The 57671-nt window shown below is 35.1% G+C and carries 60 protein-coding genes (2 of these 60 running past the window's edge); 20 read left to right on the forward strand and 40 right to left on the reverse strand.

The features are described from left to right. Positions 1 to 60: the 3' end of a cystathionine beta-synthase gene (locus ACMAYX_RS07770; protein ID WP_412471806.1), read on the forward strand. Its footprint begins 1674 nt before the window's first position; only the last 60 of its 1734 coding nucleotides appear in the window; its start codon lies beyond the left edge, outside the window; its stop codon occupies positions 58 to 60. On the opposite strand, the gene ACMAYX_RS07775 is transcribed toward ACMAYX_RS07770, so the two are convergent. After that, positions 32 to 433: a MerR family DNA-binding protein gene (locus tag ACMAYX_RS07775; RefSeq protein WP_412471805.1), complete on the reverse strand. Its 402-nt coding sequence runs from the start codon at positions 431 to 433 to the stop codon at positions 32 to 34. The genes ACMAYX_RS07770 and ACMAYX_RS07775 overlap by 29 nt on opposite strands. Positions 434 to 507: 74 nt before the next feature. Here ACMAYX_RS07775 and ACMAYX_RS07780 point away from each other — a divergent pair, with 74 nt between their 5' ends. Then, on the forward strand, positions 508 to 975 hold the full coding sequence (locus ACMAYX_RS07780) for a DUF2938 domain-containing protein (protein WP_412471804.1): 468 nt from the start codon (positions 508 to 510) through the stop codon (positions 973 to 975). Positions 976 to 982: 7 nt separating this feature from the next. Here ACMAYX_RS07780 and ACMAYX_RS07785 read toward each other — a convergent pair whose 3' ends face one another. From ACMAYX_RS07785 to ACMAYX_RS07805, 5 genes are all read right to left on the reverse strand, one after another. Beyond that, complete coding sequence (locus ACMAYX_RS07785; RefSeq protein ID WP_412471803.1) at positions 983 to 1474, reverse strand: hypothetical protein; 492 nt, start codon at positions 1472 to 1474, stop codon at positions 983 to 985. Continuing rightward, entirely contained in the window at positions 1474 to 2574 is a 1101-nt protein-coding gene (locus ACMAYX_RS07790) for a hypothetical protein (protein WP_412471802.1), read from the reverse strand. The genes ACMAYX_RS07785 and ACMAYX_RS07790 overlap by 1 nt, the downstream gene beginning before the upstream one ends. An 89-nt stretch (positions 2575 to 2663) precedes the next feature. Then, entirely contained in the window at positions 2664 to 3164 is a 501-nt protein-coding gene (locus ACMAYX_RS07795; RefSeq protein ID WP_412471801.1) for a hypothetical protein, read from the reverse strand. 176 nt (positions 3165 to 3340) lie between these two features. Then, positions 3341 to 3763 (reverse strand): cytochrome b/b6 domain-containing protein, encoded by a 423-nt coding sequence (locus tag ACMAYX_RS07800; RefSeq protein WP_103218317.1) that lies wholly within the window; start codon positions 3761 to 3763, stop codon positions 3341 to 3343. Continuing rightward, on the reverse strand, positions 3763 to 4032 hold the full coding sequence (locus ACMAYX_RS07805; protein WP_103218318.1) for a PepSY domain-containing protein: 270 nt from the start codon (positions 4030 to 4032) through the stop codon (positions 3763 to 3765). The genes ACMAYX_RS07800 and ACMAYX_RS07805 overlap by 1 nt, the downstream gene beginning before the upstream one ends. Before the next feature lie 407 nt (positions 4033 to 4439). Here ACMAYX_RS07805 and ACMAYX_RS07810 point away from each other — a divergent pair, with 407 nt between their 5' ends. Beyond that, on the forward strand, positions 4440 to 4574 hold the full coding sequence (locus ACMAYX_RS07810) for a hypothetical protein (RefSeq protein ID WP_412471800.1): 135 nt from the start codon (positions 4440 to 4442) through the stop codon (positions 4572 to 4574). 80 nt (positions 4575 to 4654) lie between these two features. On the opposite strand, the gene ACMAYX_RS07815 is transcribed toward ACMAYX_RS07810, so the two are convergent. Next, complete coding sequence (locus ACMAYX_RS07815; protein ID WP_412470232.1) at positions 4655 to 5332, reverse strand: hypothetical protein; 678 nt, start codon at positions 5330 to 5332, stop codon at positions 4655 to 4657. A 194-nt stretch (positions 5333 to 5526) separates the two neighbouring features. On the opposite strand from ACMAYX_RS07815, the gene ACMAYX_RS07820 reads away from it, so the two are divergent. Then, positions 5527 to 6540 (forward strand): S8 family serine peptidase, encoded by a 1014-nt coding sequence (locus tag ACMAYX_RS07820; RefSeq protein ID WP_412471799.1) that lies wholly within the window; start codon positions 5527 to 5529, stop codon positions 6538 to 6540. Positions 6541 to 6544: 4 nt separating this feature from the next. Here the strand turns inward: ACMAYX_RS07820 and mnhG are convergent, their stop codons facing one another. From mnhG to ACMAYX_RS07870, 10 genes are all read right to left on the reverse strand, one after another. After that, positions 6545 to 6829, reverse strand: coding sequence for a monovalent cation/H(+) antiporter subunit G (mnhG, locus tag ACMAYX_RS07825; RefSeq protein ID WP_103218324.1), 285 nt, complete (start codon positions 6827 to 6829; stop codon positions 6545 to 6547). Then, complete coding sequence (locus ACMAYX_RS07830) at positions 6829 to 7095, reverse strand: monovalent cation/H+ antiporter complex subunit F (RefSeq protein ID WP_412471798.1); 267 nt, start codon at positions 7093 to 7095, stop codon at positions 6829 to 6831. Before ACMAYX_RS07830 ends, mnhG begins: the two co-directional genes overlap by 1 nt. Then, on the reverse strand, positions 7092 to 7439 hold the full coding sequence (locus ACMAYX_RS07835) for a Na+/H+ antiporter subunit E (protein WP_412470234.1): 348 nt from the start codon (positions 7437 to 7439) through the stop codon (positions 7092 to 7094). Before ACMAYX_RS07835 ends, ACMAYX_RS07830 begins: the two co-directional genes overlap by 4 nt. A 12-nt stretch (positions 7440 to 7451) precedes the next feature. Next, positions 7452 to 8687, reverse strand: coding sequence for a complex I subunit 5 family protein (locus ACMAYX_RS07840; protein WP_412471933.1), 1236 nt, complete (start codon positions 8685 to 8687; stop codon positions 7452 to 7454). Between the two features lie 239 nt (positions 8688 to 8926). Beyond that, a complete protein-coding gene (locus tag ACMAYX_RS07845) occupies positions 8927 to 9238 on the reverse strand; it encodes an NADH-quinone oxidoreductase subunit K (RefSeq protein ID WP_412470236.1) in 312 nt (103 codons plus the stop codon). Next, positions 9239 to 9664: an MnhB domain-containing protein gene (locus ACMAYX_RS07850; RefSeq protein ID WP_412463294.1), complete on the reverse strand. Its 426-nt coding sequence runs from the start codon at positions 9662 to 9664 to the stop codon at positions 9239 to 9241. Beyond that, positions 9657 to 11774, reverse strand: coding sequence for a hydrogen gas-evolving membrane-bound hydrogenase subunit E (gene mbhE / locus ACMAYX_RS07855; RefSeq protein WP_412471797.1), 2118 nt, complete (start codon positions 11772 to 11774; stop codon positions 9657 to 9659). Before mbhE ends, ACMAYX_RS07850 begins: the two co-directional genes overlap by 8 nt. 118 nt (positions 11775 to 11892) lie before the next feature. After that, a complete protein-coding gene (locus ACMAYX_RS07860; RefSeq protein ID WP_392992936.1) occupies positions 11893 to 12111 on the reverse strand; it encodes a hypothetical protein in 219 nt (72 codons plus the stop codon). A 148-nt stretch (positions 12112 to 12259) separates the two neighbouring features. Beyond that, entirely contained in the window at positions 12260 to 12838 is a 579-nt protein-coding gene (locus tag ACMAYX_RS07865) for a hypothetical protein (RefSeq protein WP_412471796.1), read from the reverse strand. A 2-nt stretch (positions 12839 to 12840) separates the two neighbouring features. Further along, the gene (locus tag ACMAYX_RS07870; RefSeq protein ID WP_412471795.1) at positions 12841 to 15648 is read right to left on the reverse strand and encodes a G8 domain-containing protein; all 2808 of its coding nucleotides are present in this window, start codon (positions 15646 to 15648) and stop codon (positions 12841 to 12843) included. 286 nt (positions 15649 to 15934) lie between these two features. Here ACMAYX_RS07870 and thpR point away from each other — a divergent pair, with 286 nt between their 5' ends. Together thpR and ACMAYX_RS07880 are read left to right on the forward strand one after the other, a co-directional pair. Next, positions 15935 to 16447: an RNA 2',3'-cyclic phosphodiesterase gene (thpR, locus tag ACMAYX_RS07875; RefSeq protein WP_392992944.1), complete on the forward strand. Its 513-nt coding sequence runs from the start codon at positions 15935 to 15937 to the stop codon at positions 16445 to 16447. Between the two features lie 15 nt (positions 16448 to 16462). Then, positions 16463 to 16966 carry a YgjP-like metallopeptidase domain-containing protein gene (locus ACMAYX_RS07880; protein WP_392992947.1) on the forward strand — a complete coding sequence of 168 codons (504 nt, stop codon included), beginning with the start codon at positions 16463 to 16465 and terminating at the stop codon, positions 16964 to 16966. On the opposite strand, the gene ACMAYX_RS07885 is transcribed toward ACMAYX_RS07880, so the two are convergent. The 3 genes from ACMAYX_RS07885 to ACMAYX_RS07895 all read right to left on the reverse strand — a co-directional run bounded on the left by ACMAYX_RS07885 (position 16937) and on the right by ACMAYX_RS07895 (position 22770). Then, complete coding sequence (locus ACMAYX_RS07885; protein WP_412471794.1) at positions 16937 to 19441, reverse strand: cation-translocating P-type ATPase; 2505 nt, start codon at positions 19439 to 19441, stop codon at positions 16937 to 16939. The two genes, ACMAYX_RS07880 and ACMAYX_RS07885, sit on opposite strands and share 30 nt — an antisense overlap. Positions 19442 to 19528: 87 nt before the next feature. After that, the gene (locus tag ACMAYX_RS07890) at positions 19529 to 21121 is read right to left on the reverse strand and encodes a hypothetical protein (RefSeq protein ID WP_412477729.1); all 1593 of its coding nucleotides are present in this window, start codon (positions 21119 to 21121) and stop codon (positions 19529 to 19531) included. 290 nt (positions 21122 to 21411) lie between these two features. Continuing rightward, the gene (locus ACMAYX_RS07895; RefSeq protein ID WP_392992954.1) at positions 21412 to 22770 is read right to left on the reverse strand and encodes a hypothetical protein; all 1359 of its coding nucleotides are present in this window, start codon (positions 22768 to 22770) and stop codon (positions 21412 to 21414) included. Positions 22771 to 22826: 56 nt separating this feature from the next. Here ACMAYX_RS07895 and ACMAYX_RS07900 point away from each other — a divergent pair, with 56 nt between their 5' ends. Continuing rightward, a complete protein-coding gene (locus ACMAYX_RS07900) occupies positions 22827 to 24203 on the forward strand; it encodes an HD domain-containing protein (RefSeq protein WP_412470244.1) in 1377 nt (458 codons plus the stop codon). A 47-nt stretch (positions 24204 to 24250) separates the two neighbouring features. Here ACMAYX_RS07900 and ACMAYX_RS07905 read toward each other — a convergent pair whose 3' ends face one another. From ACMAYX_RS07905 to ACMAYX_RS07930, 6 genes are all read right to left on the reverse strand, one after another. Then, the gene (locus ACMAYX_RS07905; RefSeq protein WP_392992959.1) at positions 24251 to 27313 is read right to left on the reverse strand and encodes an efflux RND transporter permease subunit; all 3063 of its coding nucleotides are present in this window, start codon (positions 27311 to 27313) and stop codon (positions 24251 to 24253) included. A gap of 11 nt (positions 27314 to 27324) precedes the next feature. Continuing rightward, positions 27325 to 28554 carry a TolC family protein gene (locus ACMAYX_RS07910; RefSeq protein WP_412471792.1) on the reverse strand — a complete coding sequence of 410 codons (1230 nt, stop codon included), beginning with the start codon at positions 28552 to 28554 and terminating at the stop codon, positions 27325 to 27327. Further along, complete coding sequence (locus ACMAYX_RS07915; protein ID WP_412470246.1) at positions 28551 to 28943, reverse strand: MarR family winged helix-turn-helix transcriptional regulator; 393 nt, start codon at positions 28941 to 28943, stop codon at positions 28551 to 28553. The genes ACMAYX_RS07910 and ACMAYX_RS07915 overlap by 4 nt, the downstream gene beginning before the upstream one ends. Before the next feature lie 138 nt (positions 28944 to 29081). After that, complete coding sequence (locus tag ACMAYX_RS07920) at positions 29082 to 29963, reverse strand: M14 family metallocarboxypeptidase (RefSeq protein WP_412470247.1); 882 nt, start codon at positions 29961 to 29963, stop codon at positions 29082 to 29084. A 178-nt stretch (positions 29964 to 30141) separates the two neighbouring features. Continuing rightward, positions 30142 to 30987 carry an NIF family HAD-type phosphatase gene (locus tag ACMAYX_RS07925; protein ID WP_412471791.1) on the reverse strand — a complete coding sequence of 282 codons (846 nt, stop codon included), beginning with the start codon at positions 30985 to 30987 and terminating at the stop codon, positions 30142 to 30144. Between the two features lie 31 nt (positions 30988 to 31018). Next, positions 31019 to 31510 carry a hypothetical protein gene (locus ACMAYX_RS07930; RefSeq protein WP_412463303.1) on the reverse strand — a complete coding sequence of 164 codons (492 nt, stop codon included), beginning with the start codon at positions 31508 to 31510 and terminating at the stop codon, positions 31019 to 31021. Between the two features lie 76 nt (positions 31511 to 31586). Between ACMAYX_RS07930 and ACMAYX_RS07935 the strand changes: the two genes are divergently transcribed. Together ACMAYX_RS07935 and ACMAYX_RS07940 are read left to right on the forward strand one after the other, a co-directional pair. Continuing rightward, positions 31587 to 33422: a hypothetical protein gene (locus ACMAYX_RS07935; protein ID WP_412463304.1), complete on the forward strand. Its 1836-nt coding sequence runs from the start codon at positions 31587 to 31589 to the stop codon at positions 33420 to 33422. A 132-nt stretch (positions 33423 to 33554) separates the two neighbouring features. Beyond that, positions 33555 to 33989 (forward strand): hypothetical protein, encoded by a 435-nt coding sequence (locus tag ACMAYX_RS07940; protein WP_412463305.1) that lies wholly within the window; start codon positions 33555 to 33557, stop codon positions 33987 to 33989. A 20-nt stretch (positions 33990 to 34009) separates the two neighbouring features. Here the strand turns inward: ACMAYX_RS07940 and ACMAYX_RS07945 are convergent, their stop codons facing one another. Next, complete coding sequence (locus ACMAYX_RS07945) at positions 34010 to 34405, reverse strand: DUF3347 domain-containing protein (protein ID WP_158246897.1); 396 nt, start codon at positions 34403 to 34405, stop codon at positions 34010 to 34012. Positions 34406 to 34498: 93 nt separating this feature from the next. Continuing rightward, entirely contained in the window at positions 34499 to 35806 is a 1308-nt protein-coding gene (locus tag ACMAYX_RS07950; RefSeq protein ID WP_412471790.1) for a hypothetical protein, read from the reverse strand. Positions 35807 to 35969: 163 nt separating this feature from the next. Here ACMAYX_RS07950 and ACMAYX_RS07955 point away from each other — a divergent pair, with 163 nt between their 5' ends. Then, the gene (locus ACMAYX_RS07955) at positions 35970 to 36773 is read left to right on the forward strand and encodes a TIGR02147 family protein (RefSeq protein ID WP_412471789.1); all 804 of its coding nucleotides are present in this window, start codon (positions 35970 to 35972) and stop codon (positions 36771 to 36773) included. Here ACMAYX_RS07955 and ACMAYX_RS07960 read toward each other — a convergent pair whose 3' ends face one another. From ACMAYX_RS07960 to ACMAYX_RS07975, 4 genes are all read right to left on the reverse strand, one after another. Next, positions 36774 to 37100, reverse strand: coding sequence for a hypothetical protein (locus tag ACMAYX_RS07960; RefSeq protein WP_392859129.1), 327 nt, complete (start codon positions 37098 to 37100; stop codon positions 36774 to 36776). Positions 37101 to 37258: 158 nt separating this feature from the next. Beyond that, complete coding sequence (locus tag ACMAYX_RS07965) at positions 37259 to 38878, reverse strand: C1 family peptidase (protein WP_412472263.1); 1620 nt, start codon at positions 38876 to 38878, stop codon at positions 37259 to 37261. 164 nt (positions 38879 to 39042) lie between these two features. Then, positions 39043 to 39579, reverse strand: coding sequence for a metalloregulator ArsR/SmtB family transcription factor (locus ACMAYX_RS07970; RefSeq protein WP_103218350.1), 537 nt, complete (start codon positions 39577 to 39579; stop codon positions 39043 to 39045). 3 nt (positions 39580 to 39582) lie between these two features. Next, positions 39583 to 39903 carry a hypothetical protein gene (locus tag ACMAYX_RS07975; RefSeq protein WP_103218351.1) on the reverse strand — a complete coding sequence of 107 codons (321 nt, stop codon included), beginning with the start codon at positions 39901 to 39903 and terminating at the stop codon, positions 39583 to 39585. A 129-nt stretch (positions 39904 to 40032) separates the two neighbouring features. On the opposite strand from ACMAYX_RS07975, the gene ACMAYX_RS07980 reads away from it, so the two are divergent. Beyond that, positions 40033 to 40665, forward strand: a complete 633-nt coding sequence (locus ACMAYX_RS07980; RefSeq protein ID WP_412471787.1) for a metallophosphoesterase — start codon at positions 40033 to 40035, stop codon at positions 40663 to 40665. Positions 40666 to 40674: 9 nt separating this feature from the next. On the opposite strand, the gene ACMAYX_RS07985 is transcribed toward ACMAYX_RS07980, so the two are convergent. Further along, the gene (locus ACMAYX_RS07985; RefSeq protein ID WP_392992980.1) at positions 40675 to 40866 is read right to left on the reverse strand and encodes a YwbE family protein; all 192 of its coding nucleotides are present in this window, start codon (positions 40864 to 40866) and stop codon (positions 40675 to 40677) included. Between the two features lie 212 nt (positions 40867 to 41078). On the opposite strand from ACMAYX_RS07985, the gene ACMAYX_RS07990 reads away from it, so the two are divergent. After that, positions 41079 to 41456, forward strand: a complete 378-nt coding sequence (locus tag ACMAYX_RS07990; protein WP_392992983.1) for a hypothetical protein — start codon at positions 41079 to 41081, stop codon at positions 41454 to 41456. 54 nt (positions 41457 to 41510) lie between these two features. On the opposite strand, the gene ACMAYX_RS07995 is transcribed toward ACMAYX_RS07990, so the two are convergent. The 3 genes from ACMAYX_RS07995 to ACMAYX_RS08005 all read right to left on the reverse strand — a co-directional run bounded on the left by ACMAYX_RS07995 (position 41511) and on the right by ACMAYX_RS08005 (position 43835). Then, on the reverse strand, positions 41511 to 41984 hold the full coding sequence (locus ACMAYX_RS07995) for a thermonuclease family protein (RefSeq protein WP_412471786.1): 474 nt from the start codon (positions 41982 to 41984) through the stop codon (positions 41511 to 41513). Between the two features lie 119 nt (positions 41985 to 42103). Continuing rightward, positions 42104 to 42709 carry a DNA-binding protein gene (locus ACMAYX_RS08000; protein WP_412471785.1) on the reverse strand — a complete coding sequence of 202 codons (606 nt, stop codon included), beginning with the start codon at positions 42707 to 42709 and terminating at the stop codon, positions 42104 to 42106. Continuing rightward, complete coding sequence (locus ACMAYX_RS08005; protein WP_412471784.1) at positions 42696 to 43835, reverse strand: hypothetical protein; 1140 nt, start codon at positions 43833 to 43835, stop codon at positions 42696 to 42698. The genes ACMAYX_RS08000 and ACMAYX_RS08005 overlap by 14 nt, the downstream gene beginning before the upstream one ends. Positions 43836 to 44243: 408 nt before the next feature. On the opposite strand from ACMAYX_RS08005, the gene ACMAYX_RS08010 reads away from it, so the two are divergent. Together ACMAYX_RS08010 and ACMAYX_RS08015 are read left to right on the forward strand one after the other, a co-directional pair. Then, positions 44244 to 44822: a BglII/BstYI family type II restriction endonuclease gene (locus ACMAYX_RS08010; protein WP_412471783.1), complete on the forward strand. Its 579-nt coding sequence runs from the start codon at positions 44244 to 44246 to the stop codon at positions 44820 to 44822. 338 nt (positions 44823 to 45160) lie between these two features. Then, the gene (locus tag ACMAYX_RS08015) at positions 45161 to 46090 is read left to right on the forward strand and encodes an HrgA protein (RefSeq protein ID WP_412471782.1); all 930 of its coding nucleotides are present in this window, start codon (positions 45161 to 45163) and stop codon (positions 46088 to 46090) included. A 25-nt stretch (positions 46091 to 46115) separates the two neighbouring features. Here the strand turns inward: ACMAYX_RS08015 and ACMAYX_RS08020 are convergent, their stop codons facing one another. Both ACMAYX_RS08020 and ACMAYX_RS08025 read right to left on the reverse strand, forming a co-directional pair. Further along, positions 46116 to 47450 carry a DNA adenine methylase gene (locus ACMAYX_RS08020; RefSeq protein ID WP_412471781.1) on the reverse strand — a complete coding sequence of 445 codons (1335 nt, stop codon included), beginning with the start codon at positions 47448 to 47450 and terminating at the stop codon, positions 46116 to 46118. A gap of 374 nt (positions 47451 to 47824) precedes the next feature. Then, positions 47825 to 49558, reverse strand: coding sequence for a DUF262 domain-containing protein (locus ACMAYX_RS08025; protein WP_412471780.1), 1734 nt, complete (start codon positions 49556 to 49558; stop codon positions 47825 to 47827). Between the two features lie 229 nt (positions 49559 to 49787). On the opposite strand from ACMAYX_RS08025, the gene ACMAYX_RS08030 reads away from it, so the two are divergent. Next, positions 49788 to 50165 carry a hypothetical protein gene (locus tag ACMAYX_RS08030; protein ID WP_412471779.1) on the forward strand — a complete coding sequence of 126 codons (378 nt, stop codon included), beginning with the start codon at positions 49788 to 49790 and terminating at the stop codon, positions 50163 to 50165. Between the two features lie 579 nt (positions 50166 to 50744). On the opposite strand, the gene ACMAYX_RS08035 is transcribed toward ACMAYX_RS08030, so the two are convergent. Both ACMAYX_RS08035 and ACMAYX_RS08040 read right to left on the reverse strand, forming a co-directional pair. Further along, the gene (locus ACMAYX_RS08035) at positions 50745 to 51668 is read right to left on the reverse strand and encodes a hypothetical protein (RefSeq protein ID WP_412471778.1); all 924 of its coding nucleotides are present in this window, start codon (positions 51666 to 51668) and stop codon (positions 50745 to 50747) included. 43 nt (positions 51669 to 51711) lie between these two features. Next, complete coding sequence (locus tag ACMAYX_RS08040; protein WP_412471777.1) at positions 51712 to 53931, reverse strand: P-loop NTPase fold protein; 2220 nt, start codon at positions 53929 to 53931, stop codon at positions 51712 to 51714. 157 nt (positions 53932 to 54088) lie between these two features. On the opposite strand from ACMAYX_RS08040, the gene ACMAYX_RS08045 reads away from it, so the two are divergent. The 5 genes from ACMAYX_RS08045 to ACMAYX_RS08065 all read left to right on the forward strand — a co-directional run. Further along, positions 54089 to 54853, forward strand: coding sequence for a hypothetical protein (locus ACMAYX_RS08045; protein ID WP_412471776.1), 765 nt, complete (start codon positions 54089 to 54091; stop codon positions 54851 to 54853). A 102-nt stretch (positions 54854 to 54955) separates the two neighbouring features. After that, positions 54956 to 55171 carry a helix-turn-helix domain-containing protein gene (locus ACMAYX_RS08050; RefSeq protein WP_412471775.1) on the forward strand — a complete coding sequence of 72 codons (216 nt, stop codon included), beginning with the start codon at positions 54956 to 54958 and terminating at the stop codon, positions 55169 to 55171. Beyond that, a complete protein-coding gene (locus ACMAYX_RS08055; RefSeq protein ID WP_120404300.1) occupies positions 55159 to 55467 on the forward strand; it encodes a helix-turn-helix domain-containing protein in 309 nt (102 codons plus the stop codon). The genes ACMAYX_RS08050 and ACMAYX_RS08055 overlap by 13 nt, the downstream gene beginning before the upstream one ends. A gap of 129 nt (positions 55468 to 55596) precedes the next feature. After that, positions 55597 to 56532, forward strand: a complete 936-nt coding sequence (locus tag ACMAYX_RS08060; RefSeq protein WP_412471774.1) for an ATPase domain-containing protein — start codon at positions 55597 to 55599, stop codon at positions 56530 to 56532. Between the two features lie 117 nt (positions 56533 to 56649). Further along, on the forward strand, positions 56650 to 57671 hold the 5' portion of the coding sequence (locus ACMAYX_RS08065; protein WP_412471773.1) for a tyrosine-type recombinase/integrase. The gene runs 82 nt beyond the window's last position; 1022 of the gene's 1104 nt are visible here — the first part of the coding sequence; its start codon is at positions 56650 to 56652; its stop codon lies off the right edge, out of view.

The following is a 57671-nucleotide window of genomic DNA, read 5'->3' on the forward strand; positions in this document are numbered from 1 at the left end:
GACTTTGATCTGACAAAGCATCAAGAAGTCTTTAAGGATTTCGTACGTGAGGCCTATTAAAGGCCTCACTCAATAACTTTTGAAAGTTAGGACAAGAAAAGTGATCTTTTTCCTTACAGTTATTAAGGTGTTCTAAGCTATTCTTCATTTTCTTTAGCTTCTTTATTTGCTCATCAATTTCATTAATCTTCTTAGTAAAAAGTGAGCGCTTAACCTTAAACCTTCCATTTGCTGTCAGCATTGAAGAAATCTCTTCTAAGCTTAGCCCGCAAGATTGCGCCAGTGCAATGAATGAGAGATTGTGAATCACACCCTTAGGGAAGACACGTTTTAATCCATTTCTCCCCACTGATTTTATTAGACCTATCTTCTCATAATAACGAATTTTAGAAGAAGCAAGTGATGTAATCTTTGATAATTCACTTATATCCATACATATCCTTTAAACCATAACTTGACTTGAAGTTAACTTTAACTTGTAGAGTGAATATAACAAAGGATTATTTTATGAAAATTATAGTACTTGGTATTCTTGCTACTTTATTCATGGACTTGTGGGCATACATCATGAGGGTCGTCTTCGATGTAAGAGGACTAGATTATAAACTAGTTGGTCGATGGGCCTACTATCTAACAAAAGGTGTATTTTTTCACCACACAATTATTCAAACTGAACCTGCTCCAAATGAGTCTCTTCTAGGATGGACAATTCATTACTTAATTGGAATCTTCTTTGCATTTATCTTAGTTGTAATTTTTGGAAATATTTGGCTTGAAGCACCTCAAATAATACCTGCTCTTGTTATTGGATTAATAACGTTAATCGCACCTTTCTATGTTATGCAGCCTGCTTTTGGATTTGGTGCTGCTGCTTCACTTACTCCAACACCTCTTACAATAAGAGCAAAGAGTATAATGGCACATACCTCTTATGGATTAGGTTTGTACTTAGCAGGTCTTATACTTTCTCTATAACAGAGAACTAAGGAAGCTTAAAGGCAAGAGAAGATACACTCTCAGGGATTTTTTCGTGTGAAAGAACCGTAGCGATTTTCCACTCAGGCATAAGTTTATAGATTTTCTTTAAGCATACCGCTCTAATTGAGCGTATAACTTCACTATCTTCGGCACAGCTTTTAAAGAATGTCATTGCAGCATACCTTTTTAATGGTTGTGCCTGTGCCTGCGCATGGATAGCTCCAACGAGCTCCCCTGCATTTTTTATGATCTCTGGAGTATGATGAACTTCACTTGGAGATAATTTTTGTATATCAGAAACTATTGGAAGATCATTTAGTTCTCGCTCAAAGTTTTTTTCAACGGACTGATCTAATGGCGCTACTTCTTTCCCCTGAGCTTTATATTCTATAATAGCTTCACTCTCCACTTTTGTTACCAAGTGCGTTTCAGAACGATCCACTAAGAAATAAATAGCAACCACTATTAATGTGAGAAAGACGACTCGTTTTTTCATTACTTAATGGATGCCTCAATAAGTTTAGAAGATTCTTCAACACTTAATTCGTGAAATTCTCCCTCAGGTGTCGAGTTCATCATTTTAGGAGCTGGCCTATTTATGAGTTCATCAAGTTGTCCCTTCGCTTTGTCATACATTGCCGTAAAACGATCAAGCTCTTTTTGTGAAGTTTCATTTTGAGAAGGACTCATGACCATAAAATCAATATAAAAATCAATAACCTTCTTATATGATTCCATCTCATGAAGAAGTTGCTCCTTACTCTTACGATGAGAAATCGTAAGGACGCGATCAAATGCATCTGCGATTGATGCCTCTAGCTTTGTCTTATCTTCAACACTACAAGTGGAACAATTTAATAGTAAATTCTTTGTCGCAATGGCCTCTAACTGATAAGAACCATTTCCATACTTCTCACAGGCAGAGAAGCCGTATAAAGTATGTCCTTCAGGACATGTATGATGATTAAAACCAATGTGCTCTGAATTTCCATCACTATGCCTAGCTTCATGAAAAAGTGTTCCAAGACGCTTAATCTTATTGGCCTCAGAATCAGTCTCCTTATTAACTAGGATACTATCTAGAAAGAGCCCCTCACCAATTTGTAAAATTCCAACTCTTGGTGAAGTAGCAAAGACTTTATTTCGATTAATCTTTGTCCCTTTCAATAGCTTCGACTTCTTTCCACTTAAGTAGAGTCCCGCACCTATATTAGACATGACAACAACACCACCGAATGCATCTGTATTATTAAATGAGGAAGAACCAGGCAGAGGTGTTGCAGGAAAAGTATGACCTCGTTTCGTTACATAATTGCGTCCACGAACGTTGTAGTCTTGGCCGACAATATACTTTACACGATTGTAAATCCAATTATAAAGGAACGGTCCACTAACTTCTTCAAGTTCAAAATAAGAACTAAAATCATTGTCGGTATTGTCCATTTTTAATTGGTATAAATATGACAGATCACCTTTTAAAGAATGTAGCTGATTTGCAGGAACTGTTGAATCAAAGTAAATCCCACCGAATTTTTCTTGAGCAAGTGAACTTATTGAAATAATTGTCATTAAAGACAATACTTTTAGCTTTTTCATTAGATACCTCATTAGCGATGGCATCCTAGCACAGAAAGAATTTCGCACCTATCCTAGTGTAATTATTACTTTGAATAGGCGCGAATGTATTAAAATTCTCTTTCACAACCAACTTCACGAGCACCAGAGAAACTAACCTTGTTACTAGTAACCTCTTCAGAGCCTTCAATTACGTATTGTGTTTCCAGTACAAATCGAGAGTAATTTGCACGTTCTTCAAAGCGAACTTCAAATATTAAATTCTTTAGATTAACGACTTCAACCTTATCTGTTTCATGAGGTTGGCCAAATAGTGGATTAGTACGTGTAACAGTAATATTCTCAATATTTCGACAACTGATTAGAAGCTTATCTTCACTGAAACGACACTTAGACTTATCTAAGCTAAAGTTTGTGAGAGCTCGAGCTTCCCAGTGCTTAAAAAGCTTAAAGACTGTAGCACCTGTTAGACTAACATTTAGACTAGTTTCAGTTTCAAGAACTGCCATTTTATTATAAGCAAAACTCGAGTCACGACATTCAAGGTCGCTGTGAATAACGCCTGCTTGAGTACTTGTTGCAATTAATAGACCTAGTAATAACTTCTTCATCTTTCTCTCCTTGGTTAGGTTCTGAAGAGAATCTATAATTCCTATTGAAATAAATAAAATGATTATTATTAATCACTGCAATAAGATTATTTTATACCTAGAGATTATGATTTCAATGAAGTATAAGAGAAAATTTAAAAAAGTAGCACTAAGTTTTTAAAACTTAATGCTACCTACTACTCTTTTTCCCCACTTATCATAACCATCCATGTTCTTCTCTTCATCTTGTAAGCATCAAAAAATACTCCCCCTAAATGAAGTAGAGACAGGAAAATAAGAATATTAGAAAATACTTCGTGAATATCCTCTAATAAATCATTTCCAAAGAATCGATCAAGTCCCATTAGAAATCCCGTCGTGGCCAATCCTATGATTGCTGTCCACATTAGCCAATAAACATACTTGGCCTTTGGATTATAATGAGTGATTGGATTCTTCTTATGAATTAATAATCTTAGCAAGACGAATGAGACCGCAATGTAGCCGAGATAACGGTGAGCTTGCTTACCTTCTTCAAGAATAAAAGCATTGAGGATGACCGCAATGGCCACCCCCCAATGTAAGACTCTAAAAATAAGTGGGAGTCTTATCTCACCCATTAATGCATCTCTTTCTTAACGATCGATCCATCAATTGGACTAAAATAAATTTCAACTTTATTTTGCTCTTTATCCCATCCGTAAATCTCGTAGCAATTTCCCTCGGTTACTTTAAATTTATTAATTTTGTAACCTTCGGCAACTAACTTTGCTTGAAAATCTTCTTCATTTTGCCATTTACTCTTATCTTCAGTTGTACACTGAGTTTTCTTTGACGAGCATGAAACAAGAGTTAAACCAACTGTTGCTAATAGTAATAATTTTTTCATCTAATACTCCTTTCTAGATTGATATTAATGAAAACATAACTATATAAACCAATAATATATCGGCATATAGAAGACGTTTTCGGATTAAATTGAATTTAAATTTTTGAATTTTATCCTCACTACATGAATTGCAGTGAGTCCTATAGATGGGTACGAGACAACACAGCAATTACAATTAATTACTAGTGCTAGTCTCGTCAACAAGATAATTTCTTGCAGTTACACCGGGGTTTCCCCATTATGTCGACGTAACTTTTGCCTTTTTGGGTGGCAACTGACTACTCCCTAACTATAAAAATTTTAAAGTGAAAATTTTATACAGTCAAGGTTCATAAATGAATTCTGGAGAAAAAAATTAAGATATTTTAAGCTAATGATAAATCACATTAGCTTCTTGTATAATAAAGATGCTTATAACAAAATACGAAGATGGTGATGTCGATACAAAGAAACGTTCTCACTACATCCTATGGTACAGAAGCTCATCAAGTGCAAAGACAGCGAAGAGAACGCTGAGAGAGCTAGAAAACCTTTGCAAATAAAATAATAAATTCTAATCATATTGGGGAAGTCTAAGTACTGATACCAAGGCTTCCCTAAATTTCTTTGATAACTTTATTTTCTATTGTCGTACAACTCTTTTCATCTCTTCTCCTCCAAAACATCTCATATATAAGTGATAAGATGCACCGTTGTGAACTTTTGGCGAGAAGTGAAGTTGGTAGCGAATCGTTACACTACGCTTTGTATGATCTGTTGTTAGGCCAACAAAATTTCTGTCATTAACAAGATAACTATAATTATCAATCCCTGTATCTCTTGCGTATAGCTTATCAAAATCAACATATGACTCGAAGTAATCGACATCATCCAAAGGAGCACTATATTCTTCGTCAACAAGTGATTTGATAAGAGAAACTAATAGCTGCTTGCCTTCACTCTCTGAGTAAGGTTTTTTAAAGTTACTTAAAGGAAGTCCTGCAAAGAATGTATATAGACTTGGAGCAGTTTGATAGACAAAACGTTGATATAAATATTTATAATCAGCAAGAGGAAGCTCCACATTCTCAGGAGTAAAGCCTCTGTCTAAGTGAAGAACTTCAACAGGCCCTAGTCTAGTTTTAGTGTATACGAAATTATTACGAAAAGAGAGTTTCTTATCCTTAAAAAGAGTCTCGTAAGTAAAGATATCTTGGTAAGAAGCAGTGAATTCACATCCACCTTTATATCTCTTGTAGTCCATTGCATAAGTATTAAGACCAAGAGCTAGCAATAAAATTGAAAGTGATAATTTTCTCATAATAATCCCTAAATAAATAATGTCTTGAAAGTTTTGTCTTTATAGCAGATCTAATATTAAAGACATCCAAATTGTAAAATCTTTAGGATAATGCACTTTTCAAAGCGTGTCATTATTACCACCTAGCTTGTTCCAAGTAATTAAAAATACTATAAATCGGCTTGAATTCAATTTAGAAGCGACAAGGAATATCAATGAAGAAAATTTCAATTCTTCTTACTCTTTTCACATTAAATACCGCTCTTGCAAATGACCCACTAGAAAAAGATCAGTGGCATCTGAAATATAACGCTAAAAATAAGGGTGCAAATATTGAAAAGGCCTGGAAAATTCTCGAGTCAAATTATCAACCCGTTATTGCAATTATCGATGCTGGATTTGATATTGATCATGAAGATTTAAAAGACAGTATTCTTATTAATAAAGAGGAAATTCCAAACAATGGGATTGATGACGATAATAACGGCTATACAGACGATTATTATGGTTATAATGCGAATAAGAAAAATGGTGATCTTTCAGGAGATTATGACTTTCAAACAAAACACGGCACTGCTGTAGCAGGCGTCATTGCAGCAAAGCATGACAATGGCCTCGGTATCAAGGGCGTTGCAAAAGGTATAAAGATCATTCCTATCGTTAAACCAGAGCCTATGGCAAAGAGAAAGGATAAGCTTCCACACCTTATAGAGGCAATGAGATACGCAATGGAGAGAGGAGCAGATATTATAAGCTTTTCTGCGAGGCTTAAAGTAACGTCACCGGCATTTAAGAAAGTACTCAGAGAACTAAATGACAAAGGGATTCTCGTCATTGCCTCTTCTGGAAATGTTGGAGTTGAAAACTCGACGAATCGATACCCAGGTGCTTATGCAGAGGAATTTTCAAATATTATTGTCGTGGGCTCAAATGATAAGAATGGTAATAGAGTAAAGTCTTCTAATTATGGAGATCAATCAGTTCACCTCTTTGCACCTGGTGATAAAATTCTAACAACACACCTATCAAATACCTATGGTCCATCGAGTGGTACAAGCTTTTCAACACCACTAGTTGCAGCAGTTGCGGCCATGGTTTTGGCAACACATGGGCCGCAGTCGAGATGGACAATGAGAGAGCGACTAATTAAGACAAGTCGTCCACTAAAAAACCTTGAAGGCCTGAGTGTATCTGGTGGAATTGTAGATGCCTATGAGGCACTTAAATAACAAATTATGAAGTTTCATTTTTCTTAGTATAAGCATAGGCCATTGCATGTGTTGCAATCGGTGTCGTAATCAATAAGAATATAAAAAGAAAGAAGTTAGTTATTACGATATTAAGATTAGCAAATATCATTGCTGTTCCTAACAAGATTAAACCTGCTCCAAATGCACTGGCCTTACTTGCAGCCTGAAGCTTCATATAAAAGTCTGGCATTTTCATAAATCCCACGACAGCAAGGAAAACAAAGATAGATCCTAAAAAGATTAAAACTTCACCGATAAGATTTATCATTAATTCTCCTTACTCATATCAGATAAATAAACTGCAAATACAAATGCTGTTACAAAGCCAACGACAGCAAATAACAAAGCAATATTATAAAAAAAGAGATCTCCGTATAATGTATAAAGAATTAGAAAAAGGCTAACACCAGAGATTCCAATTAAGTCAAAAGCAAGGACCTTAACAAGGACTTCCTTTTCTCTTTTTGCTTCTAGAATGAGAAGAAAGAAGGTCAAGACAACAAGGCAAATAGAGATCATTAGCAGAATACTCATTTAACTCCTCCATTTGAAGCTCCCCTTAGAATTCTTAAAACACGACTCTCAATAACTTCTTTGAATTCCTTAATGGCCTCCTCTTCATTTTCTAAAAACATCATGTGAATAAAGAGATGTTTTTTATCTGCATCTAAATCAATAACCATGGTCCCAGGAGAGAAAGTAATGAGATTTGATAACAAAGCAATTTCAAAATCACTCTGTACTTCTAGTGGAAATTTTATAATTCCTGGAGTTGATAAGTTCTGAGGTGTCACTACATCTTGAGCGACTCTAAGAGCACCTAGAGTAAGATCCCATAAATAGAGAATAATAAATTCTAAGATATACCATAATCTCATAGGAGAACCTCGTTAATAAATTAGTCCGATCTTACCGACTTCCAGGGCAAGCTCATAAATTAGTAGTGGGTTAAAACTAATAATTAAAGTAAAAATACAAAGCAAGATACAGGAGATATATGATCGAATAATAGAGACCTTTGGAAAAGACACAATAAACTCATGATACTCACCCCAAAACACTCCACTCCATATTTTCACCATACTATATAAAGTAAAGAAGCTTCCTATAATCATGGGAATAATGATCCAAATAAGACGGCTCTCAGTTGCTATTTTAAAGAGACCAAGTTTCGCCCAAAATCCAGAAAATGGTGGTATTCCAATCAGGCTAGCAGCAGGAATCAAAAAAAGAATCGCAATAATGGGAGAAGTCTTAAGTAAACCTCCAAGCCTTGATATTTTCTCAGTATATGCAAAATTTCTTATTAAGCCAGAAACGAAGAATAGATTTGTTTTAACTAAAATGTGATGAAAGATATAAAAAAGAGAACAAGAGAAACCAAGCTTCTTTATTGCTAAATCAGGATGAAGACAAAAACTTACACCTACTCCAATAAAACCAACCTGACTAATAATATGATAACTTAAGATCTCTCTTAATTTGTTTTGAACAACTGCAAACCATACACCGACAAGAAGAGTAAGAATCGCTAAAATTAGGATTGTCCAAAACAGTTGAAGATCAGAAGGAAAAACCTGACCGAAGACTCTAATCATTGCATAGAGGCCAAGTTTTGTCAGAAGTCCCGCCAAGACTCCACTAAGTCCGGCTGAAAGTTTTGGATAACTTTCTGGTAGCCAGAAAAATAATGGAAAAAATGCTGACTTAATTGCAAAAGCACCAAAGAGACAGATCGCAAGAGAGCGAACAAGGCCGGGGTCACTAGCGTATAATTGTGCCAATCTTTCGCTTAAAACCTTAAAGTCTAATGTATTTGTAAACTTATAAATGAGTGCAATTGAAATCAAGAAGATAAGTCCACTAATGAAATTTAGGAGTATATACTTAAGACCGCTTTTAAGTCTTTTACGAGATGAATCAAGGACAACAAGTACGTAACTACTCATTAGCGTAATTTCAAACCACACAAATAAATTAAAAATATCGCGAGTAAGAAAGGCTCCAGTCAATCCCAGAAAGAGTGTATTGTACAAAAAATGATAAATGCTTTTTTTCTCAACAGTAACACCAGGATAAGCGTAAAGCACACCAGTGAAGTATATTGCGCCGACAACGAAAATCATAACTCCTGAAAAAATATCATAACTTAAAGATATTCCAATTCCACTTTCCCAGCTTCCTACTACAAATGTTGATGTTTGTTTAAATGAAAAAAGGAATAATCCAGAAATTATAAAATATAGAAGTGCAAATAAATTTGAAAAGAATAAGATCAATTTGTCTGACTCCTTAAACAAAAGAGAAAAGGCAGCTGAAACAAGAGGTAGTATAAGAAAGACGATAAAAAAGTTCTGATGTATCACTACGCCTTCCCCTTTTCTCTTGAATCATTGATTTTCTTTATAACTGAGATGACAAAGCAAAGTGTTGCAAAAGAAATAACAATCGCAGTTAAGATGAGTGCTTGAGTTAATGGATCGGCAATACTAGACTCAAACTTCGCTCCGACTTTAGCAAATGGATAACCATGGGAGACGACTTTTCCAATTGAGAAGATAATTAGATTAGCACCATTACCTAAAGTAATAATCGCAAAGATACTATTGACCCAAGTATTCTTTAATAAAAAAAGAAAACCGATAATTAAAAATATACAACCAACTAAGAACGTCATCTAGTTACCATTTTCCTTTGAAAAGCTAATAAACTTCACATACGCCATCGTTGTACTCAAAGAAACAATAATATAAACGAGGGTATCAAAAACAAGAACAGAACTAATTTTTCCAGCTATGGGGAAAGGAATACTTGACCACATTGAACTAAGTGGTGCCTTTCCTAAAAAAACAGGAAATGAGAAGATAAAAACAAGAGCTAAAATGCTCAATCCTATAATATAAGTGTAATTATCGTAAATCCATTTTCTTAGTCTTGAGTCATGGTGGGATATAAAGTGCAGAATCATGGCCAAAGATAAAAGTAAGCCTCCTATGAATCCTCCACCTGACAAATCATGTCCTCTTAAAAGTAACAAGACAGATAAAATGACCAGAAGTGGACAAACAAGCTTAAAGCTACCTCGAATTAGTGCTTCATTCACGCTCACCTCTTTTAGAAAAAATAGCTAATACACCAACAATAGCGATAGCAACAACAAGAACTTCACCAAAAGTATCCATTGCCCGATAGTCCACGAGAATCACATTGACAACATTTTCTCCTTTTGCCAAAAGTTTTGAGTTTTCAAAAAAATAGCGACTAGCACTCATATCAAAATCCAATTTCTTTGTTAGAGAAAAAATCATAATTGAGAGGCCATAAAGAAAAGCAATGATAAAGTTTATAGGCTTAATATTTATTCTTAGATCACGTCCATCTATTGGAACGGCCTTTATAAGGAAGAAAACAAAAAATAAAGAAAGTGTCTCAACCATAAGTTGAGTCATGCTAACATCTGCAGCACTATGATAACCAAAGAAGAGAACTAGGAAGAAACCAGAAAGTACAAAATATAGAATAGCCTTAAGATTTGACTTACTTATATATGCAAATACTAATCCAGTTAGAATTCCTGACAAACTTAAGAATTTTGAAAGAGTAAATTCTATTTTTGGAAAGACAAAATTTGTTATACCAAATTGAGAAAGAATAGTAAGTAAGGTTAAAAAGCTTAATGTTATGCGTATATAGTGTGCAAAACTTCCATTTTGCATCAACAAATTCATTTTTTTAAAATAGTCCAAAATCAAATAAAGTATTTTTTCTAAGTGAGGCCACAGACTAAACTCTGAATACTTCTTTGAAAATTCATCAAGCTTAATAAAGTATTTATCGAGAAAGAAACTTCCTCCAACACTACCTAGAATAGTCAAAACACTCAGAAAAAGAACAAGATTATATGGATATTGAATACCGTGCCATAACTTAATATGAACACTTTGCTCTCTTAAACCAAATTCTCCTAATGCTTTTTCAGCAATAAGGCCGACACCAGTTAGATTAGGTACTAGTGCAATAACGAGGGCCAAGACTGAATAAATGAAGGGAGATATAAGGAGTCCCTTATAATTTATCACATAACTCTTTCTTGTAGGCCACGATACACGAAGAAGATTCACCGCTTGTATTCCCATAAATAGATTACCGATAAAAAAAGTAGGAATGATAATCCAAGGTAAGTATGTCTTGATACTTGTTAAATAGATATACTCCTTTGCATAAAAGCCAATACTTAAGGGAAATCCAATCATACTCATGGTACTAAGAAGTGCAATAATGAAAGCTAATATTCCAACTCGATCACCATTTAAGAGCTCTTTTCGTTCCATCGTTTTTAAGGCCTTTGCAAAATAGCCAACATATTGAAAGAGACTTGCTTTATAAAACGCGTGAGCAATAACTAATAAGACGAAACTTATAATTGAATATTCGTTAGCAATTCCTAAAAGGATGGCCAACATACCAAGAATACAAATAGTAGAATATGCTAGCATTGTCTTAAAATTACTTTGAAGTAAGCACTGAAAACCACCAAGAAGAACTGTAATGGCACCAACACTAATAAAGAGCATCTGCCAAAGTGAGTCTTGTGCGTATAATGGAAATACCTTTAATCCTAAGATCAGGCCCGCCTTTACCATTGTTGCAGAATGAAGAAAGCTGCTCACTGGAGTGGGCCCCGCCATGGCTAAAGGAAGCCAAAAAGAGAATGGAAAAAGAGCTGATTTAGAACAAATACCTATAAAGAGTGCGATTAAAGAGACTCTGAAATAAATATGATTTTCAAAGTTCTTCAATTCCATCAACTTAGTTAAATTAAATGAGTCATAAAATGACAGGCCAAAATCAGCACCTATTTGAGAAATAAGTAATATTCCAAAAAGAAGAAAAAGCCCTCCTCCAACGGTTGTATAGAGTGCCCATTTTGCTTTTTCTCTAACTTGCGAATCTTCATTTTTTAGGCCGATAAGAAAAAAGGATGTAACACTAGTCATCTCCCAAAACAGATAGAGAAATAAGAGATTTGAAGAATATATTATCCCAAACATCGATATTGAAAAAAGAATCAGAGAAAGATAGTAGATTAGCTTATCTTTAGAACTAAAGCTCTTCATATAGATGAGACTATAAATAAAGACACCTATACCTATGATGGCGACAAGAGCACCAAATAGATTATTCACACTTGAAAACGAAAATATACCTTCCACTAGTATCTTCAAAACAATCCTTCGTATAAATTACGAGTTTAATTTTCAGTGAGTGTGTGTTTGAAATATGAGGTCATACAAAATCTAGTATGACCTCAAAAAATGAATCTTTCTTTTTCTAAGCACTTTTCTTAGCCGATAATTGACTTTTCTTTTTCATGGCAACCAAGTGATCAGTTGTAACCTTTGCGCTACGATTCTTTGAATCACTCAATTTACTTGCATTAGTATAATATTCTCTTTTTGAAGATTTTATTTTGATAAACTTCTCAATCGTAATATACACTCCAATCAATGCGAGGCATGAAATTAGGAAAATGATTTCATTGACATTCATGCAATGCTCCTTCGTTAACACTTCCTATAACTATACCGGATTTTTAGACATCAATAATATATATATTGACAATAGATTGTATTAATTTATTCAAAGCTAAATCTTAACTTTTTTTACTAATGTGTGATTTTGAGGAGCTAAAAAATGATCAATTATTACCTTCATACACCATCATTGTTGAATCCCCTTCATCAATGATCTGTGATTGTGCGAGACTACGTAATTGCCTTATTTGATTTGGATTTGGTAAATCATAATTTTCACCGAGAACTTCATTCTTATAATAATATTCACTAAGAACTGCTCGTCCACCAAACTCTTCCATTAAAATATCCTTGTCTTGATACGACAATTGGTAGAAGTCTTCAGGCTCTATATTCTTCAAAATAATATATGCCCTCTCTGCATTTGAAAGCTTATCCAAAGTATCAACCTCGACTCCAGAACTTTCTTTTAGACTTAAAATAGTTTTACTAAGATCATTAGCAATTGCACTTGAAAGATCATCTGACTCATAAATTTCTATCTCGATCTTTTCGATCCTATCTTCAATATTAACAATTTCTACTTCTTCGAAAGAATTATGATCATCACTCAAGATTATTTCATTTGAAAATGCCTCTTCATTAGCTCTTTCAACAACTGATACATTTGCCGTTTCAACATCAGTGTCGATAAGCATAACTCCTGAAAATGTGATTATAAAAAAGGTTACAACTTTTTTCATCATTACCTACAAGTTATATCCATAGTTCTATAAAACGAGTTACTAAGTGGAGCTTTAGCATGCCATGGGTGTACAATAGTAGCTTTCATTCTAAGATACATAGAATTAGCAGAGACATAATACCCATTTCCATTATGGCCCCTTAGGGCAGATAAGCTTTGTAACTTTGTTGCTCCAATGAGATCACAATTATTTCCACCAACGATTTGTACAACAGCACTTGTGGCCTGATTACTTTCAGCTTGGTAGTTAATTTTAAACTGTTTATCTAGAGAAGGAACCGATTCAAAATCAACTTGATAAATATCATTTGTCCCTACAATAGTATTAAATTTATTACTCCAATTACTAGAAGCAATTGAAGTTAGAACCTTAGCTTGTGCTCCTCTTTTTAAAGTAAAGTAGATCTTATTATTATCTTCTACGCCGTTTCTCCCCTTAACAGAACGGAAAGTAAAAAGACCAAGATTATAGTTACAAACGTAAGCATTCCAATTCGTTCTAGCGCTACAGCCATTATTATTGAAACTATTATAAGGAACAACGACTGAACCACTAACGCCAGTAAGGGAACCATCAAGGTCTCTAACCGACATTGAATAAGGCGAATCAATCCAGTTTTGATTATTCGTTTCATAGTAAAATCTTTTCCAAGGTGTTGTGGCAAATTTCAGACCGCGTACCTTATTTTCAAATCGATTCGCTCCTCCAATATTAGTGATTGGAATTGGAGTAATATTTTTACCATTGTAACTTTGTTGTGTATTTGGGTAATCAAAGAAAGTTACATTATCTAATTCAAAAGGCCCATCATAGACAACGATTCCGGAAACAAAAGAATTACCAGGTAGAGCACTTGCGAGAATCCCTTTATCTTTATTAGAGTTATTTGCTGATTGCCCAACAATTGCCGAATTAGTAAATCGCTGAGAGTAAGCAGTAAAGATTGCCCAACGATTATCTGCTAGTACAGCATTATCAAATTGAGCGGCCCTTCCTCTAAAATAGATTCCACTCTCTGTATTCTTGAAAGCAACCAGGTTTTTAAACACAGGATAAGTAGAAGGCCCATAATGAGCACTTACAAGCTCTCTATCTTCGGGATTATTTGGATTATTTCTTAAGGCCCCATCAGGTGCCCCATCCCATGTGTGACCAACCTTACTTGAGTGGGCCGTATTATTGTCATATCTTAGAGTATTATTCGTTATCGGAGTCGAACATAATCCGTCAGGAGAACAAATTCTATTTTTTTCAAAAGCCATCCAGAAACCAGTACCTTCAGATCCGGCCGCTACGTTGTATGCTACAGTATTATCTGGGTTAGAAATCCAAAATGTTGATGGACTAGGAAATCTTGCTGCAACACCTCTGACATCTGAAATTAATAAAGCACGAGATTCTGGAACTTTCTTTGAAACCAGACCGATATTATGACTAAGCGTATTCTTTACTTCATTACCATCTTCTAAAAAGTAACCATGTCCGAAGTGATTATAACAAACATTGCCAATAACGCTTACGTAGTTAGTTGCATGAACGGTGATACATCTTTGATAACTATCTGTTACAGACGAGTTTTTAATGTATTGTCCACTTGCATTTCCAACCATATGCCAGTGGAATGGATATCTTGCCATCTCCCCCATTCTTCCTAATTTTGAAAATTGGACAGAATCAACATATGCCTTAGCATTTCCCATCACCATAACATGACCACCAAGATATGATGACTCATGTCCGCCACCATATGAAGTAATCAAAATATTACGAGTTAGGTTTGCAACAGTTGCTCTATTATCAAGCGTCCAACTTTTCCCACTATGACTAAGAGTACGATTAACACCCCAGTGTTTGTGATAGAGAGCTCGATTAAGTACGACGACATTATTATTTACTGAAACAACTTTTACTCTTTCAGCTTCATTCATATCAAATGAAGTCGAAGAAATAATAATCTCATCATTTTTCTTCCAGTTAACATTTGTTGAAAGTGTAATTGATGTATCACCAGGATTAGCGTGACTTGCTAACTTGATGATTCCACTATTCTTATAAGCTCCATGCAGGTGTAATTGTCCTTGACCATGAACAGCAAAGGCCCTCTTTCCCATTGAGTGATTTCCACTATTTAATTCTAGTCCATCAGCAAGCTCAATTCTTAAATTTCCTTGAAATCTTTTAGAACTTGTTCCACATATAAACTTACCATTCACTAAAATACCTTTGGCTATAATTTGATAGCTTGATGTATTATCTGGGCACCTGAACTCTCCATCAACTTGCAATAAACCGACGTTAATATCACGATCAAGAGTAGCAGTAATTCCATTTGGTATCGTTAAATTTTGTCCACTCGTTGTATAGAAGTCACTAATCTTTCTATCAGTAACATAGGCTGGAATTCGAAAGTAACCACTTTTTCCAATCTGAAGATTCGCTCCACCAGTTAGAGAGATACCGAATCCAAAAACAAGCTTTCCAGCATTTGCTTTCCATTGATCATCAGAAAATACGTGAGCAAAACGATGTTTATTAAATGTATTTTGGCAAACATTTGAAACAGCGGCTTCACTTGGATTACTTGCTTTAAAGTTTGAAAGTATTTTCTTGCTGCTTAATGAATCACCGGCGTAAATATGAACGTTAATGGATTGATTTACTGTCTGATCACAGGCCCAACCACTTACCACCAATTTATTATTTACAAGCTTTACAGCATCAATATGACCTTTAATCTCAGCATATACATTATTTAAACTTAGTATTCCAAAACTAATAACCGCAAACGTTCTAAATAAATCTCTCATTTAATTCCCTTATAATAAAACCAGTTAGAATAGATCCTTTGGTATTTTAATCGTGGAACAAAAGTGATTTTAACTTTTCTAAAGAACATTTAATCAAAGACAGTAATTTCAGCAACTTAGATATTACAATAGAGCAAATAATCAAGAAAGTAATATGCACAAAAATGTGCAAACAAAAGTAGGTTCATGTTTTAATAGGTAATACTTCAGTATATTTAACCATTCAAATTGTGAGGTTTTTTTTAAACTAATACTAAATTAGGAATGTTGTGAGATGAGAGTTTTTGTGGCAATTGATTTACCTAAAGATATCAAAGAGCATATAGATCAAATAAGCTTTGCACATCAATATTTCAATCGCTACCCTGCTGCCAACTTACATCTAACTTTAAAATATATTGGTGAAGTCTCTGATGCATTATTAGCTCAAATTAACAAATTAATGGTAACGATTAAGTTTTCACCTTTTCCCCTTACGTTTCAATCTTTAGGGTATTTTCATCCGCACCGTAGAGGAACACCGTTATGGATTGGAGTCGAACATAATCCACAGCTCGAAAAGTTACAAACTCAGATTGAACAAAAGCTACAAACATTAGATTTAAAATTGGATAATATGAAGTACACTCCTCATCTCACCATAGGCAGAATGGATAAAGGTATTGGTGAAGAAGAGATAAGAAGCTTCCTTAAGACGGTACAAATACATGACTTCAACATTCTAGTTAATGAGTTTACTTTATTTCATAGTCATTCAACCAAAAATGGTGTTGAATACATTCCTCTAGCAACTTTTTGAGGAATTGGAGTATATATGCCTATTGAAAAGTACTTTAAATACTATCCAGAACATATCAAACAACAAATTGAAGACCTAATTGCTAGTGGAAATCTCAAATCTTACCTTCAAAAAAAATATCCAAACAAGCATGAAATAAATTCTGATAAATTACTTTATAAATATGCAAATGAGCTTAAAGATAAGTATATGCGTAATGTTCCTCAGCTTAGTAAGGTTATTTACGAAAAACAGAAAGATCTTGTAAATGATGCACTTGGTACACATACCTACATTAGTCGAAACCACGGAGGAAAGTTAAAAAAGAAGCATGAAATGAGAATCTCACGAGTTCTTAAAGACGCACCAAAAGAGATGCTCGAAATGCTTGTGGTACACGAACTTGCCCATTTTAAAGAAAAAGATCATAACAAAGCATTCTATAAACTTTGTGAATATATGCAACCAAACTATCACCAAGTTGAGTTCGATTTAAGACTCTATCTTGTGCTACTTGATCAGGGAGAAGTTCTTTTTTAAAGGACTATCCAAAAGAAATAAAATCAAGACAAATACAAAAGCGATGAAAATCACCCTAATCCAATCCATGAGATGAAGTGGAGATAAGTGCAACGCATTTGCCATTAAGTTATATTGTGTGAGAACAAGAGATAATAAGATTGTGCACAGTATGATCAAATTAGCGGCAGTTGTTCGACACTTTGTTAATGCTATAACTATGCCAGCACTCCAAAGAGAAAGCAGTGCCATCGCTTTAGCACGCCCGTGAGCGACATCTTGACTCTCAGAGACCGCACTAATATAAGAGATAATGAGTATTGCAGTCAAACTCAATCCCAATGTTAAAATAGTCATTAACTCTTTTTTATTAAAAAATGATCTTCGATGTGAAAGATCCTTTTGCGTATCTAAATTAATATTTTGTTGAAAAGCAAAAAGAGCAGTAGGATGAATAACTAATTCAAGCCATACTACATGAATTGGCAAATAAAGAAGTTTATAGCCAAGTAGCGGTATTAAGGCAGCTGATAGAACAAATGGTATATGAATAAGTAGTAAGTATTTAAAACTCATTCTGAGATTTTCAAATAATTGCTTGCCCTCACGAATTGCATTTACAATTGTGCTAAAATTATCGTCACTCAAAATGATTGAAGATACCTCTCTGGCACTTCTCGTCCCACGAAGCCCCATTGCAACACCAATATCAGCGGCCTTAAGTGCTGGAACATCATTTACTCCATCACCAGTGACGACAACGAGCTCCCCGGCCTTCTTTAGACTCTCAACAATCTTAAATTTCTGTACAGGATTACATCTTGCAACAACATCAACACCTTTAAAGAACCCTGGATTATCTTGTAACCACTCTTCTTCAAGTTTATGAGGCTCACTCTCGGCAGAAATAATGACAGCTGATTCCTGTATTAGGCCAATATCTTTTGCTATTGCGCGGGCGGTATCTGGATGATCTCCCGTAATCATTAAAACTTTAATTTCATTTTTCATGCAATACTTTAAGGCTTCTTTTACTTCGGGACGGGCAGGATCTTCAAATGCCAAAAGTCCATAAAAGTGAAATCCTTCTTCAGGCTCTAAACAAGACTCCACAAGCTCATCATTAACCACAAGAGCTGCAACGGCCAAGACCTTGTGACCACCTTTGGCCAATGTCTCAATTTCTTTTCCCCACATCTTCTTTTCTTCGTCATTAAGAGATGATTTAGATAAAACAATTTCAGGGGCCCCCTTGATGACACACCTTAAGGTATTTTCATATTCAATAAATGCCGTCTCTCTCTTTCTATCCTCTGTAAAAGGAATTACCGACAAACGATTAAGTATTGTCGTATTTCTATTCTTCGCTTCATTAATAATTGCAATATCAACAGGATCGGCCCCCTGCCTATTAGATGCCGCAAGTGCCATTGTAAGAAGATGAGACTCTGAAGTATCAGATGCATTCACAAAGTGGGTCAACTCTAAATTACCAACCGTTATCGTGCCTGTTTTATCCGTACAAATTTGAGTGACTCGACCAATATTTTCGACCGATACCGCTCTTCGAACAAGTGCATTGTGTTTCGCTAAACGATAGACACCGACTCCTAAGAAAAAGGAGAAGACTACTGGAAACTCTTCAGGGATAGCAGCAACCGCCAATACTGCTGCACTTAAGAGAGCATCAAGCCAACCATGACCTTGGTAGAGCCTAACCGCTGCAATGATAAAACAGAGCATGACAGCAGCATATATTAGAAATCGTGTGAGCTCTAATATCGCAGACTGTAAAGGAGTTCTTTCGTGAGCGATCTGAGCGACAGACTGAACGATCTCTCCATATGAAGTATTCCTACCAGTCGATAGTATTCTAAGATTTCCCTTTCCAGCTAAAACTCGTGTTCCAGCAAAGCCTAATATATTTGTTTCAACTAAAGTATCAGCTGTATTTTTAAATGGATCAAAATGTATGGAATTCTTCTTTATCGGGAAGGCTTCCCCAGTTAGTACAGATTCATCTACTTGAAGTGAATCTGCCTCCTCCCAAAAACCATCTGCAGGCAAGTAGGCTCCTTCAGAAGAGAGAACCACAAGATCGCCAGGTACAATTTCATACGAATCAACTTCTACTTTTTTACCATTACGAATTAATATAACCTTAGAAGATAATTGACTCCGTAGAGCTGCCGTTGAGACTTGTGTACGCAAATGTAAAAAGGCATCCATAAAGATTAACGGTAGTGTTGCAAGCATTAGAATGAGAGACTCAGTATAATCACCAACAAGATAAAATACAGCAGATATCCCAACGAGAAACCATACCATAGGGTCCTTGAGCGTATCAATAATGATATCAATCCATGGATTTCCTATGCGTTCGACAATCTCATTTGGTCCAAACTTTAAACGTTGCTTGCTAACTTCTTTTTCATCTAATCCATTAGGTGTTCCAGTAAGACCGACTAAACTACTAAATGAGACTTTCTTTTGCATACTGACGTTCACCAATCATTAAAGTTGATCATATTCTAGCAAGAGTAGCATGCGTAAAAATACTTAAGAGGACTAAAGTTTATCTGTTCAATTTGCACAGAAGGCTTTTAACGAAGGGTCCTGAGTTTCTCTAAGACAACAAGAAATAGAACGCGCAATATCAAAAGAGTTCTTTTTCAAATATTCCTGAGCTTTGCTAATAGCATTTCTGTAAACATTATTTAAACTATTAGACTTTATCTCATATTTATTCTTACATAGATTCTTTGTACCATTTTGAACACTAAAACAGGCCTTCTCAATTTCCCCATTTGGATCAAATTCTAAATTACTAAGAACGGGTATCGTAACTCCCATACGTCCGTATTTTCTTTCATAAAACTGGACTTTATCAATCTTATTATCTTCACTAGTTACGAGAATATTTCTTTTATCGAGGCCATTAAGTTTTACCTTTCCATCCCTAAGGCATGATTTCCTATTAACACGATTTGATTGAAGATCATTATATATGCCATCAACAACACTGCACATATGCTGGCCATGCTGCAAGGCCATTTCTTGTCTCAGCCAAGGCTCATCTAAAAATTTGATTACATTAGGACCTAAGCCAATTAATGGGCCACAATTAGGATCCTGTACCCAGTCGTGATAACCGATTTCCTGACATCCAGTCTTTATCGAAGTTAACATTAAATCAACACCTGTAACTCCTTTAATAAATTTCGTGTTAGACAAAAGTCCAGCAATTCGACTTCCTAAAGATTTCGCATGACTCTTAATTTGTGAAGCTAGTGCGGCCCTACTAATTGCAAACACCCCAGCTTTCTTTTCATTGACAAGCTCACCATACTTTAGCTTAACATCTAACCTAGACTTAAGTTTTGCCTTTTCGAGAACACTCAATTTCTTATAATGAAGGTCCTTATTGATATCTTGATAATTATCTTCCAGATACTTCGCTAAATTTCTATCCATCTTATCTTTAAGAAAAAAGTCACTTTGACTTGCCAGAGTTGTCTTCCTTCCAAATTCCTCAGTTGCAACAGGACTCATACCTCTATCAACAAAGTCTGCGATTTTTTCAATACGTAGTATTTTTTCACGTGTCGAATCATTAAGATTAAACTGATCAAAGACTTCTTTAACAAATTTTTCATCCTGATTATTTAAAGCATCAACAATTTTACGATCTAGTTTTTTTCCATATCCTTCATTATAGAGCACTTCATAAAAAGGACGTCCGTTATAGCGACTAGTGGTTCTTACTTTGGCATTATCATGTACGGACAAAACACTCTTTAAAATATTTTCATCCAAGCCTTTAAATTCGTCAGGAAATTCCTTAAGTAGTCTCATTCCCATCTCGACAACACGCTTCTTATGAGCTTGCATATGTTGATAAAAATCAAGTGCATCATTTACATACTTTCTAGGAGCAAGTTTTTCTGAGATGACTTGCATCGAAGATTTTTGAAGAGCAAGAAAAGTAGATGTAACAACAGGATAGCCAGTAACAGGTAGAGAGCAAACAAGAGCTGAATCCTCTTTAATAGCGGAATCAATTAAATGAGAATGCTCAATATCTCTTAACTGTACAAGTTCAAGACAATCATTTAACGATGAAGAGTTTGCGCAAATAACACTTGTTCTTAAGTAACTTATTTTATCTTTGACCACTTCAGAATTGGCCAAACAACTGCCGGTCTCAGCAAATGATCTACTAGAGAAAGTAAGTAGAAATATGATAAGAATATACTTATAGATTCAATGCTCCTTAACGAGTGGTCATAGAAATATATTCGGTATTAAACGATAAAAGTTGAACAAAATCATCAACTTGAGTTTCTGAAAAGCTTACAATTATAGATTACTAGAATTAGGGAGAATTAGCCTTGAAAGTTAGCACTAAAGCTTACACTATCATTAGTTAAATGATACTCACTTGTGCATAATCAAGGCCTTTATTATCAAGAGAATTTTTTCGTTAACATTTTGAAAGGTTCTTTAAAGGGAACGTACGAATACTTCTCTTCTAATACCTCTGCGGCCTTTCTAAGAACAGATCTCTTTAGCCCTCTTTGAATTATATAAGAAGCAAGATCATTACAAAGAATAAAAATTGCAGAAATTAAAGTTATTTTCTTTCCACGAAGACCAACAGGAAAACCACTTCCATCAGGCTGTTCATGATGCTGATGAAGAATAAAATCAACCTCTGGGTATTTAGTAAATAAACTTGCTAACTCACCTTCTCTCACAGGGTGAATCTTAAACTCTTCCTGTTCATCTTCAGAAAACATTCTTAGATTTGGATCTTTAACTGAATTTATCTTACACAAGTCATCATTTTCTAATGTTGAATCACACAAGAGTGCACTGAGTATAATTTTAGATCTTGTCCCACTTGCCTTATAATTGATGGATTCTAGGATACTACATCCAAATAGTGATGTAAGAATGCTCTTTTCAGCAACGTCTCCCGCGCTGAATGGAAACTTTCCTAGCAGGGCCAATAAATCCGGCTCCTTTTCAATTACGTACTCACATTTTTCAATCACCTTATCAACTAGAGATAAAACTGCATCCCCAGTACCAATCCATCTTAAGTACGAATGGATGATACCAACTGATCGAATAAGGTTCTCAAGCAATACTTTTGTATCCTTATACTTATCAAGCGTAATATACATCTCTGTAATAGCATCTTCTAGAACTTGTAGCTGATCACTTTTATAGAGATATACAAACTTAACTTTTCTTTTAACAAAACTTTGAATTAAAGCTTCAGTGATAAGAGTATTTTTCTTAATCACTTTCATAAATTTATTTGAAGAAAATTTAATATATGCATCCGCTGGTATTGATTTAAATAAATATAAACTTCGAAGCTTTAATGGAGCAAATTCAGATTCATCGATTTCAATCAAGGCCGCACTTTCTTCAATTCTTTTATATTTTAATATGATATCCATAAACACATTTTCTAGTGCGTCTTCATTAAAAGGATATTCAAGGTGATGGGCCACGGCCATCATCTCTTCATCTAGTTGGGATTCTACATTGCCAGCATATAGCGATGAGTTTCCAAAGAATACAAAATCAATACTATCGACAAGTTCACTATATGCAGTCATTAGATCAAGCGCTTCTATATCCTTATTTTCAACATCAATTAAAGCAATATGAAATGGACCTTTACTCAATACTTGATCGATAGCCTCATCTTTAGAGTTCACCTTTACTATCTCGATTTCTTTAGGAAGGTTACTTCTTAGATAATTGTCTTTATTGATATCTTCATCAGTAATATATAATGCTCTTATCATTTCTGATCTCCTAACAACTTTAGCTTAATTAAATTAAATAATAGTATATAATACATATGAATTATTACGATGGGAATTATATGCGATCTAGAGTTTTGATTATTTCTGATGAAAATATCTTAAGTTCCGTTTATGCTGCGAACTTAAGTGCATACGTCGGTTTAAAAGTAATCGTTGCAAAAACAAAAAGTGAAATTCAAAACTACTTAGGTCGTAGAGATTACGTAAATCTAATTGTTTGTGCAAACTTTCTTGAAGATTTCCCAAATATTTCTGATGAAATATTAAACCTCATTTCTTCTGTGAAATTGAAGTCTAATATTATTATGTTTAATAATTTAACTGAACAAAATTCAACAGTCGCAATCCCACCATCTGTTATTTACATTCCTAATCGATATGATATTAAATCAATCGTTAGATCATCAGCAAAGCTAATGAATGTTACGGCAAAGGATATGGTTGCATTAGATGTTGGAGATTTTTACCCACTTCCACTAGATCTACTTAAATTAACTGATCAGGCCTTCTGTGATATTTATCTTCGAAAAGAACAAAAAGATGAAGATGAATTTGAATTAGTATATTCAAAGGATGATAAGATTAATGAAAAAGACATAAGTGCAGAAGATGATCAAGTCTATGTGAGATCAGAAAAAAGACTTCAGTGTATCAACTTTTTAACGATGCAATTAATCATGCACTTAAAAACAACAGCTACGCCAGAAGAAAAGCTTAAGGCCGTTGAAGTCTCATTAGAATCTCTTGCTTCTGTACTCTTAAGCGATGAAGCAAACCTCGAAGAGGTATCAAAAGTAAGCCAAACTTGTATAAAAATCATCAAGGAAGTTATTGAAGAATCGAGTGAACTTGAAAAATTATTAGCATATCTTCTTGCAAATAAATCATCATATCTTTATACCCACTCTATTCTTGCAACATATGTAAGTCAGTTTATCTTAAAACAAGTTTCGTGGGGTAACTCTGCTCAAGAAGAGAAGATGGCCTGCGCTTTCTTCTTTCATGATATTTACCTAGCACCAGTCTACAAAGAACATCCTGATGCATTTGAAGTTGAAGATCTTGCATATAAACTTGATGTTAGTGAACAGAACTTAAATTATATTTTAATGCATGCCAAGCTAGCAGCAGAGCAAGTCTCAAAGCTTAAGAAGCTTCCTAATGGCGTTGATCAGATTATCCTGCAACACCACGGTACACGAAATGGAGAAGGCTTTGCCATGGATCCAGGAGATGATATCTCCCCTCTTTCAAAAGTTATGATGATCTCAGAGTCATTTGTGAACTTCTTCTTTGAAACAAAGGATAAGGGACAAAACTTTTCAAATGAACAATTAATTACTTTTCTAAACCAACAATATACTAATAAAAGTTATCGTAAGCTTATTGCTATCTTAAAAGACCTAAAATAAATAAAATATACCAGAGGATCCATGAAAAAATCCTCCGGTATTTATATTTATGATTCAACTTCTTCTAAAATTTTTCTTCGAGGTCTTGCTATTAGTGAATAAAAGCAAGGAACAACAACTAGAGTAAAAATAGTTGAAAGAAAAACCCCACCAATAATAACTAGGGCCATAGGTCTTCTTGTTTCAGAGCCCGCTCCCACAATGACTGCCGCTGGAACAGCAGATGCAAGAGTTGTGAAAGTAGTCATAATGATAGGTCTAAAGCGTGTTTCACATGCCTCTAAGATGGCATTCTTTAACTCTTTGCCTTCATCTCTTAGTTGATTTGAAAATTCAACAATAAGAATAGAAGTTTTCTTAACAATCCCCATTGTGAGCAAGATACCAATCATCGAGTAGATATTTAGAGTACTTCCAGACAACCATAGTGCGATGAATGAGCCAGCTAATCCAAAAGGTATCGCCAGAAAGACAGTTAGTGGATCTGAAAAAGAATTAAACTGACTGGCCAGAACCATATAGGCAATAACAAGTCCTAAAACCATGATCATTAAAACACTAAAGAGTGATTCATTTAGATCCTTTGAAAACTTTAAGTAATAACCCTTTGGCAATACTTTCTCACCAAGTTCTTTGATATAATCAATTGCCCTACTTTGAGCAACACCAGTTTTTAAATTGGCATCAACTCGAATCCCTCTGGCCCTATTTTCACGATAAATAGACTGTGGTCCAAATGCATCTTCGATCTTTACAACATCATTTAGAGTTACAAATTCTCCGCGATTATTTTGAAGTAGTAGTGACGAGATATTTTCGCGTGTACGATCTTCCTCTGCTAATTGAACAAATACATCGTAACGTCTACCACGCTCCGTATACTTTGTTGCGGCCGAACCAGCAACTCCGACATTAAGAGCAGTTGCAATAGTATTAACTTCAACACCACGTTGTTGTGCTTTAATTCGATCAGGAATAATGTGAACTTCAGGAAGCTGTCCGATGTCATCGGAGCGAATTCCAACCATTAGATCAGATTCTTTCATCCCCTTTTCAAGTTGTTCATATAATTGTGCTTGAATTGCGGCATCTGGCCCCGTAATTGTAAACTCAATTGGACTTCCTCTTCGGCCACCAATGGCAGATCCCATACGATCTCTAATGATAATCTTTAGACCTTTTATAACAGATAATTCTTTTCTCAACTGAGCTGCAACTTCAAATTGAGTGAGCTTTCTCTGATCGCGGTCTTTAAGAATTAAAACACCAAAACCACGGTTTCCAGAAGTAGCACCTCGTCCACCACCAACTGCAACAATCATTCTTTGAATATTTTCATTTTTAGAAACGATTTCTTCGTACTCTTTAACTTTCTCATTTGTGTAATCTAAGCTCTTTCCATCTGGAGCGATGAAAATTACAAACATGAAGCTACGATCAGACTCAGGTGCAAATTCCTTATCGATATGATTAAGAGATAAGAAAGCAACAAGAATCAGTGCTGTTGATACAAGAAGAACTTTAATTCTATGACCTAGTGCGAACTTAAGAATTCCCATGTAAACTTTATTTCCAAACTCTACCGCCCTATCAACCCAAACGTGAACAAAGATTCCTTTTGAAGCAACATTTAAGAATTGTGAACATCTCATTGGTGCTAGAGTCAGGGCCTCTAGAGAAGATAGAGATACAGCAATACAGATTGTTAAAGCAAACTCTTTAAAGAACCTTCCTTCAATTCCAGGCATTAGTGTAATAGGTGCAAAGATTGCAACAAGAACAGCGGTCGTGGCAAGAACAGCAAATGCAATCTCACGACTTCCTTTAAAAGCTGCCTGTACCTTATCATGTCCCTTCTTGGCGTAGCGAACAATATTTTCCAACATAACAATAGCATCATCAACGACAATACCGATTGCTAGGGTTAGTCCAAGAAGTGAGAATGTATTTAATGAGAATCCCATTAAGTACATAAAAGAAAACGTTCCAATAATGGCAGTAGGAATGGCCAGAAGAATATTTATCGTTGCCGACATTGAGTTCAAAAACAGCCAACACACTAAAGAAGTTAAGATTACTGATAGCACAAGGTTTTGAAGAAGTTCATCAATTGATAACCTAATAAAAGAAGTTCTATCGAAGTTTACAGAAAGATTTGTCCCCTCAGGCAAGTTCTTAGAAATCTCTTCAACTCTCGCCTTAACTCTATCCGCAACATCAACTGCGTTAACACCTCTTTGCTTGTAAATTGGCATCGATAGCGATGGTTTTTGGTTAACACGTGAGATACGCGTACGATTTTCAACACCAGCGTAAATATTTGCAACTTCAGAAAGTCTTATCGGTACATAATTAGCTTGGCCACCACGTCGATTAATAATCATATTCTTGAAGTCTTCAACTGTTCGTCCTTCACCTAAGACTCTTAAACTCTTCTCATTTGAAACCGTTTCAAACTTACCAGCAGGTAGCTCAACACTTTCTCGTTGGAGTGTAAGAACAATATCAGAGAGAGTTAATTGATACGCTTCTAGCTTATCAGCGATAACATCAATTCTCATCATAGGCTCTCTCGCACCAAAAGCACGAACTTCAGAGACCCCCTCGATTGTAGTCAGCTGATCAATAACACCATCTTTAAACAAAATATTAAGTTCTCTTTCAGACAAAGTATCTGAAACAAGAGCTAAATAGAGAATTGGATCATCAGCTGCGTTGGACTTTGTCACTGTTGGAGTTTCGACATCGTCAGGAAGCTGTCTTTGAGCACGTCCTAGAAGAGTTTGAACTTCCTGAAGTGCGAAATCAATATCTTTATCAAGTGTAAACTCTAAATCAATTCGCCCTTGCCCACGTCCAGCAGTAGATGTCATATCTTTAATCCCTTGCATTGAAACAAGAATAGATTCGGCCGGCTCTAATACGTCTTTTTCCACAACTTCTGGAGTTGCCCCTTCATATTGGTAGGCGATTGAAATTGATGGGTAATCAACATCTGGGTTTTCATTAATTCCTAATTCTCTAAATCCTAAGATTCCAAAGAGAATGAGAGAGAACATTAACATCCATGCAAATACAGGATTTCTTATCGATAATGATGATAAACTCATATATAACCTTCTTAATTTTTAGGGATATTACCTAAGTAAGCATTCGCTTGATAATATAAAGACTTAACTTCAAGAGACGATCTAATCGCTAACTTCTCAAGATCAATGACATCATCTAGTGACCTAATAACTTCAATCTGTGTAACAAGGCCTTTATTTAGATCTTTCAACTGCTCTTGATACGAAGCACGACTTCGAAACAATGCTTTTCTAAGTGTTTTTAATTCATTTTTCTTATATTCAAAATTTTGAACAAATGCATTCCAACGATTTTTCGTATTACGTCTACTGAAATCAATTTGGGCCTTGTTGATTTGTGAAGCGATTCTCTTGCTTACAACTCGAGACTTTCTTTCACCAAAGTCTAATAAGTTTAAAGAGACATTGAGACTTACACCCCAATCACGCTCTCCAATCTCGTTCTTATCAATATTGTAATTGGCCCTAAGATCAACCTGGGGATAATATGCAGCCTTTTCGATCTTTGCTTCTGCAATAGAAGCTTCATAATCATACTTCAAACTTTTAAGTTCAGGTGTGTTCTCAAGATCGACATTTAATGAAAGCGTTAACTTTAATGGATCAACACTATCTTTCACTTCAGCAATATTATCGAGTCCAGAAAAATTCATAAGATCAGTCATCGAAGTCTTTACCTGTGCCTTACTTTGTACAAGTCCTGCTTCGAGGCGGTGAAGTTGGGACTCTAGAGCAAATAGATCGGCCTTGCGATCTCGTCCAATTTTTGTTCTACCTCTAACAATACTAACCCTCTTTCTTAGGTTCTCTAATAATGCATCGACTCTTTCTTTTTCTTCAATAGCGGAAGACATTTGAAAGAATAGCGACGTGAATTGAGAGTAGTACTCTGCAAGACTTCTATCAGTAAGAGCTTTAGCTTGCTTTGGTACAATTTTATTATAGTCATATAGAGCAAACTCAGCTCCACCTTGAAATAGTTTCTGATTTAAAGAAAGGAAAACTTCTGAATCAACTTCATTATTACGAGTTGTAACATTGCGATACTCTTCACTATAAGTGTTAGTATTTACAATATCAACTGACGGATAAAGTGTTGACTCTACAGTTTCAAGGTCTGAAATACTCTTCTTCTCTGTAAGATCGAATACTTCAACTTGTTTTGACTTTTTTAAAGATTTTAAATAAAGATCCTCAACTGAAGCGCTGCTTAAGCAAGGAACAAGTGTAAAAAACAATAATCCAATTTTATAAAACTTCAAGAATTAGTCTCCTGTATATTTTTAACAAATTTTTCAATTACCAGTAGTGCATCTGTTACTTTTTTAACCTCAGATGAATCAATATCATCTAGGTTTTCTAAAAAGCGACAGCTAGCAGCACTTCTGACTTTTTCAAATTTCTTTTTGCCTTTTGATGTAATTTTTAGATTCGTGATTCTTCGATCTGTTTTACAAGTCTCACGAGATATGTATTTATCGTTGACCAAAGTATCTACTAATTTTGAAATGGCCGCACAAGATACACACATGACTTCAGCTAGGTCACTTACTGAACATGTGCCATTATCAACTCTTGCAAGGATTCGATATTTTGGAAAGCTAAGCTCTGACTCACTAGCACTTTTAATATACGATCTAATAATGCCCATAGATGATGGGATGACTTCGATAAATTTACGAGATAATGAATCTTTAATAATACGTAACCTTGTTAATATTTAACTTTGTTAAGTATTCTACAAAGATATCTTAAGATTTCAAATATAATTCATTAGAAAGATTTCAGCTTATTTAATCGAATTAACTAAAAAATCCATGCCACCAATAATTGCGGCCACTTGTGCATCCACACAATTTTCAGCACTAACCCTTGGGCTATCTGGATACACCTCTGTTGTCGTACAAAATTTTGCATCAGAAAAAGATGCACAAAGATGAAGCTTCTTCAAAGGATAATTAATCACACCCTCTTGTTCTAGCTTCTCTCCAATAATATTCCCATTTATATCAGCTGGTGCGATATGTGTAACTTTACGAACAGATTCAATAATTGCTTTTTGAAATTCAGGTGTTGGATTCTCACTATCTCCCACCAGGTAGAAACCATCTGGAATATCCCAAATATCTTGAGGTATTCCATCTCTTTTTTCGAGGGCCGGCCTAAAGACAGTATTATCAGTATCCGTTGTCTCATGAAGATCGAAATGAGCAAAAATCTCAAGATTTAATTCAGAAATGGCCTTCATGAAAAGGTTGCATTCGGGCGCAGGACCATCATTGAAGAATGAACGATTAGGATCGACGGTCATTGGGTTCCAACGATTAATTGTTTCATAACCCCAAGGACTAATACATGGAGCAACAATAATATTAAAATCGTTTGTGTAGTTTAAAGCTTGTGTTTCTAAAAAAGCGAGAGCTCCATGAACACCACTAGTTTCATAACCATGAACACCACCAGTAATTAGAATCGTTTTATTCTCAGGTAAGAAATTCTTGCTTTTTATTAAGAACAGCGGATACCTATTCTCATCATACGGAAGTGCTCCATACTGAGAGATATCAAAGAGAGCTTCTAGATTCTTAATCTTTGTTACGACTTCTTCTCGATACGATCTTTTTATCTCTTGTTCTTCAAACCAGATATTCTTTTGTTCGTCATTCCACATAAGTGCCTCATACTAAACTTCACAACAAAAAGATTTTGGCACTATTTTTTTATTTCTTCAATATCTTGAATCTCAATTAGAATTTTACCAACTGTCTTTGGTTACACGTATCGAGGATTTTTTGTCTGGGCAACTTCGCTTATTTTCATATGACCAATTCCTTGCATACATATCATTTCTATCGGATTTGAAGAAAACTACCAAGCGCCGAGGAACAAGACTCCGGCGCAAAACGTATTCCAAAGGTATGAACTCGATCTTTTAAACTCTCAAGGCTTCCAGCTCTTTGCTCATCTAGATGCTTGAGATGAATTCTCATTGATTCCACAAAGACTTCATCGTTATCCAAAGCCTCTTCAATGGCGCTTCCAACAAGTGCCAGTTTATTGCGATTCATCCACCAGTCTTTATATGATGGAGGAAGTCTGAAGCCCTTAGCATCTCCAATTCTTTTCCTGTAATCTTCCACATCTGAATAGCTTTCAAAATTATTAAACCACTCTCCTAACCATGCTGTATTGTTTTTTTGACCTTGATAGTAGAAGTCTTTATGATCATCCACGAGAATGATTGAATCAAGATCATCACTAACAAGGGAGATATCTTTCTTCCACTTATGAACAAAGCGAGAATCTTCAGGGACATTTTTTCTATTATCGTAAAGGTGGCGCTTTGAAAGAATGCGATAAGAAATATCATGAAAACTTTTATCACTTCCGTCTGAAAGTTTGAGCAATTTTAACAATTCAAGATTTCGATCCTCGCTCCCACCACTAAAAAAAGAAATTGAAACATCTTCTCGTTTTGATAACTCAGTGATGAGTTCCCGGGCGTATGGAATAATCCTATAGTGAATGCCTTGGATGGTAATAGTTCTTTTCGGATTAAATGTTTCACCCTCTTCTATTTCGGCCACGAGCGTGTGGTCCAGATCAAAGACAATATGCTTCTGCTTTAGCTGAGCTGGGCCCCTAAGAACTTTAGAGCATGAAATGAATATTAGGATGAAAATAAGATATCTCACTGATATCTTATCGACCATTTTAGTCAAATACTTAAAAAATTACTGAAACCTCTTCTAGAAGGGCCGCATGCTTATTTCGAAGCTCAATCGGATCATCAAAACTCATAGACGTTGTCTTTTCAAAGAGAATTAAACTCTCTCCATTTGGCAGTAAGCACGTGATATGAGCAGAGCATTCATTCTTATGCTCCCCTAGCATTTTCGTCTCTAAACTTAGATTAACTCTAAGCTCTTTAGAGGCTTTTCCTGGATACTTCTTACATAAATCGATAAGGGATTTCTTAAGCTCTGGATTATCCCACTTAAGGGCCTCAATGATTGATGGCTCAGTTGATTTGACTTGATAGAGCTCACCATCAACAACACACTTAATTCCTTTATCAGTCGATGTTTCAAGGTAGCGATAAGCGAAGTTTTCGAGATTATGAATAAAGAGCGCTGAAACACCATCAGACTCAATTAGCCATTCACGATTCTTAGAATTCATTTCTTCTGTTAGCTTTTCTTTATCAATTTTCGTCATATATACATAATACTTGCTAAATCTAAGCAGTAAAGTAATTCTATAATTATAACTAAATAATAACTGGAGAAAGTTTATGAGTAATGCTAACGAACCATCGTTAAAATCGAAAAGAGCTGGAATTGTCTTCGGCTTCGTCATCTCCTTTGTTCTCGGATCAGCATTTGTCTTTTCAGCGCTAAAGGCTGGAATTACACCGGGGATCAGTCCCCTCGTCGTTTTGTTTGGCTGGGTCGCAATGGGTACCTTCTTTAAAGACGATATGAAAGGCTTTCTTGCCATGGCCCAAGTAACAGGCTCAGCAGGAGTTGCCGTAACAGCAGGTGTCGCATTTGTTGCACCAATCGTTCAAATCTTAGCAGCAGAACTTGGAGTAGCTGTTCCACCAGTCGATATTTTATCTCTCATTTTAGCTTCAGCTGCAGGATGTTTCCTAGGTTGGGGATTTGTTGGTCTTGCAACACAGAGATTCTTAACTGATCCAAAACTTCCAGCGCCAGAGGCCGTTGCCTGTGACCGTCTAATTCAGACAGCAGCAGAAAATCCTCAGGCACGACCACCTTTAAAATTTTCACTTATTCCAGGGCTAGCATTTGGATTTGTCATGGCCTTCCTAAGTCAAATTAAAGTTTTAAAGGCAAGTATATATGACCTAAAGTTCACACTAAGTGGCGTTGAAACAAAACTGCCACTTCCAATTAACCCACTATACTTTGGTATTGGAGCACTTCTAACTGTTCCTACTGCAATCCTAATCTTCTTTGGAGGACTTTTAAATGCAGTTGTTAAAGGAATGTCGGCCGCTCAAAATATGCCAGGAACAACTTTTCGTTGGGTTGGTGGAGCAGCTATGGTTGTTGCAGTTGTTTACTCATTAATTGCTTATATTATAGAAGGTAGAAAAACTCGCAATGCTCTAGCTAATAAAGAAGCAGACTTTGATGCTGAACAATTAGAAATTCCAGCAAGCGTAAGAAAGCAACTTCTAGCATCGATTGGGTTTGGTGCATTCTTACTAATTGCGATGATGCTGTATTCAGGAGCAACACTCGTAGGTCTTGTTGCACTTGGAATTGTTGCCCTACTACTCATCTTTTTCCTAAGTGGCCTAGGTGCACTTTTATCACTTCAAGTTGGATCATCTGCTTCACCTGTTAGTGGAACTGTTTTTATGGGAATGCTAGTTCTAAGTTTGGTTGGACTTGCAATTGGTCTTGAAGGTATCCAAGGTGTTTACTTTCTAGTTCCAATTATTGTTGCAGCTTGTGTTGCCATCTGTGCATCTAACGACTCATCTCAAGATTATAAGACAATGCAATTTAATGGCCTTAAGGTTTCAAGCTCTTTCATCGGACAACTTGTTGGTCTTCTTGGTGGTGCAATCTCTGTACCTCTAGCAGTTTACGTTGCTCATGAAACAGGAACACTTGGAAGCGAGGCCCTTCCTGCTCCACAGGCGGCCTTCTTTGCAACAGTTCTAAAATCACTATTTATTCAAAGTGATATTCCAATGATGCCAGTACTTGCCGGAGCAGGCCTTGGACTATTAGCTGTGATCATTGAAATCATCGGAAAGCGTAAAGGTATTATTCTAAGCTCACTTGCTTTTGCAGTTGGAATCTATCTTCCTTCATATATCGGTACAGGAATTCTTCTGGGATCGCTTGCAAGACTTTCTGGAACAAAGTCTGTGACAAAGATCACTCACCGAGGAATCTTAACTGCCGCAGGACTTATCACAGGAGACGCTTTATTTGCTCTTCTTTTTGGAATCCTTGCCATTGGTGGAATGGAGATCGCTGGAGTTGAAGGCTTTAATTACCAAACAAGCCTAAGCGTCTTATTCTTTGTTGGGCTTCTACTTACAACAGCGATTAACTACGCTAAGACATCTTCAATCGAAAAGAACTAAGATAAGATCTAATAATTCCGGGAACTTCTAACGAGGTTCCTGGATTCTTCCTTTTCAAACCTTGTTAAAAGTACAATCTCTGACTCAATATATTGAATTTGGTGTATAAAGTAGAAATATTAAGGAGATTTTATGAAATTAATCAGTCTAGCTGTATTACTACAACTTTCTGCGATGGCCTTTCACCACTCTAATGACGGTGCCCTTTACTGCGGGAAACACGAGTCACACATTAAGATCTATTACAAAGAAAGTTCTAAACTTTACTACTATATCGACAATACTGATTTGAGAAATCTAAAAGAATACAAATGTGTCGAGTTCACGCCAGATCTTCCATTCTACGATGAAGTTCAAAGCGCCTATCTTGAGGCACAAAAAGATGTTGAACAATTTAGCTCAGCATCTACTGCTGTTTATCGACTCGAACACGACAAGCGCTACTATTGTGGAAATCCACAATCAGGTGGACTCTACGTTGCTTACACAAAGAGATATTCGGAAGCACTCTATCTTTACGATATCGAGTCTCAAACTTTTGATACTTACCGTTGTATACACTTATAAAAAATTTAGATGCTTACTTCTTATGATTCTACTTCACCACAAGTAAGCATCTTCTTTCCGTAATATGGATTCTTAACAGAAGATCCTTTTTGAATCCAACGGGCCTTTGCCATTGGGCATTTAACGATTTTAAGATCGCTATTTTCAAGTGACTTACCATTCTTGATATAAATTTCAGAAAGAAGTTTAAATGAATCTCTTAAAGCACTGACACTTTTTATATTCTTATCACAGTCACCATATTTATAATCTTTAGCATAGTGGCCAAGTTCTTTCTTACACATCGTTTTCCAAGACTTTAGGCCCTGGTCGAGATTTCCCTCAACTAATGACTTCTGAAGACTTAGGTAATTTTGATATTCTAGCTCATGGCAAAAAACGTTAAAAGATAATATAAAAGCTATAAATAATTTCATAATTTCTCCTATGGGTAGCATGATATTACACATACCCCCCTAGGGTATATCGTAAAAACTATAAAATCAAATTAATACTTATTATCTCTAGAACTAGTAAGCTTCAATTAAGGCACCTCTCTCAAGTAGCTTTTTATGTCGCTGTTTTAGTTTCTGAATTTCATTTAAAAATTGAAGGCGCTCCTTCACTTGATAGAACTCATAAGGAATCTTACCACTTTCAATATAATCAATTATTAAGCTCTCACTTATTGTTTCTAGACTGATAATTGAGTTCATTGATCGAATAGCATCCGTTAACTCTAAGGCAGGCCTTGAAGCTTTTACACGAAGTTGACTAGCAATGACTTCGTGAATGCCACTAGAGAGATCAAGTAAGAGATTTGCCTTCTTATCTTCAAATGTTACTTCATAAAGTTTATCAAGTGTCGCTACGCTCTCCATTAGAACACTAGAGTTATCAATATTATCGATGCTATCTTGAATAATAGAAAGGAGCTCAGGATCGTTAGTTAATCTCTCATCTAGAATAAGATTTCTTAGTCTTTCTTTGCTTTGAGCAAGCTTATCCTTACTCTTATAATGTAGCGCCGTAATTGAGTCTTTATGATAATAGGCCCTAGAGTCTAGGGTTTCACCCTCGATAGGTTCAGTAAGGGTAATTCGGTAAGTGATATCATGGATTACTTCTTCACTTAACTTATCACCATAGCTAATACTCATATGTCTTAAAGCTTCATGAATAAGAAGCCCTATTTTTGAAAAGTCACCGACACTATTCCAAACAGGCGTAGAAATCCAAGCGCCTTTATCTCCAGAATAAAAAACTGCACCTTGAAAAATCTCTCCCTCATAAAAGCTTCTAACTCGATGTGGAGTAAATCTCCAATCAGCTCCCTTTAGGGCGGACTTAATCCCATGAGTAATCAAAGGACTACTCTCTTGCCACTTCTCGATTCTCTCTTTTAAAAGTGGATATATTTCCATTTCTTTAATACGGTCAAAAGTGAATTTCTCATAACCAAGAACACTGGCATGTTTTTTCAAGACAACTGATGAACCTTGAGAATAATTAAATTCATCAACAAAGTTTTGATCATAAACAGCAAAGTCTAATAAGATAGGTGCACCGACTCCTGTTTTAACAATCGTTCCTCCACCAGAACTCTCAAAACCACCCTCATCAGAATCTTCCTGAATACTCTTTTTTAAAAATGAATTTAAATCTAGTTGCTGAGGCCTTTCCTTATGAAGATTAAACTTCTTAATATCAAGAAGTGTCTTATACTTTGATAAATCCACTTGAACTTTATGCTTAATATCCAAACTTTCTACACCAAAGGCCTGGTGATTCAAGCATAAGCATAGTCCAATTAGTGAAATAAGTTTTTGTGTCTTCATGGTTTCAATATAGACCAAAAGCAATTTAGCAAAGGGCAAAGTGTTTAATTTATAGGCCCTGTATTTAATAAATACACAACGATGCCAAAGCTAACTAAAAATATGCTAAAGTATTAACTAATACTACGAAGAAGAGAACACAAGCCAATAATAACGAGAACTTATGGATATTTTCAGTTATCAAAATTACAAAGATTTCACTATTGATGCTCTTGAAGAGCTTGGAAAACGGGTGCGCGGAACAAGGTCGAGACTTGCTGAAAAGCTGACCTGCCAAACGGCCTATATCTCACAAGTCCTAAACAAAGATGCTCACTTTAGTCTTGAGCAGGCATTGCTCACAGCAGATTTTCTGTCTCTATCAAATAAGCAGACGGAGTTCTATTTAACGCTAGTTAATTATCAGCGCGCTGGAAATAAGAGATTAAGTGACTATTACAAGGTCAAGATAGATGAGCTTGTCAAAGACTCAAAAGATCTCAGTAAACGCCTAACTGATAAGAAAGAGCTAACAAAAGAGCAGCAATACGAATACTACTCAAGCTGGCATTATCTTGCGATCCACGCATACCTCTCAATCACAAAGCAGTATGACAGAGAAGTGATCGCTGCAACTTTTTCAATTTCCACAGAGACTGTGGCAAAGGTTATTGACTTCCTTTTGGATGCGGGGCTCATTACTAATGACGGTGATAAAATAAAGCTTACATCAAAAAGTTTTCACCTTGGAAAGAACTCTCCAATGATTGCAAGACACCACTCAAATTGGCGTCTGCGTGCGATGGAAAGTATGGACCGAGCAACTGAAGATGAGCTTCACTATTCCTCTGTTATCACTCTTTCTAAGGAAGATCTGCCAAAGGTAAATGGTATCATGGTAAAGGCCATTGAAGAGATACGTGAGGTAGTAAAGAAGACAACCCAAGAGGATGTCTTCTGTTACACGATGGATCTCTTTAAAGTTTAGTTAAGGTCTAGCCGCTAGCATAACTTCATGAAGTAGTGCTGAAAAAATCGCTAACTTATTGGCGAATTCATCATCCATTGTTACTTCAAATCTCTCATCAAGTTCGAGGATATTTGAAAGAATAATTTTTGAATCATCTAAATTATTTAAACTCTCTTCAAAGATTAGCTTAATCTGAGAATCGGCCATAAGCTCACTATCTTCACCAATAAACGTCTCAAGTTGAGTAACGATATTAACAAGTCTTGAGTTTTCAACCTCTGTAGAAGCAAAAGTATTTAGTGAAAGAATTAAGCTACTAAGTAAAATCATCATTGTCTTTTTCATTTGTATTCTCCTTTTCTTTTTGTTTTGTTGAAGGAGTTATAGACCAACAGATGACGCACTGATAGATTAAATTAATTAAAAAAGTCAGCCTTTCTTAAGCTCAGCTATGAAAAACCTTTTAAAACAATATAATTACAGTGACTTATGATAGATCATTTTTAAAACCCTAGCTCACATTTCGTTAGCTGTTGATCCCTATAGTAGCCATCAGAGATTAATCTTGCAGCACTCTTACACTCGTATACGGTGTATTCGCCCTCATAAATGTCCTTGCAATTTTCAAGTTGAGTGTACTTGTCCATGCTCTTAGGAATCGATCTAATGAGACTGCTACATTGAGAGAAGTTAGATTGCCCCTTAATCTCTTTAAAACAACTAGCAACCTTATCCATATAGATAATATCAAAAAGCGTTGCATGAGATAGACACTCTTGAAGCGTGTAGCTACCCTTAAATTTATCAAAACATTTTTGCTTGTCAGGATTAGTGCCTGTTTTTGATGCTTCAGAACAGTCTTTGAATGTTTCTACATAAGCAGGAAAAGTGAGCTTACTAAAGGTATAGTCAATATTTTCATCTTCTTTATCACTTACTTTATTAACAAGAGTGAATAGGTAGAGCTCTTCTTTTAGCTTTTTGAGTTTATGTCTTACGTTTTTAAAACTTACTTCTTTAATTTCATCTAAATCTAGATTTCCAGAATCATCTGTTGTTGCATATTGATACAAGTTAATAAAGTTATTATCTAGTGAGACTATTTTTGGTTCACCGGCTTCATCAATTCTTACAATTGCAAACTGAATTTTAAACTGTGTTTTTGGTAAGTACTCTACCCTTCCATTGATTTTTATATTTATGTCACTACCATCAAAATCAATATCTGACTTCACTGATACTTTAGGAGATATAGTTGCTGGAACTTTCGGCTTAATAAGCTTCAATTTTTTCTTTAGCTCGACGGCCATAATTTCAGGGGCCCCATAGAGTTTATTAATATACTCAATGGAAATTGTTCCATACCCATTACTTCCCCAGCTTTTTCCATAGCTATTTTTGAACTTAAAAGTTTTATCTTTTAGGTTATAACCTGTAATGACGATGGAGTGAGCAAAACAATGATTAGAAATATTGCATTCATCTCTTAGCCTCGTATTATATTTGATTTCTCCATTTTTCGAACTAAGCATTATGTCATCGTTAATTACGATATTAACAGATACTGGCCGTTTATTTTTAGCGAGGTATGAAATAATTAGATCAGATCTTTGATTTTCATAATCGTCTATATCAGTGATTTCTAAATTATTACCTAATGAGATAATTCTATTTTTATCGACAACGCTATTATGGTGGTAGCATTCATAACCAGATGATCTAACAGGGGCGTCTTCCGAGCATGGCATGCCTGGGGAGAACCAGCTTTGCTGGTAAGGTAGATCCTGCTCAAAAGTGATCCCATACTTTTTTGCTGCATAAAGATTCCTAATGACACTCGAGCCCTCTTCTAATTCTCCATAACGAGCATAGTTCTTGGTAGCATAAATCATAAATTGTTCTGAGATATTTATCTCAATATTATGTTGTTTGATGATTTCACTTTCTAATAAAGAGGTAGTACTAAAGAATGTACATGCCCCTCGATTTCCTTGATTTTTAACTGAAGACTGAATGCTACTTAAATCCAGTGAAGCCGGAATTACAGACTCACCCGCTATTGCGAAATTGCAAACAGATAACTGCAAGAGCAAAACTTTGAATAAAAATAATGAGTGCTTCATAATTCCAAACTTTTTAAAGAGTTGTATCAGTAATTAGATACAGCAAGACAGAAGCCAGTTTTTGCAAAGAAGTGGGCTTTTGAGGTGTGGATAATCAGTTAGTTATGGGTTGTTGGTTAGGAAAAGTGTTGAAAGAATTGTGAGTGTACAAAAATTGGCCAGCATTAAGCTTTTACGCGGTAGATGCCAGCCTTTCTCTCCATTAGCTTCTCTGCAATGAACTCACGTCTAATGGTACAAAAGTCTTCGTTATACTTTTCAATCCTTTCGTTAACTTCAGCTTCTGTGTAATCACGGCCCTTTTTAAATTCTTGTAAGAGATGCTTTAAAATAACGAGTCGTTTTTTACGTTGTACAGGGATCGACTTAAGCACACCATTTTTAAAAAATGACTTGATGATCTTCTGTTCATATTGAACTTCATTTTCATCTTCGTTTGAAATTGAAACCTCTAAAATTGAACTTAGGATATTCTTATCAAGCATCTTCTTTTGTAGTGAGAAGACTTTGTAGTACTGCTCCTTGCGCGACTTAATAAGTCCTACAGCTTCAAGCTTTTTCAAGTGATGCGTAATCGTTCCAGGAGACAGAGAAAGTCTTTCTGCAAGAACTTCTGCATAGAGATCTTTCTCTGCCAGGCTTCTGATAATACTTAATCTCGCCTCATCACCTAAAACTTTAAATACGTTCGCAAGACTCATCTCTTAACCTTCGCCAAGGGATGCGCGCATTTCTTGCACAGATGGAAGAGATACGATCCACTCAAATGTACTAAGCTTAACCATCGCCTTATCTGCATCTTCATCACGTCCAAATCTGATGTCTTCGCTATAGCTCTGTGACCAATCACGGTACATAAGTTTTGTCGTCTTGATGAAATTAGCAGTCGTAGCATTTCCATAAAGCTCTTCCATAATTTCAAAAACATTCTCTCTAATCTTTCTTTCAACGTTGATATCGATTTTTCCTCTTGAAAGGTTCGATGCCTGCTTTGAAAGTTCTTTCAATTCATCTAAAAAATTCATTTTTACCTCCTGAATCTGTTTTGATACTTGTCAAAATAGACTCAAGAAATAGAAAGGTCAACATTTATTTTAATATTTATCAAATTAGATTTAAAACCAGTATATTAAAACATATGCTATTATACCTAAATGAAACTAACTTTCTTCTCAGACACGCATAATCGCCATAGCGAAGTTCCCTTCGAATCAGGGGATTTCCTCTTTCACACAGGAGACTTCACTCGCCGAGGCTCGCTGGAAGATACGAGAGCATTTGCAGAATTTGTAGCAGGCCTTGATTTTAAACACAAGATTGTCATCGCTGGCAACCACGACTTCTGCTTTGATGATGAAAGAAAGGAAGAGGCCGAAGCAATCTTAAAAGACAACGGCATCATCTACTTAAATGATTCAGGAATTGAAATTGAAGGATTTAAAATCTGGGGCTCACCGATTCAGCCGTGGTTTCATGACTGGGCATTTAACAGACACCGAGGCCCTGAGATTCGAGAACATTGGGACTTAATCCCAAATGATACTGACATCCTCCTCACCCACGGGCCACCTCGCGCCGTGATGGACTTATGTGCAAATGGCGAACGTGTCGGATGCACAGACCTGCTCAAAACTATCCAACGAGTCCAGCCTCGCGTGCATGCCTTTGGCCATATCCACGAAGGTTACGGTACTGATATTTTTGGTGGAATCATATTCGTTAACTCTTGTAGCTTGGATGAGAGTTACAAGTATAAGAATGCACCGATTACGTTGGAGTTAAGCTAACAAGAGATGCTAAAGAATTTCTTTTACGCGTCCAACCTCACCGCTTTCAAGACGAACCTTGATCCCATGCGGATGATAATCTGACTTCGTTAGAATATCTTTTACGATACCTTCAGTAAGGTTTCCTGTTCGCTGATCTTTTTTAAGAACAATGCGTACCTTCTCACCGATTTCAATATGGTCTCTTACGTTGCCTTCCATTTTATTCCTTTTATAGTCTTACCTTAGCTTCCTTAAAAGTGATTTTAACAGGTTGTACACATAAAAACCTTAATTTATTGGAAAAGTTATTAAGTGTTAGCTTTCTAACGGCCTATAAAAATTCTTCAAAATGAATGAAACTAATCATAAAAGTAGGGATAATCAATACAAATATTTGTCATTAAACATTACATAGATGATAGGAGAATATAATGAGAATGTTATTAGTTACACTTCTTGTCCTTGGAAACTTTTTAAGCTTTGCTGGTGAGTTTACTCCAATGTCTACGTATGACGTTTGTGACTCTCAAGATAGCTCTTGGACAAGTCAATCTAGTGACGGTTATGAAAAGTGCATGGAGATCGTAGATGTTGGATTCTTTGATCGAAATGCTGTGGCAGTATGTTATGCCATTTCTGAAAGTTGGAGCTCGCAAATTGGCGAAGCTAATGATTGCCTTTCATTTATAAAGAATAAAGAATTTGAAAATTCAAGACAGCTTGAATCTTGTTACAAGAAGGTCAGCTGGTCATCTAGAGCAGGTAGTGCCTTAAAATGCTTAAAAGAAAGTAAATATATAAACCTGTAAGCTTGAAGGTTCTTAAAAGATTCCTGGATACTTTTCGGGATGCGTCCCAGCATCCTAATTCTCCGACGCAATCTCGCGATTCGTCTTACACCAATCCACCTTCTTCTTCGTGCCGCCGTCATATGCATAGGCAAGGCCATTTTTAAGAAGATAGTATGACAGGGACTGGCCATCGATTTTCACATCGGCCACCACGCGAAAGTACTTACCTCTTTGCACATTCTCTAGATCAATGCGCTTGGCGTGCTTTAAAAGATTCGTCACAATTTTCTTCGCATCTCGTCCCTTACTCTTCTCGCACGCATTCTTCGTTCGAATCTCCGGCGTATCCACCCCACTCACTCGCACATTGATTCGACTTCCAATCAGCGGATGCACATTTGGAATATCAAATGTCACCGTGTCCGCGTCGTAGTTCTTCACATATTTTACGCAGCGAAAGTTCTTGGCGTCATGGGTGCAGTCGGATGTTGCTAGTGTTGTTAGTTGGAAAATTGAGATTAGGAGTGTGAGGGTTATGTGTTTCATACGTGGCGTATCGGATAAATGCGAGTTTTTGTTTAACCAATACGAAGAAATAGTGGAGGAGGGGAATTCCGGTAAGTAGAAGAATATATAAAAGCAATTAGCCTAGGTACTACAAAAAACTACACATTCAATAAGTTTAATTCGCTAAAGTATTCAGTTACATGTGTACGAAAAAGCCACGGCATTTCATTCGTTTCTTTCCAGTACCTAACCAGAGAAGTCACTGTAGAATTTTGTATATGATGACAATCCCTCATTACTCTCAAAAGTTTAAGAGTTGACCACATTTTCACATCAAATTCCATTCCCAACATTGTCATATCTTCATCATCAGTTACGACTGGAATATTTAGAACCTTAGCAACTGCCAAGGCATCACAGTCAACAGGGCCGGGTGGTAACTTATCTTCAATCTGGGAATTTTCCCCGCCTTCATATTCATAGTTTTGTGATGCTTCCCATATATGTTCAAAAATATTATCAATCTCTTTTTTCTGTTTTTTACTTCTAGAAATACGACGATCACGATTTCCTTCGTATTCATTTGATTTTGCCCAATAAAATTTTGATTTCAGTCTTCTACTTTTGTAGTACTCTCCTTCAAAACCATCAATAATATATAAACAGTATTTCTCTTCTCCAAACTCTACATTAAGTAGAGGGTGGATAGTTTGAGCTAATCGAAAATATGAGTTTGAATCAATAGATACTTTACTTTGTGCCATCGGAAATCAACTCTCCCCATAACTCATGAGCATCAGTAATAGATATCTCCAAAATATCTGCAATAAACTTAGGAGTGGTTGAAGTATTACTCGACAAGTATCTTTTGAGCATATCGAAAAAGTTTGAATGAAACACATCTTTGCAGGCTAGAATATAATCTTTTGAATTAGGAACTTTTTCTCCAAACAAAGCTTCGCTTATTGACTTATACTGGCCGTTAAATTTAGTTGTTCCTCTATATATAATTCTTTCTGCCTCTAAATTTAAAGAGTCTAAATTATTAAATCTAGCAAATTTTTCAACCTCTTTATAAATTGTAATCGGTGATATTACATACTTCATAGCAATTTCCTTAATAAGGTCTACTTGCTTCCACTTGTCAGAAACATTGACCAAGTCATTATATGCTTTTTCCGACATCTCTTGACTAAATAAGAGTGCGCCAGCAAAAGCATCTGCAAACTCTTCTCCTTCCTCATACCCCATATAAGGTGCCTTAGAATGGCCTAACTCATGAGCCATCCAAAACAAGAAATCAAATGGTTTGGAATCTAGATTAAGGTACACCCAGTTTGTATTTGATTCAGGCAACAATACATGTGTCCCCTGTTTCTTACTCTTTCCCCATAAGACTGGGACTATCGTTGTATGAAGTTTTTTAAAATGATCTATCATATCCTCATACTTTATTGGATCACTTTCTGTCTTTATTTCGTCCCTAACACTCTTAGCAACCTTTTGCACATATTCATAATCCAACTTCGGTTCAGACAACACAGGTGCCTTACTTAAGGTATCAATTGAAACGTAAGGTACTAGCCTTTTTAAAAGTGAAGCAACATACTGAAAACTATTCAAGTCCCTCTCTGTAATCGAAAAGTTCCCACTTTTTCTAAATGCAACCTGAGGACCTTCCACATTTGACTTTATAACGAGATTCTTAAAATCAATTCCCAAGTACTCACCTAACTTTAATAAATGCTTTGGTCGAGGAAACTTATCAGGTTTTAACCAAGAGGAGACACAGCCTTTTGTAACATCAACATTCTCAGCAATATCAACTTGAGAGATTCCCCTCTCAAGCATGACATCGCTTATTAATGGTAAATTTAAACGTTTTTTCATGACTGTATCCATACACTAAAATGTACACCAAAGTCAACGCTAGTCTTCTTTAGTATACTAAAGTTTACACTTATTCTCTTCGGTGCTCAACCATTAAAGATTAAGCCTTTGATAATTTAAGAAGTTACAATCACTTAGGTCATTTAAAGAGGAAATCATTACGATAGTAATTTCAGCTAACTACACAGTTTAATGTTATACTTAATTCCCTATAAAGCTAGTCAGCAAAACTTCAATTGATCGGTTGAAAATTAGAATCTTGCCTAGAACCTTTTTTAAAGCAATAACTGTGAGCATAGACCGAGCCACTAGAACTAATCAAAATTGGAAAAAAGGACCTCGTTCATTTTCAAGTACTTTAAATATATAATTTAAAATAAGATTCATTTTTCAACAAAGAGCGCCAATATGAATATTTATGATCTGGAAGACAAATTCTTTTTACATGAGGAGTTTCATGGTCACAGCATCTTTAAAAACGTCTTTCCCACTGAGTATGCAGAACTCTATGAGCTTCTAGATAACTTTCAGCTGTTGAAGAGTGAAATAATAACACCGGGCGGTCGAAAGTCTCCCATTGCTCAAAGGTTCGATGACGCTCTTTACGCAATTGGTTGGGAAGAAAAACAATTTAGAATTGAAATGAATATTGACGATCATGAAATAGAAACTCCAACACATCAAATTGATTACTATAAAAATAGAGTTGGCGTAGAGCTAGAATGGAACAACAAAGACCCATTTTTTGATAGAGACTTAAATAACTTCAGACTACTTCATAGCATAAAAGCTCTCTCAGTTGGAGTTATTGTTACAAGAGCTACTGAGCTACAGCAAATTTTTAATGGTCTAGGCAAAGGAAGTTCATACGGTGCTTCTACAACTCATATAAATAAGCTTATGCCTAAAGTTCATGGGGGAGCAGCAGGAACTTGCCCTCTTTTTATTATTGGAATAAAACCATCATGTTATGTTGATGATATGTAGTATAAGAATTAAAACTTAAAACAGTTAACTATACCTGCTACGTCCACGCCCACTTTTCTAATATAGATTTGCATTATTTTAACTATTTCGATCTTCCCATAGTCATCCCCCGAATGTGGACAATACCTTTATTTAGGATCAACGTTGCTCAACTGGCCCAGAACTCTTGAATCGAATTGCTGATTAGTAGCTCTGGTAACTGGTCCTTTTTCTTTATGCATAGTTATCGAATAAAACCAGAGATAGGCAATACACCTAGTTTAAACAATAGGAAAAATTTCCTCAATTCATGTTAGATATCTGTTCATATAGAATTAGATAAAAACACTGGATAGTAAATGACCATTCGCTTAAATGATAAAGTTATCGAAATTTTAAAAGATAATCACCCTGAAAAACTTACGGCACGAGAATTAGCAGAAGTTGTTGCCAAAATATACAATGATGAACTTAAAGGAAAAGTAAACAAAAGCAAAAACATTTCAAATCACCAGGAACTAATTAATCAATTAACCCGAGAGATAGGGTCTCGTACCCCTCTTATAAAAAAGAAAAATGAAAATGTAAAAACAACTGAAGGTCGTCCTAGAAAATACTTCTACAGCGAACTTAGTGAAAATCAAGAACTAGCTGCTCTCGATAAAGAAAAGTCTAAAAAGTCGATCCCTTTAGAGAAAGACCTCTACCCTCTTCTTAGTGAATACCTTCATCTACAACACAATACTAGCTCTAAACGCATTAACGAAAAAAGATCTAAAAATAGTAGAGGTAAAAATGGTAATAAATGGCTACATCCAGACATTGTAGGTTTTGAAGACCTTAGTACGGACTGGTGCGAAGAGATTAGAAAATGTTCAAAATCACACTACGACAAAAATGTAAGCATGTGGTCATTTGAGGTTAAACGATTAATAAATTCTACAAATGTTCGAGAAGCATTTTTTCAAACAGTATCAAACTCTTCCTGGGCAAACAAGTCATACCTTGTTGCAGCAGAAATAAGTGAACCTGCACTTAAAGAACTAGGGATCTTGACATCTGCACACGGGATAGGCTTCATTCTTCTAAATTTAGATAACATTGCAGAGAGCCAGATACTCCTCCCTTGTAGAGAAAAGCAAGACATCGACTGGGACTCATGTAACAAGCTCGCTGTAGAGAATATCGAGTTTAAAAACTATATAAAAGAAATTAGAAAGTTCTATCAAACAGGTGAGTCATCAAAGTCTTTCTGGGACTTTTCATGCTCTTCTCTAGAAGACTCTTAGAGCACGAAAACCTTCTCAAAACCCATTAATTTACTAATTTAGGACACATTGTAACTAAGTACTCTTTGATTTTATTTGATTTGTGACCAGCTCTCCCCATAGTTGAGTGATCATAATCAACCTCTCTAACACTTGATTCCATACCATTCTCTTCAGCCAATTTAAGAATATTAGCCAAACTAATCATGCCTGTATCAGCATAAGACAAAACTAGAGTCTTGCCATTATCAGAAGAAGACTGAATTAATTTATTGAATGCCTCTTCTACATTTAATCTTTGACAAAATGGAGATTGGTGTCGGTCTGTCCTATATCGCCCTTTAAACTTTGGCATCATATAATCATAACGAACCAAGCTTTCAGTAGCATGATAAAATCTTGAATAATGAACAAATGAGTACGGAGGGTCTGCATAAATAACATCATACTTTTTAGATAACTCTCTATCCTCAAGAACTTCTTCGAAATCTAAAGATACTGCTAAGTGCTTTCTTTCGGGTGTAAAGCTATGAAACTCTACAATTTCTCTGAATTTCTTTTCGAAGTAAGACCAAACACTTTTATCTCTATACAGGAAAACATCATTGATAGATTTAACATCTTTTAGGTCCCTAAACATAGCAAAATGCCCAGTACCACTCGAACAGTAACTATGAGCATATATTAGTGCAGACAAAGCCATATTTCTTTCCACGTTGTTATTTCCAAACACCTTGTCTATAGCATATCTCACGGAGTCTATATCCATTGTTTGCTCTGTACTGAAATATGTTTCAGCAAACAAAAACATCGTTTGAAGATATGGGAACTTAGATTTTCGCTCTCTTAAAATATACTCACTATAAAGATAGTTTTGCTCTTCTGTCTTGCCTTTGAATTTATTCAATGGAGAAGGAAATGATTCAACGAACTTTATATATTTTTTTCTCTCTGAATCTTTCCAACCTTTCTTCTCTATTGAAACAAAATCATTAGAAATTGAAAGGGTCTCAGAAAACATTGTACTAAGTTTATTTTTATTCTTTTTAAAACACTTTTTTAACTCTACTAATGAAGACTCAATATCAAAGTCTAGCTCTATACTTGATGCCGTTATAAGACCATCACAAATTACAGAGCTATAGTTTTGAATATCATTTGAAATAATATTATATTTATCTTTTAAATAAAGTCCTACTGATCCAGTACCTGCAAAAAGATCTAATACACCATCACCGGACCTTGCCACCTTACCAATCTCTTCTCTGATATCTGGAAGCAACTCTCTTTTACTTCCCATATATTTCATGATGTGAATATATTTGTCATCTCTACGCAGCGCAGCTCGCCTCTCTGCATTAATTGTAGTGTTTTCTATCATTTGCTCTCCGTAAAAAGATAGTATCCAATATACAATGGTCAGTAAATTTAAAATTAAGTAATGCAATATTCAATATCACTAAATAAAACCTAAGTGTTTGATTTTTTAAAAAGAAATAAAAACATTATTTAAATAATGAGAAACTTAATCTAAAAAAATTAGAAAAATTACATATAAAAATAAAGTGTTTTGAGACGGAGATCGCTAAATAGAATCTTAGTTTCTTAAAGGATTAGCAAATGAACCTTTATTTGTAATAGAGTTTTATAGATTAAATGCAAACTAGCCTGATAAAAACCTAAGTCTCATCAAGCTAGTTTAACTTATATATTTAAAGCCTATGAAAAAGCAGAACAACAAAAAAAGAGCAAGGATTAAGCGAACTTTTCATTTAGCATTTCCCATAACTTAGTAGCAATCAACTTTTGCCTATTTAATATCTCCTCCTCTGACCAAGAATCGGTATATAAATTTAAAAACTCTTCAACCATCTTAAATCCAGACTTTTCATAAACTTTAACCTTATCAGAAACTGAAGAGTTTCCAGCTAACTCATTTAATTCTCGAGATAAAGGCATCAAGTTTCCTAGGATACTAAATTCATTCGGACAGTCAACTTTACCGACGCTTTCAGGATATATATGCTCAATAGAGGAATCTCTTAAGAGAACCTCATTTGTTCCAACTAGATGATTCTCAAGTCTTTCAAAGATATAGGAAATAATTTTTCCATATTTAGTCTGCTTTTTAGAGTACGTTATTTTCAACAGATTCGCCTCGAAATTTTCAAAATCCGGAAGTTTTCGCATTAGCGCTCTCTTGAGCTCTAAGAATATAGGCTTATAATCACTCTTCTTATTCATTTTAAAGACCAAAATTGCATATTTACTATACATTTGATCTAACCCTGAAGGCCTTTTTGAACAAATAGTACTAAACATAAAATGAAAATTTTCTAAAAGAACAAAAGTTTCATTGAGGTCCGTTATTTTAATTTTTCCATTATTAAAAGAAGATAATAATGCCAATAGAAAACAACTAGCTTGCTGAATTTTAAACAAGCGAAGTGCTTTTAGAGAATGAAACACTTCTTTTCCATTACATGCTATCCAATCGTCTAGCTTTGGGCTTATTATCTTAGAATAATTCGCCGCCTCACTTTCTAAAACGGAAAGAAAATCTGCCGAGTTGATCTCTCCTGACTTCATTCTTGACTTAAAAGACTTATAAATCTTACTTTCAGTTCTACACTCAAACCTTGACAACCAAAAATGTCTGAAAAACCGATCTAAAGAAACACTATTTTCTCTTGACTGAAGCTCCCCCCTGATTCTTCCCCAAGAAGTTTTTGCAAAATCATCGGGATGTTCAATTTTTAAATCACGAAATAAATCGTTCTTTATCAAGTCCATTATTGAAAGCCCCATTCCTCTTGCATTAAGAGTTTCATAAACATCATAAGCCTGATCTTCAGTAGGAACAGTTACAAAAATGACATTCAGCTCTAAGAGCTGATCCCTTATAGACTCTACAAGTTCTTTATAGCTATGACTTCCTAATCCCTTCTGCGAGAATGTTTTTTGAATATTTTCAAAACCCAACTCCTTCATATAGAAATCATAAGCATATTTTAAAGCTTTCTCTTCATCACCATCTGGTACTTCTGTTTTTTTATCGATATTTTGGATATTTGTCTGAAAAAATGGCCTTGAGATTTCATTTTCTAATTTAAAAAATGGTTTATTTGCAACAGTTTTTCCCTGAATAAACTCATAAAGCCCTTCCGCCTCATCTTCCCATTCATTCTTCTTAAAAGTCTCTACTAATGCAGACATTAGGATTGTTATTGTGGTCAACCTTTGCTGCCCATCTACAATTTGAAGCTCTTCAGTATTCTCATCTCCAATCAGTACAAGAGAACCAATAAAATAACTCGTAGGGCAAAGTTTCCCATCCTCCACACGGATACTACTAATAAGATCAATCCATAGCTCTGCTAATTGCTCCTTCCCCCAAGAGTACTCTCTTTGAAATCTAGGAATTAAAAATCTTCTTTTCTTTACAGAAAAAATAGTAGATACATTATATGGAAATGCTTTAAATGACATACTTCCCCCCTTCTAAAGCGAAGTACCACATATAAAAATACAATACTCGCATTAACTTCTTCTTTTAAATTAATAATATTTCCTAATCGACAAATACGCATAAATAATTGATTTAAATCAACTACTTAATAAAACAATATGTTTTGCACTCGAAGTGCCTAAAAACACTCACATTTTTATTTTCATGTAACAAAGAAATAACTAAACAAATATATGATAAAATAGCTTAATGAAATTACTGGAAAAACTTGAAAAATACAGACACTACATTATAGGTACAAGTTTTATATTATTTGCTATTACTGCATACATTTTTTCGTTAAGTAATGAAGTTAGACCTGTTCACACATTCATTGTAGTAATAGGATTAGGTAATATTTTTAAAGTGGAGATTATTAGAAAAGTTTCTGTGTTCCTAGTTGTATTTATAATGATCTATATACCATTTTTATATTTCCCTATGTTTCAAATAGGCTACGAAACTTCATTAACCACACTAGAGCAATCAACCTACACAACTCTTACGGAGGCTTTAGCAATAGCTTTCCTTCTCCTCTTAAAAAATAAATATAAAAAACCAGAAAACAGTAAGTCTATTAGAGAGTAAAAAGATATTCTGCCACATTTGAATGGAGTAATTAAGAGAGATGGTCTCCGCCCATATATCGCCGACGTTGCAACGTCGCGGATGCACAACCGTAAAAATGTGACGTAACAAACAGTCGAAAGCCTTTCCCATTCCTCCATTACCGAACCGTCGTGCATAAATGCACTCCTCTCGGCGTAACTTTTTAATCCAAATGTTGGGGAGGTAGCGGCTCGTTAAAACTCCTAAGGAGCTTTAACGCGCGAGCGCTTGGTGGAGGTGGTGGGATTGCCAAGAACGGCCAAACACAGCTGATAATCGGCGATCACAACAGAAAACGTGTGGCAAAACTAGACCACAATCAAATAACTAACCAAAATCACATAAGGATTTTGGCCTACTGTCTCCTTCATTATTCTAGTGTGGAGGGCAATATTCTACTTTGCCACATATCTGCCACACGAAAAACGGCCTATGGCGACGGTCCTAGAAATATGTCACCGATTTGAATTTAATAACTTATAATTTTTTGAAATTTTTCAGAGATTTTTGAATCAAAATTTTGGGAATCTTGCCACACGGTTTGCCACACGCTCATATTCAATCTTCTTTAATTAACTCTCTAAGGTCTGCATGATCAACATTAGCAATAATATCTAATATTAAAATACATCGCGTAGAGAACTCTTTAGTTCCATAATCTAGGTCTTCCCCATGTAATATATTGTTTCGATTTGGGTAGGCTCTTTCTTCTCCTTCAGGAACTTTTCCAACAATATCATTCGCGATGTAATGCAAGAAACCGTGTTCAGAGAATGACTTTGATAATCCATTGGTACTTTCCCATCTATCGAGATAATTGTTTATTTTCAATTTCTTTTGTAAGTTTCTAATATTTAAATCATCAGAAAAAATATCCGCAAAATAACGTTCAATATGTATTAAAAATATTGGTGTAGACAACAAGAACTTCTCACCCAGATGTGCATCAAGAGCTTGTTCTAGTGCATTTATACGCTGATTTAAAAAGTCTGATGATCTCCATTTCTCTACCATCTCATTGATAATATCGACATTAGAAAGCTCATCAATAAAAAAACCTAACGCAGTCTCATATTCCTGACCGTATTCAATAACTTGAGAATTGAAAACTTTCTGAAATAGATCACTAGATGCAACTATCTGCTCATCATTAATTTTAGTATAAAGCTTTGCGGCAGACTCAAGTGTTTCACCTATTTTCAATAAATCACTAGGATCAAACTTTAGCTTCTCAAGCTTCTTTCTTGTTTTAACGGCTCTAGGATCATTTTCATCAATTTCATTTACTAATAAGAATGATTCGAAAATTTTGCCAAGCAAGGTCAAGAAACACTCTGTTACTTGTTTTCCGACATCTTCAGGGCTTGAGGAGATTTTGATTATACTTCCATCAATAATAAAAGAATCTTTCAAACCTGAAGAAAGAGTACTCTCAACTTCATCTATTAACTTATCTAGTTTTTTCTCTGTATTTTTTTTCATTAAACTTCTAATCCTTTAAAAACTATAAATACTAAATAACGAGTTAACGTTTTGGACCGTTGTCTCTATAATCAATAAGAGCATCAATTATTACATGATTCGATATTTTAGAGAATTTTTCTATCTCGGAGATTCTTGAGAATATATTTTCAAGTTTAGAAAAACATGTTTCCATTGTTTCTTTGGAAAAATAATAGATTACTTCGGTACTAATTGATGAGCTTGAGTATGACTTACTTATTACTTTACTCAATAATAGTATCAACTGTTCTGTCTCAATAGTGTTCATGCGAACCCAATTTCTTACATCATCCCTATTCACCAACTCTGCCCAAAAGAAAAGGGTCATATCTAAACTTTCAATTTCAAATAAATTAATATCCCCTCTTAAAATTGAGTCTCCTTTTGCTTTAGCAATAGCTAACAATTCATCCCGACTATCTTCACTGAAAATATAGCCTACGTCTTTCTTAAATCTATCCCTATAGATTGTTTCTTTATATAAAGTTTTAAATGCAAGGGCAATTCCATGTGAATCGTTCAAGGACTCCACAATATCATGAGGAGAGATAACTTTATTATTTATAATAATAAAGTTATACAATATACGCTCAGCATGAGTAAAAGGTGAAATAGTAAACATTCCAGTTCTTCCACTATCTAACTTATCTGCAATATCAATTATAGCAGGAATAAATTCTCGGCAATTTTTAGGATCTATTCGCGTTACAAAACTTTCAAACTTAGTAAAAAAGTCATCCAACGTTCCGTTATCGTGAAAGCTCATCAGGTACAAGTATAGTTCTTTTCTATTATGAGATAAGCTTAAAATGTAGTCATAATCATTTTTTGAAAGTTCTCCATTTGGTAAATACTGAAGGAAGTAACGATCAAAAACATCAGCATTACATATTCTTTGCTGAGCAAAAGAATTTGGAAAGGTTTGATTATTATTTTTCCCGTAGAAGTGCATCGTATTTGGAAAGACTTCATCTAAAAAACTCTCTAGCTGATCACGTGTAGCTTTTTTACTTAATGCAAAAAAACCTTCTAAGATGATCTTGCCATTTTCTTCCTCATGATTAAATAAGTTCCCTTGAAATGATGTGAATATTTTTTTATTCTTATAGATATACTCATATAATTTATGATCAAATTGTCTTAATATCTCTAAAGAAACGAGATCAACAAAGTTCATATTATTTTTTGCACTTTCTAAATGAAACTTTAGGATAGATATGAATCTATTCACATCACGAAGGTTTTTGAAATAAACATCTAAACCATCAATGAATACATTCCCCCACCTGTTTGAGTCGTATTCGCTACTATGAACTGTTATAAGTTTATTAAGCTCAAGGTTTAATACATTATGTATCTTAGACTCGGGAGGCTTGGGAAGATCGAAACCAACTTGAATTATCTTTTTCAAATATTCATCACCACTATATATAGCTCCTTCATCGAGACAATTCTCCACTATATCTTTTTGAAATAATGTTACATAAACCATTTTAGGAAAGTCTGCATTTGCTTTTAGAAGTCTAAATAATGATCTAATTTCTTGAGGAGATAATCGGTCGATATCATCTATAAATACGATTATACTTGTATCAGCGTCGAGTAGTTTTTTAGATATATTCGCTTTTAAAATTTCTAAACTTATACTATCTTTTTTATCACGAAAGAAACTCGCTACAAATTCGAAAAAGGAAGATAGTGACTCGGTAAATTGCGACAAAGCTAAAAGTGTAAATGAAAAGATTATTGCAAACTTTTGTATATTTGCAGGTAAAGAATATCCAACTAACATTGAACCTATACCACAAAGAACCATTGTTTTTTTAAAACCATTATTTACTTTTTTTAGCTGTATAGAACTTGAGTAGAAGTATTCCTGATAATTTAATATAAGGTCTGCAATTTTTTTTAATTTTTTATCACTATCACTTCTAAGTGAAAGAGACAGTTCCTTATAAAAGCAATTGTTCAAACTTTTTTGCTCACTCCATTCCCATGGCGCGAAATTAATAACCTTAATTTTCTTATCATTACTTTCTTTTAGTGATTTTAATATCAAGTTTTTCACAGAAGACTTTCCATCTCCCCACTTTCCGTAAATTCCAACAATTAAACTTTCTTTTTCACGCCAGTTTTTTAAAGAACTTGCAATACTAGATGCAAATTCAGACCTTTGTAATTTATCATCTTCTTCATTATCTATTGGCTTAACAGTTGACCAAATATGTTCCCTTTCTTCCAATTTACAAGCCCTCTCAAATCATTAATATAAATCTAATTACAAACTTATCGGTTTTTTCTAAATAAAATAAATAATGATTACAACATCTTACAGAGAATCAATGACTTACAAACTACGCCTTTTTGTTATTTATCGAATACAGTGATAACTAAAAAAAATGAATACAAACAAAATATTTCAAGACTTCATCAATAAAAAAGGGAATCTATATATTCCACCAAACTCTATTAGAAACTTATTCAGTGACGGCTTTACTCAAGAAGAAATAGACACACTTATTAATTCTCAAGAACTATACGACTATCTTCAAACATTTCTCCCAAATCTTAAAAAAATAAAGGAATATGAAGAAAAAATAGAAAAGCTAATCGGCAAAGAGAAAAAGTTCTCAGAGAACGTTCAAAGATATTTTAGATCATCAATATTCTTACTATACAGCAACAAGTTGTATTCAAATCAAAAGTTTCGTAGACCAATGATGAAAAATCCTTCGACTAGAGAAATGAAAGAGTACCTATCGCAGGATGCAGTAGAACGAATGAGAGCCGTAAATATAGAAGAAGCTATAATTGAGCAACTAATTTTAGGTACACCTACTTATTATAACTATGACAGAATTAAAGATGGTGTACAACATTCACACTTCTATATAATCAACTACAAACATAAGCATATTTTTGAATACAGATTCTATCTTTTTCTCAAAGACAGATTTAAAGAGCAATATAGAAACTATTGGGCGACTTATATTGATTATATGGCCATTACACATGAATACTTCTTTGACCAATTATTCCAAAAAAAGCTTGAATGGAGCTACGATAATAAAGCAAATTTAGAAAATAAGCTTAATCACTACAAAAAAACCTGCATCAAGCAACTTACTGAAATTATTAAGAAAAGGGCCACAGGAATCGTGTAAAAAAATTCTTACACGTTTCTCCCGTTATAGAACAATAAATTAACTCCTACCTTAGATATCAATCCAACAATGATGTTGGCCACGATAGAAAAGGAGGACTTAATGTCAAATTCTACAGAGAAAGAGCTATTAACAATTGAGGAAGCATCTCACTTCCTATCAGTCAAAGTCTCACGACTTCGCACGGCGGTATTTCGCAAAGAAATACCATTCGTAAAATTTGGGCGTCTTGTACGTTTTAAGAAAAACGAACTTCTCAAATGGATTGATTCAATCACAGTAAAAGTTGAAGATCAGGATTCATCATGGCTCTGGTAAGAAACTTCACACAAATCCCAAATGAAATTTTTCAGAGTCAGAATCTAAGCGCTAAGGCCATGGGTCTTTATGCTTATCTTAAGTTTCGTTCTTACTCAGGCAATGCGAGAAGGTCATTTCCGAGTCAGAAAAAGATCATGAAAGACTTAAAGATTGGTACGCATAGAACACTAAGAAATCTTATTCAAGAACTTGTGGTTAATGGTTTTCTAGAATGGAAGAAAGGCTCAATTTATACAGGAAATAGCGACTATAAGCTCTTAGTACCTAACATTCCGAACATAGATAGTGGCTAAAATGACTACTATATAGTGTTCAAAATGATGCCTATATAAATATAAGATAATAAATATAGTGCTCATTTTGAACATTCCTAAAAAACTAAAACTTAAAGTTTAATAATTATTTAAAAAGGAATTTAAAAAATGAAAAGATTAAAAAAGATATCTGTTTCAGATATAAGATTTTCGCTAGACGAAGAGATATTAAAACCAAAAAAACAAATAAAGAGACATAGTCTCGATCAAATTAAAATAAAAGAATTAAAAGAAGACTTTAAAACGAAGTACAATTTCTTAAAAGCTCACAAAGGTTTTCAAAGAGGACACACTCATGTCTTCTTAGGAAGAACAAACAAGGGCAAATCAGCTCTCGTACAGTCTCTAGCTTGCGAGAATATCGTCAATGGTTACAAAACCCTACTCTTTCTTTCAGAAGGCGAGAAAGGCGATGTTAAACGTCGATTCGATACAATGTTATCTCTTAAGTATAAATCTATTGAAGAACGTAACCACATCATGCGAAGGCTTATTCTTATAGATGAATCTGACTTAGATCAAGCGACTATTTATGACCCACAATCATGGGTAGCTTCGCTATTTAAGTTTGTGAAGGAGTATGAGATTGACTTAGCTTATATTGATAATTTCTCAACTTGCTCTTTTGGTGATTCTTCCCCCGAAATTCAAGCGAATTTCATGAAAACACTTTGTGCTACAACACAAAGATATCAAATTGCACTTATAGGTGTTGTCCATCAGGCTAAGTCAGTAGCACCTGATAAAGAACTTACTATTGAAGATATTCGTGCGAATTCAGCTTTTATGAACTCCCCTTCATTCGTGTATGCCTTGAATAACTTTTGTAATTACGAAGATCAATCTAAGCGAATCTTATCAATTCTTAAATCACGTCTTGATGGCGATATTATCGGTAACTACTATGATCTGAGCTACAAAAAGTACAAAAATGAGGGTTTTTATGTAAAAGATCAGCAAATAGATAACAAAATCGCTAAAGAGCTGTTTTTTCGCAACAAATCGCAACGTTTTTCTACAAAAAGCTTCCAAAAGAGTTGGTAAAAAGTATGAAAGGCCTTTTCTTATTTTCTATATTTGGTATAAGTCTAGTGCTCTTTCACATACGAATAATCAGGACGACAGTAGGCCACAAATCCTTTTTTCAAAAAAGGAGCAAAAATGGCTAAATTAGACGAGGACAAAAAAGGTACTAAAACGAGCAAAAAGTGTTCGAAAACGAGCGAAAACGCTCAAAAACAAAAAAAGTACCGAGTTGATATTCGTATGCCTCACGGCAAACGTATATCAAAAGTTTTTTACCGAAAGTACGATGCTGATCAATTCCGAGCAAAGATGCTCGTTGAAAGGCAACGTATTATCGACACAGGCGTAAACATAGACGGCGAAATCACGTTTAAAAAGTTTGCAGAAATGTGGCTAAGAGAACACGTCATAGGACGAAAAGCAGAGAAAACGATTCGTGGATATAAATCGAATTTTAAAATGTATATCCTTCCTGTTCTTGGTGAAGTGAAGTTAAAACACATCAACTACCACCATGCCAAAAAACTTGAGAGCTACGTTCTCAAGCAAGGCAAAAAGAATCGAACAGTTAATAAAGTGATGATGGTTTTAAAGACTGTTATCAACGAAGCGGTTAAACTTGATTACTTAGTTAGAAGCCCTATTCGTGGCTTTAAGGAATTAAAGGAAGACCCTTCACAACTTGAATACTGGTCTAAGGAAGAAATAAAGCAATTCATCGACAAGAATCAAAATAATCCTTTGCTCGACTTTTATCAGATGACTCTTAACACAGGACTAAGACTTGGCGAGATTTGTGGCCTATGTTGGGATAGAGTTGACTTCAATGGTGGCTTCATTAGCATCAATCGCTCTCTAACAAGGGAGGGTCTTAGAAACACGACAAAGACCCATAAAGGCCGATACATTCCAATGAATGATAAGGTCAGGGCCATACTCGAAAATCGTCTTAAAACACGAAATTCAGAGTTCGTTTTTTCTACACCTAATGGCGAACCTCTACCCTACAGCCATATTAACCAAAGACACTTCAAAAAAGCACAACGAATTGCGGGCCTTTCAAAAATAATTCGCTTTCACGATCTAAGGCATACATTTGCAAGTCACTTTATGATGAATGGAGGAAACCTCTATACATTGCAGAAATTATTAGGGCA

Origin of the sequence: Halobacteriovorax sp. RT-2-3 (genome assembly GCF_047085075.1) — a bacterium.
Lineage (GTDB): Bacteria > Bdellovibrionota > Bacteriovoracia > Bacteriovoracales > Bacteriovoracaceae > Halobacteriovorax_A.

What these genes read in the sequence shown, in the direction of transcription:
- ACMAYX_RS08035 (WP_412471778.1), bottom strand. Translation starts at nt 51,668, where the DNA reads ATGAAAAAAAATACAGAGAAAAAACTAGATAAGTTAATAGATGAAGTT.
- ACMAYX_RS07810 (WP_412471800.1), top strand. Translation starts at nt 4,440, where the DNA reads ATGCTTATAACAAAATACGAAGATGGTGATGTCGATACAAAGAAACGT.
- ACMAYX_RS07870 (WP_412471795.1), bottom strand. Translation starts at nt 15,648, where the DNA reads ATGAGAGATTTATTTAGAACGTTTGCGGTTATTAGTTTTGGAATACTA.
- ACMAYX_RS07920 (WP_412470247.1), bottom strand. Translation starts at nt 29,963, where the DNA reads ATGTGGAATGACGAACAAAAGAATATCTGGTTTGAAGAACAAGAGATA.
- ACMAYX_RS07895 (WP_392992954.1), bottom strand. Translation starts at nt 22,770, where the DNA reads ATGATAAGAGCATTATATATTACTGATGAAGATATCAATAAAGACAAT.
- ACMAYX_RS07935 (WP_412463304.1), top strand. Translation starts at nt 31,587, where the DNA reads ATGAGTAATGCTAACGAACCATCGTTAAAATCGAAAAGAGCTGGAATT.
- ACMAYX_RS07985 (WP_392992980.1), bottom strand. Translation starts at nt 40,866, where the DNA reads ATGGAAGGCAACGTAAGAGACCATATTGAAATCGGTGAGAAGGTACGC.
- ACMAYX_RS08055 (WP_120404300.1), top strand. Translation starts at nt 55,159, where the DNA reads ATGGCTCTGGTAAGAAACTTCACACAAATCCCAAATGAAATTTTTCAG.
- ACMAYX_RS07840 (WP_412471933.1), bottom strand. Translation starts at nt 8,687, where the DNA reads ATGATTTTCGTTGTCGGCGCAATATACTTCACTGGTGTGCTTTACGCT.
- ACMAYX_RS07815 (WP_412470232.1), bottom strand. Translation starts at nt 5,332, where the DNA reads ATGAGAAAATTATCACTTTCAATTTTATTGCTAGCTCTTGGTCTTAAT.
- ACMAYX_RS07835 (WP_412470234.1), bottom strand. Translation starts at nt 7,439, where the DNA reads ATGAGATTATGGTATATCTTAGAATTTATTATTCTCTATTTATGGGAT.
- ACMAYX_RS07915 (WP_412470246.1), bottom strand. Translation starts at nt 28,943, where the DNA reads ATGGGCATTATTAGATCGTATATTAAAAGTGCTAGTGAGTCAGAGCTT.
- ACMAYX_RS08025 (WP_412471780.1), bottom strand. Translation starts at nt 49,558, where the DNA reads ATGTCATTTAAAGCATTTCCATATAATGTATCTACTATTTTTTCTGTA.
- ACMAYX_RS07790 (WP_412471802.1), bottom strand. Translation starts at nt 2,574, where the DNA reads ATGAAAAAGCTAAAAGTATTGTCTTTAATGACAATTATTTCAATAAGT.
- ACMAYX_RS07965 (WP_412472263.1), bottom strand. Translation starts at nt 38,878, where the DNA reads ATGAAGCACTCATTATTTTTATTCAAAGTTTTGCTCTTGCAGTTATCT.
- ACMAYX_RS08000 (WP_412471785.1), bottom strand. Translation starts at nt 42,709, where the DNA reads ATGGCACAAAGTAAAGTATCTATTGATTCAAACTCATATTTTCGATTA.
- ACMAYX_RS07950 (WP_412471790.1), bottom strand. Translation starts at nt 35,806, where the DNA reads ATGAAGACACAAAAACTTATTTCACTAATTGGACTATGCTTATGCTTG.
- ACMAYX_RS07805 (WP_103218318.1), bottom strand. Translation starts at nt 4,032, where the DNA reads ATGAAAAAATTATTACTATTAGCAACAGTTGGTTTAACTCTTGTTTCA.
- ACMAYX_RS08050 (WP_412471775.1), top strand. Translation starts at nt 54,956, where the DNA reads ATGTCAAATTCTACAGAGAAAGAGCTATTAACAATTGAGGAAGCATCT.
- ACMAYX_RS07940 (WP_412463305.1), top strand. Translation starts at nt 33,555, where the DNA reads ATGAAATTAATCAGTCTAGCTGTATTACTACAACTTTCTGCGATGGCC.
- ACMAYX_RS07800 (WP_103218317.1), bottom strand. Translation starts at nt 3,763, where the DNA reads ATGGGTGAGATAAGACTCCCACTTATTTTTAGAGTCTTACATTGGGGG.
- ACMAYX_RS07845 (WP_412470236.1), bottom strand. Translation starts at nt 9,238, where the DNA reads ATGACGTTCTTAGTTGGTTGTATATTTTTAATTATCGGTTTTCTTTTT.
- ACMAYX_RS08020 (WP_412471781.1), bottom strand. Translation starts at nt 47,450, where the DNA reads ATGATAGAAAACACTACAATTAATGCAGAGAGGCGAGCTGCGCTGCGT.
- ACMAYX_RS07820 (WP_412471799.1), top strand. Translation starts at nt 5,527, where the DNA reads ATGAAGAAAATTTCAATTCTTCTTACTCTTTTCACATTAAATACCGCT.
- ACMAYX_RS07885 (WP_412471794.1), bottom strand. Translation starts at nt 19,441, where the DNA reads ATGCAAAAGAAAGTCTCATTTAGTAGTTTAGTCGGTCTTACTGGAACA.
- ACMAYX_RS07960 (WP_392859129.1), bottom strand. Translation starts at nt 37,100, where the DNA reads ATGAAAAAGACAATGATGATTTTACTTAGTAGCTTAATTCTTTCACTA.
- ACMAYX_RS07795 (WP_412471801.1), bottom strand. Translation starts at nt 3,164, where the DNA reads ATGAAGAAGTTATTACTAGGTCTATTAATTGCAACAAGTACTCAAGCA.
- ACMAYX_RS07865 (WP_412471796.1), bottom strand. Translation starts at nt 12,838, where the DNA reads ATGAAAAAAGTTGTAACCTTTTTTATAATCACATTTTCAGGAGTTATG.
- ACMAYX_RS07990 (WP_392992983.1), top strand. Translation starts at nt 41,079, where the DNA reads ATGAGAATGTTATTAGTTACACTTCTTGTCCTTGGAAACTTTTTAAGC.
- ACMAYX_RS07930 (WP_412463303.1), bottom strand. Translation starts at nt 31,510, where the DNA reads ATGACGAAAATTGATAAAGAAAAGCTAACAGAAGAAATGAATTCTAAG.
- ACMAYX_RS08015 (WP_412471782.1), top strand. Translation starts at nt 45,161, where the DNA reads ATGACCATTCGCTTAAATGATAAAGTTATCGAAATTTTAAAAGATAAT.
- ACMAYX_RS07880 (WP_392992947.1), top strand. Translation starts at nt 16,463, where the DNA reads ATGCCTATTGAAAAGTACTTTAAATACTATCCAGAACATATCAAACAA.
- ACMAYX_RS07785 (WP_412471803.1), bottom strand. Translation starts at nt 1,474, where the DNA reads ATGAAAAAACGAGTCGTCTTTCTCACATTAATAGTGGTTGCTATTTAT.
- ACMAYX_RS07830 (WP_412471798.1), bottom strand. Translation starts at nt 7,095, where the DNA reads ATGAGTATTCTGCTAATGATCTCTATTTGCCTTGTTGTCTTGACCTTC.
- ACMAYX_RS07975 (WP_103218351.1), bottom strand. Translation starts at nt 39,903, where the DNA reads ATGAATTTTTTAGATGAATTGAAAGAACTTTCAAAGCAGGCATCGAAC.
- ACMAYX_RS08010 (WP_412471783.1), top strand. Translation starts at nt 44,244, where the DNA reads ATGAATATTTATGATCTGGAAGACAAATTCTTTTTACATGAGGAGTTT.
- ACMAYX_RS07900 (WP_412470244.1), top strand. Translation starts at nt 22,827, where the DNA reads ATGAATTATTACGATGGGAATTATATGCGATCTAGAGTTTTGATTATT.
- ACMAYX_RS07905 (WP_392992959.1), bottom strand. Translation starts at nt 27,313, where the DNA reads ATGAGTTTATCATCATTATCGATAAGAAATCCTGTATTTGCATGGATG.
- ACMAYX_RS08060 (WP_412471774.1), top strand. Translation starts at nt 55,597, where the DNA reads ATGAAAAGATTAAAAAAGATATCTGTTTCAGATATAAGATTTTCGCTA.
- ACMAYX_RS07970 (WP_103218350.1), bottom strand. Translation starts at nt 39,579, where the DNA reads ATGAGTCTTGCGAACGTATTTAAAGTTTTAGGTGATGAGGCGAGATTA.
- ACMAYX_RS08045 (WP_412471776.1), top strand. Translation starts at nt 54,089, where the DNA reads ATGAATACAAACAAAATATTTCAAGACTTCATCAATAAAAAAGGGAAT.
- mnhG (WP_103218324.1), bottom strand. Translation starts at nt 6,829, where the DNA reads ATGATAAATCTTATCGGTGAAGTTTTAATCTTTTTAGGATCTATCTTT.
- ACMAYX_RS08005 (WP_412471784.1), bottom strand. Translation starts at nt 43,835, where the DNA reads ATGAAAAAACGTTTAAATTTACCATTAATAAGCGATGTCATGCTTGAG.
- ACMAYX_RS07780 (WP_412471804.1), top strand. Translation starts at nt 508, where the DNA reads ATGAAAATTATAGTACTTGGTATTCTTGCTACTTTATTCATGGACTTG.
- ACMAYX_RS08030 (WP_412471779.1), top strand. Translation starts at nt 49,788, where the DNA reads ATGAAATTACTGGAAAAACTTGAAAAATACAGACACTACATTATAGGT.
- ACMAYX_RS07860 (WP_392992936.1), bottom strand. Translation starts at nt 12,111, where the DNA reads ATGAATGTCAATGAAATCATTTTCCTAATTTCATGCCTCGCATTGATT.
- ACMAYX_RS07945 (WP_158246897.1), bottom strand. Translation starts at nt 34,405, where the DNA reads ATGAAATTATTTATAGCTTTTATATTATCTTTTAACGTTTTTTGCCAT.
- ACMAYX_RS07775 (WP_412471805.1), bottom strand. Translation starts at nt 433, where the DNA reads ATGGATATAAGTGAATTATCAAAGATTACATCACTTGCTTCTTCTAAA.
- ACMAYX_RS07955 (WP_412471789.1), top strand. Translation starts at nt 35,970, where the DNA reads ATGGATATTTTCAGTTATCAAAATTACAAAGATTTCACTATTGATGCT.
- ACMAYX_RS07995 (WP_412471786.1), bottom strand. Translation starts at nt 41,984, where the DNA reads ATGAAACACATAACCCTCACACTCCTAATCTCAATTTTCCAACTAACA.
- ACMAYX_RS07980 (WP_412471787.1), top strand. Translation starts at nt 40,033, where the DNA reads ATGAAACTAACTTTCTTCTCAGACACGCATAATCGCCATAGCGAAGTT.